This window comes from Domibacillus sp. PGB-M46 (genome assembly GCF_022668875.1).
Classification (GTDB): Bacteria; Bacillota; Bacilli; order Bacillales; family Domibacillaceae; genus Domibacillus.
Genome location: NZ_JAKGCR010000001.1, coordinates 171,089 through 228,759, shown reverse-complemented (window position 1 = coordinate 228,759; position 57,671 = coordinate 171,089). Strand labels below are relative to the sequence as shown.

Annotated in this window: 58 protein-coding genes, 1 tRNA gene and 1 other RNA gene (1 of these 60 cut by a window edge); 50 read left to right on the top strand and 10 right to left on the bottom strand. The window is 46.0% G+C overall.

From position 1 onward, the window contains the following. Positions 1 to 119: 119 nt before the first annotated feature. The 4 genes from uvrB to L2D08_RS01090 all read left to right on the top strand — a co-directional run bounded on the left by uvrB (position 120) and on the right by L2D08_RS01090 (position 6,603). Positions 120 to 2,096 carry an excinuclease ABC subunit UvrB gene (gene uvrB / locus L2D08_RS01105; protein WP_242231863.1) on the top strand — a complete coding sequence of 659 codons (1,977 nt, stop codon included), beginning with the start codon at positions 120 to 122 and terminating at the stop codon, positions 2,094 to 2,096. Between the two features lie 10 nt (positions 2,097 to 2,106). Next, complete coding sequence (gene uvrA, locus L2D08_RS01100; RefSeq protein WP_242231862.1) at positions 2,107 to 4,959, top strand: excinuclease ABC subunit UvrA; 2,853 nt, start codon at positions 2,107 to 2,109, stop codon at positions 4,957 to 4,959. 65 nt (positions 4,960 to 5,024) lie between these two features. Continuing rightward, positions 5,025 to 6,227: a DUF4097 family beta strand repeat-containing protein gene (locus L2D08_RS01095; protein WP_242231861.1), complete on the top strand. Its 1,203-nt coding sequence runs from the start codon at positions 5,025 to 5,027 to the stop codon at positions 6,225 to 6,227. A 28-nt stretch (positions 6,228 to 6,255) separates the two neighbouring features. After that, complete coding sequence (locus L2D08_RS01090; protein WP_242231860.1) at positions 6,256 to 6,603, top strand: phage holin family protein; 348 nt, start codon at positions 6,256 to 6,258, stop codon at positions 6,601 to 6,603. 34 nt (positions 6,604 to 6,637) lie between these two features. Here the strand turns inward: L2D08_RS01090 and L2D08_RS01085 are convergent, their stop codons facing one another. Continuing rightward, positions 6,638 to 7,168: an N-acetylmuramoyl-L-alanine amidase gene (locus L2D08_RS01085; protein WP_242231859.1), complete on the bottom strand. Its 531-nt coding sequence runs from the start codon at positions 7,166 to 7,168 to the stop codon at positions 6,638 to 6,640. Positions 7,169 to 7,291: 123 nt separating this feature from the next. On the opposite strand from L2D08_RS01085, the gene hprK reads away from it, so the two are divergent. From hprK to L2D08_RS01060, 5 genes are read left to right on the top strand one after another with little or no spacing between them, the layout of a single operon-like run. After that, positions 7,292 to 8,230 (top strand): HPr(Ser) kinase/phosphatase, encoded by a 939-nt coding sequence (gene hprK, locus L2D08_RS01080; protein ID WP_242231858.1) that lies wholly within the window; start codon positions 7,292 to 7,294, stop codon positions 8,228 to 8,230. 14 nt (positions 8,231 to 8,244) lie between these two features. Continuing rightward, positions 8,245 to 9,072, top strand: a complete 828-nt coding sequence (lgt, locus tag L2D08_RS01075) for a prolipoprotein diacylglyceryl transferase (protein WP_255821767.1) — start codon at positions 8,245 to 8,247, stop codon at positions 9,070 to 9,072. 35 nt (positions 9,073 to 9,107) lie between these two features. Further along, positions 9,108 to 10,010 carry a nucleoside recognition domain-containing protein gene (locus L2D08_RS01070; protein ID WP_242232042.1) on the top strand — a complete coding sequence of 301 codons (903 nt, stop codon included), beginning with the start codon at positions 9,108 to 9,110 and terminating at the stop codon, positions 10,008 to 10,010. Then, positions 10,007 to 10,663: a pyrophosphatase PpaX gene (ppaX, locus tag L2D08_RS01065; RefSeq protein WP_242231857.1), complete on the top strand. Its 657-nt coding sequence runs from the start codon at positions 10,007 to 10,009 to the stop codon at positions 10,661 to 10,663. Before L2D08_RS01070 ends, ppaX begins: the two co-directional genes overlap by 4 nt. Then, positions 10,660 to 11,154: an acyltransferase gene (locus tag L2D08_RS01060; protein WP_242231856.1), complete on the top strand. Its 495-nt coding sequence runs from the start codon at positions 10,660 to 10,662 to the stop codon at positions 11,152 to 11,154. Before ppaX ends, L2D08_RS01060 begins: the two co-directional genes overlap by 4 nt. A gap of 24 nt (positions 11,155 to 11,178) precedes the next feature. On the opposite strand, the gene L2D08_RS01055 is transcribed toward L2D08_RS01060, so the two are convergent. Together L2D08_RS01055 and L2D08_RS01050 are read right to left on the bottom strand one after the other, a co-directional pair. After that, complete coding sequence (locus L2D08_RS01055; RefSeq protein ID WP_242231855.1) at positions 11,179 to 11,562, bottom strand: right-handed parallel beta-helix repeat-containing protein; 384 nt, start codon at positions 11,560 to 11,562, stop codon at positions 11,179 to 11,181. Next, positions 11,508 to 11,810 (bottom strand): hypothetical protein, encoded by a 303-nt coding sequence (locus L2D08_RS01050; protein ID WP_242231854.1) that lies wholly within the window; start codon positions 11,808 to 11,810, stop codon positions 11,508 to 11,510. Before L2D08_RS01050 ends, L2D08_RS01055 begins: the two co-directional genes overlap by 55 nt. Before the next feature lie 506 nt (positions 11,811 to 12,316). On the opposite strand from L2D08_RS01050, the gene L2D08_RS01045 reads away from it, so the two are divergent. The 16 genes from L2D08_RS01045 to L2D08_RS00970 all read left to right on the top strand — a co-directional run bounded on the left by L2D08_RS01045 (position 12,317) and on the right by L2D08_RS00970 (position 26,636). Then, positions 12,317 to 13,231: a DUF4003 family protein gene (locus L2D08_RS01045; protein WP_242231853.1), complete on the top strand. Its 915-nt coding sequence runs from the start codon at positions 12,317 to 12,319 to the stop codon at positions 13,229 to 13,231. 295 nt (positions 13,232 to 13,526) lie between these two features. Then, on the top strand, positions 13,527 to 14,708 hold the full coding sequence (locus L2D08_RS01040; RefSeq protein WP_242231852.1) for an ATP phosphoribosyltransferase regulatory subunit: 1,182 nt from the start codon (positions 13,527 to 13,529) through the stop codon (positions 14,706 to 14,708). Next, positions 14,708 to 15,346, top strand: coding sequence for an ATP phosphoribosyltransferase (hisG, locus tag L2D08_RS01035; RefSeq protein ID WP_242231851.1), 639 nt, complete (start codon positions 14,708 to 14,710; stop codon positions 15,344 to 15,346). The genes L2D08_RS01040 and hisG overlap by 1 nt, the downstream gene beginning before the upstream one ends. A gap of 4 nt (positions 15,347 to 15,350) precedes the next feature. Continuing rightward, positions 15,351 to 16,616, top strand: a complete 1,266-nt coding sequence (gene hisD, locus L2D08_RS01030) for a histidinol dehydrogenase (protein WP_242232041.1) — start codon at positions 15,351 to 15,353, stop codon at positions 16,614 to 16,616. A gap of 14 nt (positions 16,617 to 16,630) precedes the next feature. Beyond that, a complete protein-coding gene (gene hisB, locus L2D08_RS01025) occupies positions 16,631 to 17,224 on the top strand; it encodes an imidazoleglycerol-phosphate dehydratase HisB (RefSeq protein ID WP_242231850.1) in 594 nt (197 codons plus the stop codon). Continuing rightward, positions 17,225 to 17,863, top strand: a complete 639-nt coding sequence (hisH, locus tag L2D08_RS01020; protein ID WP_242231849.1) for an imidazole glycerol phosphate synthase subunit HisH — start codon at positions 17,225 to 17,227, stop codon at positions 17,861 to 17,863. Further along, a complete protein-coding gene (gene hisA / locus L2D08_RS01015) occupies positions 17,860 to 18,591 on the top strand; it encodes a 1-(5-phosphoribosyl)-5-[(5-phosphoribosylamino)methylideneamino]imidazole-4-carboxamide isomerase (RefSeq protein WP_242231848.1) in 732 nt (243 codons plus the stop codon). Before hisH ends, hisA begins: the two co-directional genes overlap by 4 nt. Then, on the top strand, positions 18,588 to 19,346 hold the full coding sequence (gene hisF, locus L2D08_RS01010) for an imidazole glycerol phosphate synthase subunit HisF (RefSeq protein ID WP_242231847.1): 759 nt from the start codon (positions 18,588 to 18,590) through the stop codon (positions 19,344 to 19,346). Before hisA ends, hisF begins: the two co-directional genes overlap by 4 nt. Beyond that, the gene (gene hisIE / locus L2D08_RS01005; protein WP_242231846.1) at positions 19,343 to 19,972 is read left to right on the top strand and encodes a bifunctional phosphoribosyl-AMP cyclohydrolase/phosphoribosyl-ATP diphosphatase HisIE; all 630 of its coding nucleotides are present in this window, start codon (positions 19,343 to 19,345) and stop codon (positions 19,970 to 19,972) included. The genes hisF and hisIE overlap by 4 nt, the downstream gene beginning before the upstream one ends. Positions 19,973 to 20,072: 100 nt before the next feature. After that, entirely contained in the window at positions 20,073 to 21,584 is a 1,512-nt protein-coding gene (locus L2D08_RS01000; RefSeq protein WP_242231845.1) for a tetratricopeptide repeat protein, read from the top strand. 100 nt (positions 21,585 to 21,684) lie between these two features. Beyond that, entirely contained in the window at positions 21,685 to 22,638 is a 954-nt protein-coding gene (trxB, locus tag L2D08_RS00995) for a thioredoxin-disulfide reductase (RefSeq protein WP_242231844.1), read from the top strand. 421 nt (positions 22,639 to 23,059) lie between these two features. Further along, on the top strand, positions 23,060 to 23,518 hold the full coding sequence (locus L2D08_RS00990; protein ID WP_242231843.1) for an NUDIX hydrolase: 459 nt from the start codon (positions 23,060 to 23,062) through the stop codon (positions 23,516 to 23,518). A gap of 20 nt (positions 23,519 to 23,538) precedes the next feature. Further along, positions 23,539 to 24,420, top strand: a complete 882-nt coding sequence (gene rapZ / locus L2D08_RS00985; RefSeq protein WP_242231842.1) for an RNase adapter RapZ — start codon at positions 23,539 to 23,541, stop codon at positions 24,418 to 24,420. Continuing rightward, positions 24,417 to 25,376 carry a gluconeogenesis factor YvcK family protein gene (locus L2D08_RS00980; RefSeq protein ID WP_242231841.1) on the top strand — a complete coding sequence of 320 codons (960 nt, stop codon included), beginning with the start codon at positions 24,417 to 24,419 and terminating at the stop codon, positions 25,374 to 25,376. Before rapZ ends, L2D08_RS00980 begins: the two co-directional genes overlap by 4 nt. Positions 25,377 to 25,403: 27 nt before the next feature. Then, on the top strand, positions 25,404 to 26,357 hold the full coding sequence (gene whiA, locus L2D08_RS00975) for a DNA-binding protein WhiA (RefSeq protein WP_242231840.1): 954 nt from the start codon (positions 25,404 to 25,406) through the stop codon (positions 26,355 to 26,357). A gap of 15 nt (positions 26,358 to 26,372) precedes the next feature. After that, positions 26,373 to 26,636, top strand: a complete 264-nt coding sequence (locus tag L2D08_RS00970) for an HPr family phosphocarrier protein (protein ID WP_242231839.1) — start codon at positions 26,373 to 26,375, stop codon at positions 26,634 to 26,636. A gap of 188 nt (positions 26,637 to 26,824) precedes the next feature. Here L2D08_RS00970 and L2D08_RS00965 read toward each other — a convergent pair. After that, positions 26,825 to 26,896, bottom strand: a tRNA-Arg gene (locus L2D08_RS00965). A gap of 202 nt (positions 26,897 to 27,098) precedes the next feature. Here L2D08_RS00965 and clpP point away from each other — a divergent pair. The 15 genes from clpP to L2D08_RS00890 all read left to right on the top strand — a co-directional run bounded on the left by clpP (position 27,099) and on the right by L2D08_RS00890 (position 42,005). Further along, positions 27,099 to 27,725 (top strand): ATP-dependent Clp endopeptidase proteolytic subunit ClpP, encoded by a 627-nt coding sequence (clpP, locus tag L2D08_RS00960; protein ID WP_309091215.1) that lies wholly within the window; start codon positions 27,099 to 27,101, stop codon positions 27,723 to 27,725. 80 nt (positions 27,726 to 27,805) lie between these two features. Further along, the gene (gene rpoN / locus L2D08_RS00955; protein ID WP_309241318.1) at positions 27,806 to 29,137 is read left to right on the top strand and encodes an RNA polymerase factor sigma-54; all 1,332 of its coding nucleotides are present in this window, start codon (positions 27,806 to 27,808) and stop codon (positions 29,135 to 29,137) included. Positions 29,138 to 29,147: 10 nt separating this feature from the next. Beyond that, positions 29,148 to 29,393, top strand: a complete 246-nt coding sequence (locus tag L2D08_RS00950) for a glutaredoxin family protein (protein ID WP_242231837.1) — start codon at positions 29,148 to 29,150, stop codon at positions 29,391 to 29,393. A gap of 154 nt (positions 29,394 to 29,547) precedes the next feature. Continuing rightward, entirely contained in the window at positions 29,548 to 30,579 is a 1,032-nt protein-coding gene (locus tag L2D08_RS00945) for a sugar-binding transcriptional regulator (protein ID WP_242231836.1), read from the top strand. 67 nt (positions 30,580 to 30,646) lie between these two features. Beyond that, on the top strand, positions 30,647 to 31,654 hold the full coding sequence (gene gap, locus L2D08_RS00940; RefSeq protein ID WP_242231835.1) for a type I glyceraldehyde-3-phosphate dehydrogenase: 1,008 nt from the start codon (positions 30,647 to 30,649) through the stop codon (positions 31,652 to 31,654). Positions 31,655 to 31,865: 211 nt separating this feature from the next. After that, positions 31,866 to 33,047, top strand: coding sequence for a phosphoglycerate kinase (locus L2D08_RS00935; RefSeq protein ID WP_242231834.1), 1,182 nt, complete (start codon positions 31,866 to 31,868; stop codon positions 33,045 to 33,047). A gap of 29 nt (positions 33,048 to 33,076) precedes the next feature. Beyond that, on the top strand, positions 33,077 to 33,838 hold the full coding sequence (tpiA, locus tag L2D08_RS00930) for a triose-phosphate isomerase (protein ID WP_242231833.1): 762 nt from the start codon (positions 33,077 to 33,079) through the stop codon (positions 33,836 to 33,838). Further along, positions 33,831 to 35,366 carry a 2,3-bisphosphoglycerate-independent phosphoglycerate mutase gene (gene gpmI, locus L2D08_RS00925; RefSeq protein WP_242231832.1) on the top strand — a complete coding sequence of 512 codons (1,536 nt, stop codon included), beginning with the start codon at positions 33,831 to 33,833 and terminating at the stop codon, positions 35,364 to 35,366. The genes tpiA and gpmI overlap by 8 nt, the downstream gene beginning before the upstream one ends. Positions 35,367 to 35,381: 15 nt before the next feature. After that, on the top strand, positions 35,382 to 36,677 hold the full coding sequence (gene eno / locus L2D08_RS00920; protein WP_242231831.1) for a phosphopyruvate hydratase: 1,296 nt from the start codon (positions 35,382 to 35,384) through the stop codon (positions 36,675 to 36,677). Between the two features lie 102 nt (positions 36,678 to 36,779). After that, entirely contained in the window at positions 36,780 to 37,016 is a 237-nt protein-coding gene (secG, locus tag L2D08_RS00915) for a preprotein translocase subunit SecG (RefSeq protein WP_375337554.1), read from the top strand. Positions 37,017 to 37,097: 81 nt separating this feature from the next. Next, positions 37,098 to 37,844 (top strand): alpha/beta hydrolase, encoded by a 747-nt coding sequence (locus tag L2D08_RS00910; RefSeq protein ID WP_242231830.1) that lies wholly within the window; start codon positions 37,098 to 37,100, stop codon positions 37,842 to 37,844. A 25-nt stretch (positions 37,845 to 37,869) separates the two neighbouring features. Continuing rightward, a complete protein-coding gene (rnr, locus tag L2D08_RS00905) occupies positions 37,870 to 40,230 on the top strand; it encodes a ribonuclease R (protein ID WP_242231829.1) in 2,361 nt (786 codons plus the stop codon). Positions 40,231 to 40,248: 18 nt separating this feature from the next. Continuing rightward, positions 40,249 to 40,716, top strand: a complete 468-nt coding sequence (gene smpB / locus L2D08_RS00900; protein WP_046174343.1) for an SsrA-binding protein SmpB — start codon at positions 40,249 to 40,251, stop codon at positions 40,714 to 40,716. 118 nt (positions 40,717 to 40,834) lie between these two features. Further along, positions 40,835 to 41,196, top strand: a transfer-messenger RNA (tmRNA) gene (gene ssrA / locus L2D08_RS00895). A gap of 149 nt (positions 41,197 to 41,345) precedes the next feature. Further along, positions 41,346 to 42,005 (top strand): acetyltransferase, encoded by a 660-nt coding sequence (locus tag L2D08_RS00890; RefSeq protein WP_242231828.1) that lies wholly within the window; start codon positions 41,346 to 41,348, stop codon positions 42,003 to 42,005. Positions 42,006 to 42,024: 19 nt separating this feature from the next. Here the strand turns inward: L2D08_RS00890 and L2D08_RS00885 are convergent, their stop codons facing one another. From L2D08_RS00885 to L2D08_RS00870, 4 genes are all read right to left on the bottom strand, one after another. After that, on the bottom strand, positions 42,025 to 43,875 hold the full coding sequence (locus L2D08_RS00885; RefSeq protein WP_242231827.1) for a nucleoside-diphosphate sugar epimerase/dehydratase: 1,851 nt from the start codon (positions 43,873 to 43,875) through the stop codon (positions 42,025 to 42,027). A gap of 148 nt (positions 43,876 to 44,023) precedes the next feature. After that, entirely contained in the window at positions 44,024 to 44,665 is a 642-nt protein-coding gene (locus L2D08_RS00880; protein WP_242231826.1) for a GGDEF domain-containing protein, read from the bottom strand. Between the two features lie 185 nt (positions 44,666 to 44,850). Continuing rightward, complete coding sequence (locus L2D08_RS00875) at positions 44,851 to 45,513, bottom strand: hypothetical protein (protein WP_242231825.1); 663 nt, start codon at positions 45,511 to 45,513, stop codon at positions 44,851 to 44,853. Between the two features lie 122 nt (positions 45,514 to 45,635). Beyond that, positions 45,636 to 45,962, bottom strand: a complete 327-nt coding sequence (locus L2D08_RS00870; RefSeq protein WP_242231824.1) for a MerR family transcriptional regulator — start codon at positions 45,960 to 45,962, stop codon at positions 45,636 to 45,638. 182 nt (positions 45,963 to 46,144) lie between these two features. On the opposite strand from L2D08_RS00870, the gene nirB reads away from it, so the two are divergent. The 7 genes from nirB to hflX all read left to right on the top strand — a co-directional run bounded on the left by nirB (position 46,145) and on the right by hflX (position 53,450). Then, positions 46,145 to 48,556 carry a nitrite reductase large subunit NirB gene (gene nirB / locus L2D08_RS00865; protein WP_242231823.1) on the top strand — a complete coding sequence of 804 codons (2,412 nt, stop codon included), beginning with the start codon at positions 46,145 to 46,147 and terminating at the stop codon, positions 48,554 to 48,556. A gap of 15 nt (positions 48,557 to 48,571) precedes the next feature. Next, positions 48,572 to 48,889, top strand: a complete 318-nt coding sequence (gene nirD, locus L2D08_RS00860; RefSeq protein ID WP_242231822.1) for a nitrite reductase small subunit NirD — start codon at positions 48,572 to 48,574, stop codon at positions 48,887 to 48,889. A gap of 18 nt (positions 48,890 to 48,907) precedes the next feature. Then, positions 48,908 to 49,657: a uroporphyrinogen-III C-methyltransferase gene (gene cobA, locus L2D08_RS00855; RefSeq protein WP_242231821.1), complete on the top strand. Its 750-nt coding sequence runs from the start codon at positions 48,908 to 48,910 to the stop codon at positions 49,655 to 49,657. 84 nt (positions 49,658 to 49,741) lie between these two features. Then, positions 49,742 to 50,344, top strand: coding sequence for an alpha/beta hydrolase (locus L2D08_RS00850; protein ID WP_242231820.1), 603 nt, complete (start codon positions 49,742 to 49,744; stop codon positions 50,342 to 50,344). 515 nt (positions 50,345 to 50,859) lie between these two features. Further along, positions 50,860 to 51,144 carry an AbrB/MazE/SpoVT family DNA-binding domain-containing protein gene (locus L2D08_RS00845; RefSeq protein WP_242231819.1) on the top strand — a complete coding sequence of 95 codons (285 nt, stop codon included), beginning with the start codon at positions 50,860 to 50,862 and terminating at the stop codon, positions 51,142 to 51,144. A gap of 65 nt (positions 51,145 to 51,209) precedes the next feature. After that, complete coding sequence (locus L2D08_RS00840; RefSeq protein WP_242231818.1) at positions 51,210 to 52,043, top strand: undecaprenyl-diphosphate phosphatase; 834 nt, start codon at positions 51,210 to 51,212, stop codon at positions 52,041 to 52,043. A gap of 138 nt (positions 52,044 to 52,181) precedes the next feature. Beyond that, the gene (gene hflX, locus L2D08_RS00835; RefSeq protein ID WP_242231817.1) at positions 52,182 to 53,450 is read left to right on the top strand and encodes a GTPase HflX; all 1,269 of its coding nucleotides are present in this window, start codon (positions 52,182 to 52,184) and stop codon (positions 53,448 to 53,450) included. Positions 53,451 to 53,502: 52 nt separating this feature from the next. Here hflX and L2D08_RS00830 read toward each other — a convergent pair whose 3' ends face one another. Beyond that, entirely contained in the window at positions 53,503 to 53,757 is a 255-nt protein-coding gene (locus L2D08_RS00830; RefSeq protein WP_242231816.1) for a S1 domain-containing protein, read from the bottom strand. A gap of 163 nt (positions 53,758 to 53,920) precedes the next feature. Here L2D08_RS00830 and L2D08_RS00825 point away from each other — a divergent pair, with 163 nt between their 5' ends. Then, entirely contained in the window at positions 53,921 to 54,760 is an 840-nt protein-coding gene (locus tag L2D08_RS00825; RefSeq protein ID WP_242231815.1) for a DUF2268 domain-containing putative Zn-dependent protease, read from the top strand. Between the two features lie 29 nt (positions 54,761 to 54,789). Here L2D08_RS00825 and L2D08_RS00820 read toward each other — a convergent pair whose 3' ends face one another. Beyond that, positions 54,790 to 56,937 carry an MMPL family transporter gene (locus L2D08_RS00820; RefSeq protein ID WP_242231814.1) on the bottom strand — a complete coding sequence of 716 codons (2,148 nt, stop codon included), beginning with the start codon at positions 56,935 to 56,937 and terminating at the stop codon, positions 54,790 to 54,792. Between the two features lie 159 nt (positions 56,938 to 57,096). On the opposite strand from L2D08_RS00820, the gene L2D08_RS00815 reads away from it, so the two are divergent. Then, on the top strand, positions 57,097 to 57,408 hold the full coding sequence (locus L2D08_RS00815) for an antibiotic biosynthesis monooxygenase family protein (RefSeq protein ID WP_242231813.1): 312 nt from the start codon (positions 57,097 to 57,099) through the stop codon (positions 57,406 to 57,408). 72 nt (positions 57,409 to 57,480) lie between these two features. Beyond that, positions 57,481 to 57,671 carry the start of a MarR family winged helix-turn-helix transcriptional regulator gene (locus L2D08_RS00810; RefSeq protein WP_242231812.1) on the top strand. The gene runs 238 nt beyond the window's last position, so the window shows 191 of its 429 coding nt (coding positions 1–191); its start codon is at positions 57,481 to 57,483; the stop codon falls past the right edge of the window.

Here is a 57,671-nt window from a genome sequence, read left to right as displayed (position 1 = left end):
GACGCAAAAACACGCATTCCGAACAGGTGTGTGCTTTTTGTTGGCTTTTTTTGTTTCGATCATGATAAAATGGGAAGTATAAAAGAAAGAAGAACGGATATAGACAGGGGGACAATGCGTTGGCGCATGAATTTAACTTAGTTTCTAAATATAAACCGGAGGGCGACCAGCCGGCAGCCATTGCAGAACTTGTCGAAGGCATTCGGAGCGGCAAAAAACATCAAACGCTGCTTGGCGCGACAGGTACAGGGAAAACATTTACCGTCTCAAATGTGATTCAGGAAGTGAAAAAGCCCACGCTTGTCATCGCCCATAACAAAACGCTTGCTGGCCAGCTTTACAGTGAGTTTAAAGAATTTTTCCCAAATAACGCAGTGGAATACTTCGTCAGTTACTATGACTATTATCAGCCGGAGGCGTACGTCCCGCAAACGGATACATTTATTGAAAAAGATGCCAGTATTAACGATGAAATCGATAAGCTGCGCCACTCGGCAACGTCTGCCCTATTTGAACGCGATGATGTCATTATTATCGCGTCTGTGTCGTGCATTTACGGCCTCGGTTCACCGGAAGAATATAAAGAAATGGTGATCTCGCTCCGCACTGGCATGGAGGTGCCGCGAAATGATTTGCTTCGGCGCCTTGTTGACATTCAGTATGAACGAAATGACATTGATTTTAAGCGCGGAACGTTCCGGGTTCGTGGAGATGTAGTGGAAATTTTCCCGGCTTCAAGAGACGAGCGGTGTATTCGTGTTGAATTTTTTGGAGATGAAATTGACCGCATTCGCGAAGTGGATGCCCTGACCGGAGAAATCATGGGTGACCGCGAGCACGCCGCTATTTTCCCGGCCAGCCACTTCGTTACGAGGGAAGAAAAAATGAACATTGCCATCGGCAACATTGAGCAGGAGCTGGAAGAGCGCCTGGCAGAGCTTCGGGCAGAGGAAAAGCTTTTAGAAGCGCAGCGTTTAGAACAGCGGACCCGCTATGATCTGGAAATGATGCGGGAAATGGGCTTTTGCTCAGGAATTGAAAACTATTCGCGCCATTTAACACTTCGTCCGCCGGGCTCAACTCCCTATACATTATTGGATTATTTTCCGGATGACTTTTTAATGGTCATTGATGAGTCCCATGTTACGCTGCCGCAGGTGCGCGGCATGTACAATGGCGACCAGGCGCGCAAGCAGGTGCTTGTTGACCATGGGTTCCGCCTTCCATCCGCGAAGGATAACCGGCCTCTTACTTTTTCGGAATTTGAAGAGCACATCAACCAGATTGTGTACGTATCGGCAACACCAGGTCCATATGAGCTTGAGCAAACGCCAGAAATGACACAGCAGATTATTCGCCCGACTGGCCTGCTTGACCCAACCATTGACGTCCGGCCGATTGAAGGGCAGATTGACGATCTGCTCGGCGAAATCAATGAACGGATCGAAAAAGACGAGCGCGTACTGATCACAACATTAACAAAGAAAATGTCGGAAGACTTAACGGATTACTTGAAAGAAATCGGCATTAAAGTGCAGTATTTGCATTCGGAAATTAAAACACTTGAGCGGATTGAAATTATCCGCGATTTGCGCCTCGGCAAGTATGATGTTCTCGTCGGAATCAATTTGCTCCGGGAAGGACTCGATATCCCGGAGGTATCGCTGGTGGCTATTCTCGATGCAGACAAAGAAGGGTTCCTTCGCTCCGAACGGTCGCTTATTCAAACCATTGGCCGGGCTGCACGTAATGCCGAAGGAAAAGTCATTATGTATGCTGATAAAATGACAGATTCCATGACAAAAGCGATCGAAGAAACAAAACGCCGCCGTGAAATTCAAGAAGCGTACAATGAGAAGCACGGCATTACGCCGATGACCATTCAAAAAGATATCCGTGATGTAATACGTGCCACACAAGCAGCGGAGGAAACCGAAACATACGCTTCAAAGAATACCGGCCGAAAAATTTCAAAGCAGGAAAGACAAAAACTTATTACGAAATTAGAGGCGGAAATGAAAGAAGCAGCGAAAGCTCTCGATTTCGAGCGCGCTGCCGAGCTTCGTGATGCATTGTTTGAATTAAAATCAGAATAGAGGTGCCCTCATGGCCATTGATCATATATCTGTAAAAGGGGCACGTGCCCATAATTTAAAAAATATTGATATAACCATTCCGCGTGACCAGCTGGTCGTATTGACCGGCTTGTCCGGATCGGGAAAATCATCGCTTGCCTTTGATACCATTTATGCGGAAGGACAGCGGCGTTATGTAGAATCGCTGTCTGCCTACGCCCGCCAGTTTTTAGGGCAGATGGATAAACCGGATGTCGACTCTATCGAGGGGTTATCACCGGCGATTTCCATCGATCAGAAAACTACGAGCCGCAATCCGCGTTCGACCGTAGGAACCGTAACAGAAATTTATGATTACCTGCGTCTTTTATATGCACGGGTTGGGCGGCCTATCTGTCCGATCCACGGCATTGAAATTACTTCCCAGACGATCGGCCAGATGGTCGACCGGGTCATGGAGCTTGAGGAACGAACTAAAATTCAAGTGCTCGCCCCGGTTGTCTCCGGCCGTAAAGGCACACATGCGAAAGTGTTTGAGGACATAAAACGACAAGGGTATGTCCGGGTGCGTGTAAATGGAGATATGCGTGATTTAGAAGAAGAGATTGAACTGGAAAAAAACAAAAAGCATTCGATTGAAGTGATTATTGACCGGATCGTCGTAAAAGAAGGGGTGGAAGCGCGTCTGGCGGATTCGATCGAAACGGCTCTTCGTCTTGGTGAAGGAAATGTCATCGTCGATGTAATCGGTGAAGAAGAAATGCTGTTTAGTGAGCACCATGCCTGCCCGCATTGCGGATTTTCGGTTGGGGAACTGGAACCGCGTATGTTTTCATTTAACAGCCCATTCGGCGCCTGCCCATCCTGCGATGGGCTGGGCATGAAGAAAAAAGTAGATGCAGATTTAGTGGTTCCTGATAAAGACCTGTCTTTAAACGAGAATGCGATTGCTCCATGGGAACCGATCAGCTCTCAATATTATCCGCAGCTTTTAAAAGCGGTTTGCACGCATTATAAGATTGATATGGATACAGCGTGGAAAGAACTTCCAGAAGAGCATAAGGATAAACTTTTGAATGGTTCTGGAAAGGACCGCATCCGTTTTCGGTATGAAAATGACTTCGGGCAGATCCGGGACAACCATATCGTCTTTGAAGGTGTACTCAGCAATGTAGAGCGCCGCTACAAAGAAACAAGCTCGGAGTATATACGGGAACAAATGGAAAAGTATATGGGTGAATCGAAGTGCCCGACTTGTAAAGGACAGCGGCTGAAAAAAGAAAGCCTGGCCGTTAAAATTAACGATTTAACCATTTCTGATACGACTGCTTTTTCCATTCAAGAAGCAGCTGACTTTTTCAAAGATATTGAGCTGACTGAAAAGGAAATGCAAATTGCCCGCCTTGTACTGCGGGAAATTTGCGAACGGCTTGGATTTTTAATTGATGTCGGCCTTGATTATCTGACATTAAGCCGTGCAGCCGGCACACTTTCCGGTGGAGAAGCGCAGCGGATCCGGCTCGCCACGCAAATTGGCTCACGCCTGACCGGTGTACTGTACATTTTAGACGAACCTTCTATCGGCCTTCATCAGCGTGATAATGACCGCTTGATTCGCACGATGCAGAATATGCGCGATATTGGCAACACCCTTATTGTTGTTGAGCATGATGAAGACACCATGATTGCAGCCGACTATTTGATCGATATCGGCCCGGGCGCAGGTGTTCACGGCGGCTCGGTTATTGCGGCGGGCACACCGGAAGAAGTAATGAAAAATGAAAAATCACTCACCGGCCAGTACTTGTCGGGCGATAAGTACATTCCTCTTCCGGAGGAGCGGCGCAAGCCGGATGGCCGCTGGGTTGAAGTCATTGGCGCGAAAGAAAACAATTTAAAAAATGTAAAAGCAAAATTCCCGCTCGGTGTATTTACAGCTGTAACAGGTGTATCAGGTTCAGGAAAAAGTACGCTCATTAACGAGATCCTTTATAAAGCACTGGCGCAAAAGCTGAACCGGGCAAAAGCGCGTCCAGGCGCCCATAAAGAAGTGAAAGGAATCGATCAGCTCGATAAAGTCATTGATATTGACCAGTCGCCGATCGGCCGCACGCCGCGTTCCAACCCGGCCACTTATACGGGTGTTTTTGATGACATTCGGGATGTGTTCGCGCAGACAAACGAAGCGAAGGTACGCGGGTACAAAAAAGGCCGTTTCAGCTTTAACGTAAAAGGCGGCCGCTGTGAAGCATGCCGCGGAGACGGCATCATTAAAATTGAAATGCATTTTCTGCCGGATGTATACGTACCGTGTGAAGTATGTCATGGCAAACGGTATAACCGGGAAACGCTTGAAGTAAAATACAAAGGCCAAAGCATCTCAGATGTACTTGAAATGACCGTTGAAGATGCGCTTGAGTTCTTTGAAAACATTCCGAAAATCAGCCGGAAGCTTCAAACCATTGCAGATGTCGGCCTCGGCTATATTACGCTTGGACAGCCGGCCACTACCTTGTCCGGCGGGGAAGCGCAGCGTGTTAAACTGGCATCCGAGCTGCACCGCCGCTCGACCGGCCGCTCGTTTTATATTTTGGATGAGCCGACCACAGGCCTGCATACCGATGATATTGCCCGGCTTCTTCAAGTACTGCAGCGCCTCGTTGATAATGGCGATACGGTGCTGGTTATTGAGCACAATCTTGATGTGATTAAGGCGGCCGATTATCTTGTCGACCTTGGTCCTGAAGGAGGCGATAAAGGCGGAACGATCGTAGCATCCGGCACGCCTGAAGACATCGCCGCGACGAAGGAATCGCATACAGGTCACTATTTGAAGAAAATTTTAGAGCGTGATCGTGAGCGTATGGCTGTCAAAGCAGAATAAAATGAAACCTTTTGATAGAGCGTTCGTATATACGAATAGAAACGAAAAACGGGAGGTTTACATTGATGAGCGAAGAAAAACTGCGCATATTAAAAATGGTTGAATCCGGAGTGATTTCAGCGGATGAAGCAGTTAAATTGATTGAAGCCTTAGAGAAGGGCAGCACCATCTCAAGCGAGAAAGAAACGCGTTCTTCTGCAGCAAAAGAGGAAGAGAGCTCGAAAGGCTTCAATCTGGGCGGCCTTTTTGAAGAACTGGAGAAGTTCGGTCAAAAAATGGCCGGCCAGCGCCCGACAACCGAAACCGTTACTCAGTCAAAAGACAAGTTATTCGAGTTTATGCAGTCAGCTGTTAAACGATTGAAAGATGTAGAAATGCCGTTTGTCGGAAAAGGAACTGAATTTACACATGTTTTTCATGAGCAAAATGTAACGCCGCGCCGTTTAAAGCTTGAGACAGCGAATGGATCCGTTACCGTCCGTCCATGGGATGGCGAAGGTGTAAAAGCGGAATGCCATGTGAAAGTATTTGGCGTTTCTACGGAAGAAGAAGCAAAACAGTCCTTTTTGAAAAACAGCATTTTTTATGCCCGCGAAGATAAACTGTCTCTTTCAGTCGGCTTAAAGCTGATGAAAACAGATATTACGCTTTTTATCCCTTCAAAGGAACTGGATGATGCATCGGTGAAGCTGTTTAATGGTGCCTTTGATATGAGGGATGTAGAAGCAGGGAAGCTTGAGGTCCGTTCCGGAAACGGGAAAATAGAATTGAAAAACAGCCGCATTGCGGTGATCGAAGCAGAAACAGGAAACGGCCCGATCCGCCTGATTGACTGTGAAGGAGAACGGGCAGAGCTTAATACGTTTAACGGTGCGATTCATATGGTCGGCACCTATCGGTTTGCCGATTTGCAGACGTTTAATGGCAACCTGCTATACGATGCGAAAAGAGATCAGGCCGAGGCAGTCCGCGCTGAATCCATGACGGGAAATATTGAACTTTACGTACCGCAGGATCTTGCTGTAAAAGGAGAGATTCGCACAACCGCAGGCCGGCTGACGCTGCCGGAAACAGGAATGGGCCATGTTTCAGAAAAAGATGAGCGCATCCAAAAATCATTGAAGTTTGAAAGTGAAAACGTGATGGGTGACCGTCAGCTCATGATTGATGCTGAAACGAAAACGGGCTCGATTACACTGCGGATGTCTTCATTGCGCCAGACACCGCCGCCAGGCTCGGACGAGGATTCGTTTGGGGAGGGCATTTAATTACTAAAGAAGCAAGGGAGTTTTCAGAATGGGCTGGATAGCAGGCGTGCTTATTAATGCCATTTTGCTTGTTGCATTGGCAGGCTATTTTCCAGGGCTGCATGTTGATAGTTTCTTCTATGCAGTTATTGCCAGCCTGGTATTATCCGTTTTAAACCTTATTGTCCGGCCGGTGCTTGTGATCTTAACACTGCCGATCACGATGCTTTCACTTGGGCTGTTTTTATTTGTCATTAACGCTATTACGCTTCTGATGACAGATAGCATTATGGGCTACGCATTTGAAATTGAAAGTTTCGGGCTCGCGCTTGTGATCGCCATCATTATGGCTTTGGTCAATATGATTTTGCAATCGACCATTTTAAGAAGAAAATAAAAAAGCAGGAAGCAGTCGCTTCCTGCTTTTTTAACTACATACAGGTCAGCCGAATCGCTGACGCAATCGCTCTTGCGCACGTTTTTCGGTAATCCGTCCTTTGCAGCAGGAACGCTTCCGTTTTATTGGTCATAAATCCGGCTTCAATTAAAATAGCAGGCATTATGGTTTTTCGCAGTACATAAAAACCAGCTGTCTTTACTCCACGGTCACGCCGCCCTGTTGCCAAAACAAGCTCCCGCTGTACGGCTTGTGCTACAGCCGTGGACTGGGGCGGCCGGGACGTATGAACGTAGGTTTCAATGCCATTTGGTTCTGTCCAGCCTGTGCCAAAAGCGTTTGCGTGAATCGATACGTATAAGTCAGCACCAGCCCGGTTTGCCCGCTGCACCCGTTCTCTGAGGGAAAGATCGATTTGATCATCATGAACGAACATTGTGTCCGCTGGCAGCTCATCACGGAGAAACAGGGCGGTTGCCCTATTAAACTCGAATTCTTTCATTCCGCCAGGCGATCGTTTGCCCCGGGTTGTCGGGCCATGCCCTGCATCAATGGCGATTTTCATATGAATCACTCCTTTCGTTCTTTATGTACAGGAGAACAGGGAAAATCGATACCGAAACGTCTGTTTTAATCAGAAACATGGTACAATGAAGGCAATTCGTTTTGGTGAAGAGGAGGGAATACGATGCCAAAAGTGCGTGCAGTTGATCTTTTGGAGAAATTCGATTTAGAGCTTGTTAGTGGTGAAGAGGGACTTCATCGCCCTATTAAATTAAGTGACTTATCACGTCCGGGTCTTGAGATAGCAGGATTTTTTGATTATTATCCGGCAGAACGCGTACAGCTGATTGGTATGACCGAGCTGTCTTTTTTTCAGCGGCTTAACCCCGAAGAAAAAAAAGAACGGATGGATAAGCTGTGTGACTATGAGACACCTGCTATTATCGTTTCGCGCAATTTAAGTGTACCCGTCGAACTCATTGAAGCATCAGAAGCTTATTCAGTGCCAGTTATGCGCTCGAAAATGACCACGACTAAATTTTCGAGCCAGCTGACCAATTACCTGGAATCCATGCTTGCACCGACAACGGCTATTCATGGCGTTCTCGTTGATATTTATGGAATCGGCGTATTGATTACCGGTCAAAGCGGCGTCGGTAAAAGTGAGACAGCGCTTGAGCTTGTAAAGCGCGGCCATCGGCTTGTGGCAGATGACTGTGTAGAGATCCGCCAGGAAGACATTGGGCGTCTGGTGGGTAATTCTCCAGAATTGATTGAGCATTTGCTGGAAATTCGCGGGCTGGGCATTATTAACGTCATGACACTTTTCGGGGCAGGAGCCGTTCGTTCACATAAAATTATTACATTGAATGTAAACCTTGAGCTGTGGGATCCGGACAAACAATATGATCGTCTCGGCATCGAAGAAGATAAACTTCCTATTTTGGATTCGGAGATTACAAAGATTACCCTGCCGGTTCGCCCTGGGCGAAACCTGGCTGTTATCATTGAAGTGGCAGCCATGAACTTCCGCTTAAAACGGATGGGTGTGAACGCAGCCCAGGAATTCACAGATAAACTGGCCGGTGCCATTAATGATGCTGGAATCGATGATAAGCAGTAAGGAGTGAAAACATTTTGGAATATCCGTTAAATCCAATTGCCTTGGAAATGGGCAATTTTCAAGTACATTGGTATGGCATTATTATCGGAATCGGTATCGCCCTCGGTTTTTATTTAGCTTCAAAAGAAGCAAACAGGCTTGGCCTGCCCGAGGATACGTTTTCTGATTTACTAATTTGGGCCATTCCAATCGCGCTTATTTCAGCACGCGCTTACTATGTTTTGTTTGAATGGTCTTACTATTCACAGCATCCCGAAGCCATTATTCAAATTTGGAACGGCGGTATCGCCATTCACGGGGCGTTGATCGGATCGGTTATTACCGCGATTGTATTTACAAGAAAGCGCCGCCTTTCTTTTTGGAAACTGGCGGATATTGCGGCTCCTTCTATTATTTTAGGGCAGGCGATCGGCCGCTGGGGAAACTTTATGAATCAGGAGGCACACGGCGGAGAAGTCACACGCTCATTTTTAGCGAATCTTCATTTGCCAGAATTTATTATCAACCAGATGTATATTGACGGTGCTTATTACCATCCTACCTTCTTATACGAATCTGTTTGGAATATCCTCGGATTTGTGCTTTTGCTTGTCTTGCGCAAAGTAAACCCGAAACGCGGCGAGCTGTTCCTGTTTTATGTAATTTGGTACTCGGTCGGCCGCTTCTTTATTGAAGGAATGCGTACAGACAGTTTAATGCTTCCGGGTGATTTTTTACGGATTGCCCAGGTGCTGTCTCTGTCCTTGATCGTGATCGCAGCGGCTCTTCTTGTGTATCGCCGCGTTAGATATACGCTGCCGCGTTATGCAGACCAAACAAATGAAGGGAAGATGGCATCGTGAGACAAACAGTTGTCAAAGGGCTGCAGACAGGCTGTATGACAACGTGGAAGCTGGGAAAAGTGATTTTTCCGATTACACTTATTGTCACCATTTTGCAATTTACGCCTGTGCTGCCATGGATCATCCATTTAATCAGCCCTCTAATGGGGATTTTTGGTTTATCCGGAGATGCAGCGATTCCGCTCGTGATTGGGAATGCGCTCAATTTGTATGCGGGGATCGGCGCGATTTTATCGCTGGAATTGACTGTGAAAGAAGTGTTTATTCTTGCGATGATGCTGTCATTCTCCCATAATTTATTTATCGAATCGACCGTTGCCGTTAAAGTTGGCGTGAAGATGTGGATCATTCTAGCGGTTCGTATCGGGCTTGCGATAACAGCCGGTATCGTCATCAACCTCGTCTGGCAGGGCGGCGGAGAGATTGCTCAATACGGTATGGTTCCTGAGGCGGCTGTTCAGCCGGACACATGGGGAGCTATTGTGCTGCTGGGCCTGCAAAAAGCCGTTTTTGGCATTTTGCAGCTGGCTGCGATTGTCATTCCGCTTATGGTCATCATTCAAATTGCCAAGGATTTAAAATGGCTTGATGCGTTTTCCAAAGCGGTCGCTCCTGTTACACGGTTTCTTGGCATGCGGGAAAACACGTCAATGACGCTGGCATCCGGCCTGCTTATCGGTTTGGCAATGGGGTCAGCAGTCATGATACAGGCGGTCGAAGAAGATGGGGTCAGTAAGCGTGATGTAACGCTGGCTTTTATTTTTCTCGTCGCCTGCCACGCGGTGATTGAAGATACACTTATATTTATTCCACTCGGTATTCCAGTTTGGCCGCTTTTCCTTATTCGTGTAACCACAGCCGTTGTGTTAACGATTGCTGTCGCACGTCTTTGGAAGCAGCCGGGTAGGGCAACAAGAAAGGAAGCTGTTCATACATGAAAAGTATTACAACACTGCTGTTTGATTTAGATGGAACGTTAATCAACACAAATGAACTGATTGTGCAATCATTTCTTCATACGTTAAATCATTATTTTCCAAACCAATACGAGCGCGAAGATGTATATCCGTTCATGGGACCGCCGCTTATTGATACGTTTGAAGCGCTGGATAAGGAACGGACGATGGAAATGGTCGATCACTACCGCGCGTTTAACCATGAAAAACATGATGCACTCGTAACAGAGTTTGAGGGTGTGTACGAAACGATCCGCACACTGCATGAAAACGGGTTTAAAATGGCGATTGTTTCAACGAAGATTCACGAAACAGTCCTTAAAGGCTTGAAGCTGACAAATCTTGATCCGTTTTTTGATGTGGTCATCGGGCTTGATGATGTTGAACATGCGAAGCCGCATCCAGAGCCTGTCCAAAAAGCATTGGCTGCTCTTGGTTCGAAGCCGGAGGAAGCCATTATGGTCGGCGATAACTATCACGATATTGAAGGCGGGAAGAACGCGGGCGTTCAAACGGCAGGTGTAGCCTGGTCACTGAAAGGACGCGATTTCCTTAATACGTATGACCCGGATTACATGCTGGAATCGATGGCAGATTTGCTTGATATTCTGCAGGTCGGAGCCAGCCAGAAATGAGACGGACGAAACGGTATACGTTAAAAGGCGGTGCAAACCCGCTTTTTCACATTTATCAAACCGTTTCGTTCTGGAAAACATTCAAAAACACAGCCGTAATTGAAGTGAGCCGTTTTGTTCCGTTCGTTCGCGTGAAAAATGCACTATACCGGCGCCTGCTCGGTATGAAAATTGGAGCAGGAACCGCTTTTGCTTATAAGGTGGTGCCGGATATTATGTTTCCGGAACAGATTATGGTAGGACGCAACACGATTATCGGCTATAACACCACTATTTTGGCACATGAATATTTAACCGATGAATACCGTATTGGCCCCGTTGTGATCGGTGATAACGTCATGATTGGGGCCAACTGCACCATTTTGCCCGGTATTGAAATTGGGGATGGCGCGATTGTATCCGCCATGACATTGGTGAATAAGGATGTACCGCCGGGCGCATTCGCGGGCGGGAACCCAATGATTATTAAACCTGCTTCAGCAAAGGGCTGAAGCAGGTTTTTTGCTATGATGGATTTATTTTTTTGATTTTTTTCTTTTCCGGAGAAGGCGAATCTGCAGCCGGGGTATGAATGAAACAGAGATTCCATTGCTGGAAACAACAAAAGAAGATGAATGATGGATGATCACTGCGTCATGAGTGCCGGACACATGGTTGCTTTTGATACCAAGGCTGTTACCGTCATTTGTTTCAATAGCGGTATGTTCGTTATCGGTTATAGTATTATGGATTATTTCGTTACCGCTTACGTGACCCAGCGTATAAACACCCCGCCCGGCGTTTTGGGAGATATCGTTAGCGCTGATCACATTACTTTCACCATCGGGAATTAATATCCCGCTGCTCAAATGCGGTTTTGAGAGATGTCCGCCGTTAGGGCTGATTTTGTTTCCATACAATGTATGACCGTGGGCACTGTTAAAAAATCGGCATTCATTCGCAGCAGAACATTGCTTTTCATGATCATGCCATTGCGAGAGGAGTGAACGGCAATATCAAACGTCCCGGCTGGAATATCGGCAGTTCCGCCAGTTTCAGAAACACTATCGATGGCTTTTTGTATAGCCGCGGTATCAAGCCGGTTATCATCGGCCTGTGCATCATATTGAATGATATTGACGGTGGTTGCTTCCGTCTGATCAGCCATGAAAGGTAAAGCGAGGATGGACAGGACTAAAAAACTGACCATTCCCGCTTTTTTTTATGTACTTCATTTTCTATATACCTCTGAAATAACAAAAGCTGCTTTCTTTTTAGAAAAGTTCCTTCTCTTTATGCATGATTAAAAGCAGTTTCACATAGTTTCACACAGAATAAAAAAAAAGCCGGCTGGGAGAACATGGCTGCAGCCGTATTTCCTCGGTCGGTCTGAATGACGCTTTTATCCAATTATTTTACTGCTGCAAAAACAAGTTGGCTGTTCATTCCGTAACAGTTAAAAGGAAATTGGTCCAGCAGGTTTGCTTCATCAACATGATAGTGCGAATTTGGGCACCAAAAAGCAGAGGTTAGTCTTATAAATAGCCAGCAGCTTCTAATTGACCAACGCGGGCAGGACAGAGCCGCTTTTGGCAGTAACGCGGGGGCAGAAAAACGGTTTCTTGAAACGATTTTAGCAGCAAATCGTATAAAAAGAAAAGGAGAGTGGCAGGAATGGACATAAAGCTGTTGGAAGAAAACACAGCGATTTTGCGAAAAAAAGAAGGTAAATGGATCGACAAACGGCTTGTTCTCCTAACCGCTGCCCAATTTGCCGCCAGACAGCAGCCAATTAACATAGAAGCGTTCAGGTCACTTTCAGCCCATATAAAAAAATCAGGATCAATGTTTTCTCCCCTTCGAACCATCCATTTTCCAATGGCTGGACTCTTGATGCTTCAAGGCGGCAGTGAAGAAGAGCGGATCGCCGAGCTGCACAGAAAGTATCACATTCTTCGTTCAGCTGGTTTCCGTTCTTCTCCGTACACGTATATTGCCGCTTTTTTAATAGGATCGTCTGTTCAGCCTGAACGGATAAAAGAAATGTACCATACAATGAAAAAGCATCACGTTTTACTTACATCAAATGAAGATTATCCAGCAGCTGCGATGATGGCCAGCCGGCCGGAAAGCATTCAAGAACTCGCAGGTGCCTCGGAACAGTATTATCATTTTTTTCATAAACATGGCTTTTGGAGAGGGAATGATCTTCAATTCCTGGCCAATATGCTTGTAGCGAATGGATTGTTTCGAGAAAGTGCCGCTAATGCTGTTTTACAGATGAAACGAAAGCTTGAGCAAAACGGTATCAAAGTAAAAAGCATGCATTATCCAGCACTTGGCATACTGGCGCTGTCCGGAAGAGCAGAAACATGTGTGCCGGCTGTGCATGAATTAAAAAATTCTTCCGCATTAAAATGGAATAAAGATATGGCTGTCATACTGGCCGCCGTGTTTGTTTCCCAGGAGATGATTCAATCGTCTGCCGGATTAACGGCGGCTGTTCAAGCGATGATTCAATCCCAGCAGGCGGTCATCGCTGCTTCCACAGCTGGTGCAGTAGCAGCTTCTTCTATATCAGGTGAATAAACCGGGCAGCCCCCCGGTTTATTTGTGTTCAAAAAGGGCAGGTTTAAAAGGATGTGGTTCCCTCTCTTCCTGGCTTTCGGTGTAATCTGTCACAGCGGTATAATCATTGATAAACCAGCTCAGCTATGTGGCAAAAAGCGACATAGACCCGGGCTGTCTTATTCTTTCCGTTATCCAATGTCTGCTCTTCACTTTTTGGGCTTGACGTAAATTGTCAGAACCGTTAAACTACTACTAACATATCTTTAGTACATTAGCGAACTAAAGTAAAAATATCTATGATCGGGTGATAAAGATGTCGAAGCTGTTAATGTTTGAAAAGCCAGTTGGAATGCGGGATACGCTGCCGCACATTTATGAAACGAAACGAAAAGTAAAAGAGGCGGCTGAGGGTGCCATGAGAAGCTGGGGCTACCGTTTTATTGAGACGCCGGCACTTGAATATTATGAGACAGTCGGAGACGCATCAGCCATTTTGGACCGCCAGCTGTTTAAGCTGCTTGACCAGCAGGGCAATACACTTGTGCTTCGTCCCGACATGACGGCGCCGATTGCGCGTGTGGCAGCATCGAAATTATTAAAAGAGCGTGTGCCGCTGCGCCTTGCTTATTCCGCGAGCGTATACCGCGCCCAGCAGCGTGAAGGTGGACGAGCTGCAGAATTTGAGCAAATTGGAGTAGAAATGATCGGTGATGAAACGATGAGTGCCGATGCGGAAGTGATTGCGCTGCTTGTATCTGTTATGAAGGAGACAGGTCTTGAGAAGTTTCAATTGTCTCTTGGGCACATTCGATTCACGGACGAGCTATTCCGCCAAATTCTTGGTACGGAAGAGCGGGCTGAACAACTGCGACGCTTCCTATATGAGAAAAACTATGTTGGCTACCGCGAGCATGTCAAAAACCTCCCGCTTTCATCTATCGATAAGCAGCGTTTGCTGCAATTCTTGAACTTGTCAGGCGGTATGGACTGTCTTGACGAAGCGGCAAAGCTGATCGAGGGAAGTGCAGGTGCCGAAGCGCTTGATGAACTCAGAATGGTGTTTGGCCGCCTGCAGGAATATGGCGTGGATGAGTATGTAACGTTTGATTTGCCGCTTGTCAGCCACATGAGCTATTACACAGGTCTTGTATTTGAAGTGTATGCGGACGGAGTGGGAGCACCCATCGGGAATGGCGGACGATATGACGATTTGCTTGGCAAATTTGGTCATCCAGCCGGTGCGACAGGTTTTGGCCTGCGGGTTGACTTTTTGCTTGAAGCCATTGGCCAGCTTGAAGACGAAGCAGGGATTCACTGTGTGCTGTTCAGTAACGACCGGCGTGTAGAAGCGATTGAGGAAGCGCAAAAACGCCGTGCGGCAGGAGAATGCGTGCTGCTTCAGGACGTGGCTGGGGTAAAAGATGTAGATTCATTCACAGAGTCATGCAAAAGTGTAACGTTTTTTGTCGGAAAATCATCAGGGGGGAACGTGTAATGTCCATGCTAACAATTGCGATGCCAAAAGGGCGGATCTTCGAAGAAGCGGCGGCGCTGATGCAGGAAGCAGGCTATAAGCTTCCGCCGGACTTGGATGAATCACGCAAGCTCATCATTGAAGTGCCGGAAGAAAATATGCGCTTTTTCCTGGCAAAGCCGATGGATGTAGCGACCTACGTTGAACACGGGGTAGCAGACGTCGGTATTGCCGGAAAAGACGTGCTGCTTGAAGAAGAGCGGGATGTATACGAATTGCTTGATTTGAAAATCAGTCCATGCTACCTGGCGGTGGCAGGACTTCCAGATACAACACTCAATGAAGTAGCGCCAAAAATTGCGACAAAATATCCAACCGTGGCGTCTGCCTACTTCCGTGAAAAAGGTGAGCAGGTAGAAATTATTAAGCTGAACGGTTCGATCGAACTGGCCCCTTTAATCGGGTTATCTGACCGAATTGTTGATATTGTATCAACTGGACGGACGCTGCGGGAAAACGGGCTTGTTGAATACGAAACGATTGTTGGCATCACATCCCGTTTAATTGTAAATCCAGTCAGCTACCGAATAAAAAACAAAGAGATCTCGAACCTTGTTAACCGCTTGACGGATACAATTGAAGAAAAGGCGGTACGGTAACATGATCCAGATCAAACAGGTAACACCGGGGCTTTCAATCAAACGGTCAGTAGATGCGGGAACAGAAGAACAGCAGCGCATCGTGCGTGATATTATTCAAGACGTTCGTGAAAACGGCGACCGCGCGCTGTTTGCTTATACAGAAAAGTTTGACGGAGCGAAGCTGTACAGCTTAAAGGTCACGCAGGATGAAATTAATGACGCCTATGCTGAGCTGGATGATGAGATCATTAAAATTATTCGTGAAGCAGCAGAGAATATCGCGGCTTTTCATGCAAAGCAAAAAAGAGAAACGTGGCTGTATACAAATGAAGACGGTTCGATCTTAGGTCAGAAAATGACGCCGCTTGACTCAGCGGGCGTATATGTACCAGGCGGCACAGCTGCTTATCCGTCGTCTGTTCTGATGAATGTGATGCCGGCTAAAACAGCCGGCGTGGAGCGGATTGTAATGGTATCGCCGCCGTCGGCAGACGGCCGTCTGCCGGCAGGTGTTCTAGTAGCAGCAGATATTGCTGGTGTAAAGGATATCTTTAAAGTCGGCGGCGCCCAGGCAGTAGCCGCTCTGGCATATGGAACGGAATCGATCCAGGCCGTTGATAAAATTACCGGACCGGGCAATATTTTTGTCGCGCTTGCGAAGCGGGAAGTGTTCGGTGATGTTGATATCGATATGATTGCCGGACCAAGTGAAATTGCCGTACTCGCAGATGACACAGCTTCCGCTAAAGAAGTGGCGGCGGATATGCTGTCACAAGCCGAACATGATACGCGTGCCTCGGCTGTTTTAGTCACGACGTCAGAGGCGCTTGCCAAAGAAGTGGCAGACCAAATCGAGCAGCAGCTTGCGGCATTGCCGCGGCAGGACATTGCACGGCCTTCTATTGAAGAGCATGGAGCGATTTACCTTACTTCAACATTGGAAGAAGCGGTTGAAACGATTAATGCGATTGCGCCGGAGCACTTGGAAATCATGACAGAAAATGCGCTGGAGCTGACGAAAGACATTAAGCATGCTGGGGCCATCTTTGTAGGCCGGTACTCATCTGAGCCGGTTGGCGACTACTTTGCCGGTCCGAACCATGTCCTTCCGACAAATGGCACAGCTCGCTTTTCAAGCCCGCTTAACGTAGACGACTTTATGAAAAAATCAAGCATCATTATGTATAGCAAGAAAGCATTCGACAAACACGGAGCCAAAATTGCCGCGTTTGCGCGACTGGAAGGATTAGAAGCACACGCCCGCGCCATTGAAGCGCGCAGCCAATAAAGGAGAGAGAGCAAATGGGGAATCGAAGTGCAGAGCTTCAGCGTTATACAGGTGAAACGAAAATTGACCTGGCATTCCAAATAGATGGAGAAGGAAAATCAAATATTCAAACAGGCGTGCCATTTATGGATCACATGCTGGATCTGTTTACACGCCATGGCCATTTTGATTTAACGGTTAAAGCAGATGGCGATGTGGAAGTAGATGACCACCATACAACGGAAGATATCGGTATCGTGCTCGGCATGGCGCTGAAGGAAGCGCTGGGCGATAAAAAAGGCATTAAGCGGTATGGAAATTTTTTCGTACCGATGGATGATACCCTCGCACAAGTCGTGGTGGATTTAAGTAACCGTCCTCATTTTGAAATCCGGGGCGCTGACTTTCCATCGCAAAAAGTCGGCACCTTTGATACAGAGCTTGTACACGAATTTTTATGGAAATTCGCGCTTGAGGCTCGTATGAACCTGCATGTGATTATTCATTACGGAACAAACACACATCATATGATTGAAGCGGTATTTAAAGCGATGGCCCGTGCGATCGATGAAGCAGTCACGATTGACCCGCGCGTAAAAGGTGTGCCGTCAACGAAGGGAATGTTATAAATGATCGGAATTATCGATTATGGCATGGGCAATTTGTTCAGCGTATCGAAAGCACTTGAGCGAATTGGCATTCCATATGTGATTAGTGAATCACCAGAAGAGCTAAACAACACAAAAGGCGTTATTTTGCCGGGTGTCGGTGCGTTTAAAGATGCGATGGCCCGACTTCGTGAAACGAATCTTGATCAGTTTATTCATCAGTATGTGGACAGCGGCCGTCCGCTTCTTGGCATCTGTCTCGGTATGCAGCTTTTGTTTGAAGAAAGTGAAGAAAATGGAGAGTTTGAAGGACTTGGCCTGCTCAAGGGACGGATTGTTCACATTCCAGACCGCGATGCGAACGGTGAGCGGCTGAAAGTGCCGCATATGGGCTGGAACAAGCTTCATTTTCACCAGGATGCACCGGTACTTGAAGGCATCGAAGATGGTTATGTATACTTCGTTCATTCGTATTATGCGGACGGAGTAGATGAAAAAGCACTTTTGGCAAGCGCGGATTATGGCGTGCAGGTACCGGCTGTTGTCGGGCAGAAGAACGTGTCAGGCATGCAGTTTCACCCGGAAAAAAGCAGCAAAACCGGTATGCAGCTGCTGACAAACTTTGCAAAAGCGATGGAACGATCGGAGGACATGCTATGAGTTTTACTATTTACCCGGCTATTGATATGCGCGGCGGCAAATGCGTCCGCCTTGTGCAGGGGGACTATAACCAGGAAACGGTTTACGGGGACTCGCCATTTGATATGGCGAAGTCCTTTGTAGAGCAGGGAGCCGAATGGATTCATATGGTTGATCTTGATGGAGCAAAAGACGGCCAGCGTGTAAATGATACATTTGTGATTGAAGCAGCCCAAAAGCTGAATGCGAAGGTGCAAATCGGCGGCGGCATCCGGACGGAAGAAGATGTAAAGCATTATCTGGACAATGGTGTAGATCGGGTGATCATTGGCAGCCTGGCTGTAAAGGAGCCGGAGCTTGTCAAACAGTGGCTTCGTACATATGGAGAAAAAATCGCGATCGGCCTTGATGCAAAAAATGGCTTTGTGGCTACACATGGCTGGCTTGAGACGTCATCTGTAAAAGCGGTAGACCTTGCTAAAGAATTCGCGGAAGCAGGTGCCGAAACGTTTATCTTTACGGATATCGCCAACGACGGCATGCTGTCTGGACCAAACGTAGAAGCAACAGCGGAGCTTGCACGGGAAACAGGAAAAAGCGTCATTGCTTCCGGCGGTGTTTCATCACTGGACGATTTGCGTGCACTCGCAAAATGGAAGGAAGACGGACTCTCTGGTGCAATCTGCGGAAAATCGATTTATACAGGCCGCTTCACCGTGAAAGAAGCGCTGGAGGTGGCGGCCGAATGATGACAAAACGCATCATCCCCTGCCTGGATGTAAAAGAAGGGCGTGTCGTAAAGGGAATTCAATTTGTAGAGCTGCGTGACGCGGGAGACCCGGTGGAATTGGCGCGTGTTTATGATGAGCAGGGAGCGGACGAGCTTGTGTTTTTAGATATATCTGCATCGGTAGAAGGGCGCAAAACGATGGTAGATGTGGTGCAGGCTGTTGCGTCAGAGCTTGCGATTCCCTTTACGGTCGGCGGCGGCATTAACGCTCTTGAAGATATGAAACGCATTTTACGTGCAGGCGCAGATAAAGTATCATTGAATACAGCGGCTGTAAACAATCCGGACTTGATCAATGAAGGAGCCGCATTTTTCGGCTCCCAATGTATCGTGATTGCCATTGATGCAAAATATGATGAATCAATTGGAACGTGGCGCGTCTATACACACGGCGGACGTACGCCAACTGAGCGGACCGTCATTGACTGGGCAAAAGAAGCGGTCGAGCGCGGTGCCGGGGAAATTTTGCTGACAAGCATGGACGAAGACGGGAGCAAGCAAGGCTTTGATATTGCCCTGACAAAAGCAGTTGGTGATGCAGTCTCGGTTCCGGTGATTGCGTCAGGCGGTGCTGGGGGCGCAGAGCACTTTTTGGATGTGTTTACAGAAGCGAAGGCTGATGCAGCGCTTGCCGCTTCTATTTTTCATTATAAAGAAACCGGCGTTGGAGAGGTCAAACAATTTTTGCGAAATGCAGAGGTGAACGTCAGATGATTGACGAAGTGAAGTTTGATGAAAAAGGACTCGTGCCTGCCATTGTACAGGATGCGACGACGTATGAAGTATTAACACTTGCTTATATGAATGAGGAATCTCTAAAAAAAACGATGGAAACAGGCGAAACGTGGTTTTACAGCCGTTCCCGCCAGGAGCTTTGGCATAAAGGAGCGACAAGCGGCCATACACAAAAAGTCGTTTCCATGCAGTTTGACTGCGATAAAGATGCGATCGTTGTAAAAGTGGAGCCGACTGGTCCTGCCTGCCACCGCGGCACAACAAGCTGCTTCGATGAACCCTTTTACGGAGAGGACAATGTGTCACTTCCATATTCCATTCTGCAGCAGCTGGAGCAGGTTATTGCAGACCGTGAGCAAAACCGTCCGGAAGGTGCTTATACAACGTATTTGTTTGAAAAAGGCGTCGATAAGATTTTGAAAAAAGTCGGCGAAGAAGCGGCAGAAGTCATTATTGCCGCGAAAAATCGCGACAAGGAAGAGCTTCAGTGGGAAGCAGCCGATCTGTTGTACCATCTGCTTGTTCTGCTGCGTGAACAGGATTTAGCTTTGGACGATGTGTTATCCGTTCTAGCACGCCGCCACGAAGGGAAAGACAAAGAATAAAAAAAGCCGGCCTTTTTTAGGCCGGCTTTTCATCTGTTTTTCTGCTGGTACGTATGCTATACTACATAAGTTAATCATACAGAACGTACGGAGGATTTTCATGGGAAATGACTCAATGCGCCGGAAACAGAAAGAGAATGTTGTCTCATTTTTTCCGACAGGAGAGTTTTATTATATAAAAGGCATGAAGGCGCTTGAAAAAAGAGAGCTGCCGAAAGCAAAAAAATACCTTTCGCGTGCCATGGATCTTGAGCCGCTGGAACCTGTTATTGCTTGTCAGCTCGCCATTGTGGAAACGGAGCTTGGGCATTATGAGCAATCAAACGGCCTGCTTCACTTTGTACTGGATGACTTGGATCCTCATATGACGGAGTGTCATTATTTTCTTGCGAACAATTATGCACACCTCGGTTCGTTTAAAGAAGCTTTTCGCCATGCACAAATGTATTTGGATTTAGCTGAGCACGGGGAGTACCGGGAAGACGCGGAAGACCTGCTCGATTTGATTACGCTCGATCATGAAGAAGAGTTCGAGGACTTGTCCGAACAGGATGAGATGATTGAAATGCAGGAAAAATCACGATTCCTGCTTGAAAGCGGCCATTTTGCCAAAGCGGCGGAACACTTGGAAGAAACAGTTAAGAAGTACCCGGATTTCTGGGCAGCATACAATAATCTTGCACTGGCCTATTTTTATCTTGGACAATCAGAAAAAGCATACGGGGTGCTTGAGGATGTACTTGAGCGCAACCCGGGCAACCTGCACGCCATCTGTAATAAAATCGTGTTTTACTTTTACGAAAAAAAACAGGAACAACTGAACGATTTAGCAAACCAGCTGGCGAAAATTCAGCCGCTTATCCCAGATCAGCAATTTAAAATCGGTGCTACCTTTGCCCTGATTGGACGATATAAAGAGGCTTACCGCTGGCTGAAAAAACTCCAGAAAAGCGGGTTTGAGGGAGATGCCGGGTTTTACTACTGGCTTTCCTATGCAGCCCACCACACAGACCATCCGCAAACCGCACGCTCGGCCTGGAAAAAAGTATTGCAGGATAATCCGGAAAAAGAGGGACTTGAGCCGTGGGGAGCTGGAAGAGCAGAAAGTGAAATAGAACGTGATCCGGAGGCGATTATCGGCTATTTAAATGGGAAACGGGATGAAGAGCGACTGTTCGGCATTTTCCTGCTTTCGTTAGCGGCCGATCATAAAGAAATCATGACGCATCCGAAGTTTTGTGACATTGAAACACTGCAGCCATACGAAAAAATTTACCTGGCGGACATCCTCGGCATGCCGATCGATCATACGCTTTTAAGTGAAATGAATACGCGTCTTGCCCATGAAACGGCTCTTGTTTTATACCGTCATTTCCGGCCGCTTGGCTCACAGGAAGCAGGATTGTTTTTAATGTGGTTCTCTATTTTCCTGGAACTGCAATATCAAAAAGCAAATATGACGAAGCCAGCGGGTCTTGCCGCTGCAGTAGAATACGTATGGCGCAAACTGCGCAATGAACCGTTTAGTCAGTCGGAAGCGGGGGGGAAATATAGCGTATCCGTTTCAACAGTACAAAAGTACGCTAAATTTATTCGTGAACACCTGCTTTGAGCAGAATAATAGACGGAATAAAGGAATTTCAGTACGATGAAAGTAACATCTTACTTATACGCTTGAGGGTATTTATTTTGATCATAAAGGAGAATCAACTATGACAGCTGAAGAAAAAATTTATGATGTCATTATTATCGGTGCCGGCCCTGCAGGGATGACGGCGGCTGTGTATACATCCCGGGCTAACCTTTCTACGCTCATGATCGAGCGCGGTGTACCGGGCGGGCAAATGGCCAATACGGAAGAAGTAGAAAACTACCCAGGCTATGACCATATTCTAGGGCCTGAGCTTTCAACAAAAATGTTTGATCACGCGAAAAAATTCGGTGCTGAATATGCATACGGCGATATCAAATCCATTACAGACGGCAAGGAATATAAAACCGTTAATGCAGGTTCAAAGCAGTATAAAGCACGTGCAATCATTATTACAACAGGTGCACAATACAAAAAAATCGGCGTGCCGGGTGAAAATGAACTGGGCGGCCGCGGTGTGTCATATTGTGCAGTATGTGACGGCGCGTTCTTTAAAGAAAAAGAACTGGTTGTTGTGGGCGGCGGAGACTCTGCCGTTGAAGAAGGCGTTTATTTAACACGCTTTGCGAAAAAAGTAACGATTGTTCACCGCCGCGATGAACTGCGCGCACAAAAGATTTTGCAGGATCGCGCTTTTGCGAATGAAAAGGTAGACTTTATCTGGAGCCACACGGTAAAAGAAATTAACGAAAAAGATGGGAAAGTCGGCAGCGTAACGCTTGTTTCAACCAAAACGGGTGAAGAGCGCCCATTTCCGGCAGATGGTGTATTTATTTACATCGGTATGGTGCCGCTGACAAAGCCATTTGAAAGCCTGGGCATCACAAATGATGAAGGCTACATTGTAACGAATGAGAAAATGGAAACGAAAATTCCTGGCATTTACGCAGCCGGTGACGTACGCGAGAAAATGCTTCGTCAAATCGTTACAGCTACAGGAGACGGAAGTATTGCTGCCCAAGCAGCCCAGCATTTCGTAGAAGAATTAAAAGAAGAACTCGGTGTAAAAGCGTAACCTTTTCTTTACGTTCTCGTCATCGTTTTGAAATATAAGGGTGGTATAGTAAAGATGTAATCAAACTGCCCCCTGCAGCTTTTTTACACGCGTCTGGTACTCAGTACCAGGCGCTTTTTTTTGAGGTCCACAGGAAGTGGGTCACAAAAGCGTTGCCGCGGGACGCGGCGTTTTTAGCTTTTGATCCATTGTGTGAAAAATTTCTAACCATGTCCAGCTCCGGGCGCCAACGGGCTCGAGGTCATAAGTCAGAGCGGCTGTGTGGCAAAAGGCGCCACTGGCCAACTCCGCCTTATGCTTGTCGCTGCTGGTCAGGCGCCCTGTGCTTTTCTTATAAAAAACACCCGGCAGCGTTGCACTTATTCGGCTGTCACCGTATAATGAAGGAAATATCTGTTGGCAGTTTGACGGGGGTGTTATTGTGCAGCGTGTCACAAATTGTGTACTGATGAGAGATGGGCAGGTTTTATTAATGCAAAAGCCCCGCCGCAATTGGTGGGTGGCGCCAGGAGGCAAAATGGAGCCTGGTGAATCCGTACGGGATGCAGTGATTCGAGAGTATCGGGAGGAAACAGGTTTATATTTGCGCAACCCGAATGTAAAAGGAATTTTCACATTTATTATTGAAGATGGCGAAAAAGTGATGGATGAATGGATGATGTTCACTTTTTTTGCAGACCAGGCCGATGGCAGTCCGCTGACTCACACGCGGGAAGGCGATCTGCATTGGAAGCCGGTTGAAGAATTAAAAGAACTGCCGATGGCAGAAGGAGACCGCCATCTGCTTGAATATATGGTGCATGGGACCGGCCTGCTTTATGGAGCCTTTACATATACACCTGATTTTGAGTTGATCTCGTATCGACTGGACCCAAGCTGATGGAAGAGAGGGGACTAACAATGGCGAATGATGTACAGCTTGTAATTATTACAGGAATGTCTGGAGCTGGTAAAACGGTGGCCGTTCAAAGCTTTGAGGATCTTGGCTTCTATTGTATGGACAATTTGCCGCCAACACTCCTGCAGCCGTTTTTAACGTTGATGAAAGATTCGGGGCAAAAGCTAAAAAAAGTAGCCATCGTTATGGACATGCGCGGGCGCGAGTTTTTTGACCATCTGCAGACCGCTCTTGACGAAGCGGCCGAAACATTAAACACGGCACCGAGGGTGTTATTCTTAGATGCAGAAGATGAAGTATTGGTGCGCCGGTATAAAGAAACACGCCGCACGCATCCTCTGTCGCGTGATGATCGCCCGCTTGACGGCATTCATCAGGAACGTGAGCTGTTAAACGACCTGCGCGGCCGTGCAAATATGATTTTAAATACATCCCAAATGAAGCCGAAGGATTTGCGTGAAAATATTATGAGAGAGTTTTCACCAAATAAACAGGCTTCTTTTACGGTAAATGTCATGTCATTCGGTTTTAAACATGGCCTTCCGATTGACGCGGATCTTGTTTTTGATGTTCGTTTTTTGCCGAATCCGCACTATATTGAGCACATGCGTCCACGCACAGGACTTGAAACGGACGTAGCCGAATATGTGATGAAATGGAATGACACACAGAAGTTTTTAGAAAAAGTGACCGATTTGCTGACCTTTATGCTGCCGCATTATAAAATGGAAGGCAAATCACAGCTGGTAATTGCCATTGGCTGTACCGGCGGACAGCACCGGTCTGTTGCTTTAGCAGAGTATTTGGCTAATTACTTTGCAGACGGGTATCAAACGCGCGTGACACACCGTGACATTGACAAGAGAAAGGCCGCAAAAGCATGACGTCCCGGCAGCCGAAAGTTGTCATAATCGGCGGGGGAACCGGTCTTTCAGTCCTGCTTCGGGGGCTTAAGCGCCATCCGATTGACCTTACCGCTATTGTCACTGTAGCAGATGACGGGGGCAGTTCTGGGAGGCTTCGGTCCGAACTAAATATTCCGCCGCCTGGTGATATTCGCAATGTGCTTGCGGCGCTTTCTGATGTAGAGCCGCTCGTAGAGTCTTTGTTTCAGCATCGGTTTACAACGAACAATGAATTGTCAGGGCACGCCCTTGGCAATTTAATGATTGCCGCGCTTTCTTCGATTACAGGCGATTTCGGACATGCAATTCAGGAAATGAGCCGGGTACTCAATGTTCGGGGAAAAGTGCTTCCGGCTGCTAATCAAAGTGTCGTGCTTCATGCGGAGATGGAAGACGGGACGTTTGTGTCCGGTGAATCTAAAATCCCCTATTCCGGCAAAAAAATCCGCCGGGTGTTTTTAACACCGGAGCACATTGAGCCGCTTCCAGAGACGATCCGTTCTATTCGGGAAGCAGATATGATTATTCTCGGCCCAGGCAGTTTATATACAAGTATTCTGCCGAATTTGCTTGTGCCTGGTATAGGAGAAGAAGTGTGTGCTTCAAAGGCAAAAAAAGTGTATATTTGCAATTTAATGACACAGGCAGGGGAAACCCTTGATTTTACAGCATCAGATCATGTCCAGGCGATCTATGATCACTTGAACTGCTCGGTGATGGACACGATTTTAGTCAATAAGGAACCCGTTCCGGCAGACATACAGGAACTGTACAAAGAAGAAATGGCGAAACCGGTCGTATATGACGTGGAAAGGCTGCGGGTGCTCGGGCTGGATGCCATCTTTGATGACATTCTGACATTCGAGAACTCTATAATCCGCCATGATACAGCCAAAGTCGCTGAAATACTTGTGCGCCTCATCCCAAAACGGTAAGCGGGTTCAAGAGAGGAGTGGATGATGGTGTCTTTTGCATCAGAAACAAAAAAAGAGTTAACGACGATTGAAACGAGCGGATGCTGCGCGAAAGCAGAGCTATCTGCCCTGATCCGGATGAATGGCTCCCTGTCGTTTTCAAACCGGCAGCTTGTTGTAAACATTCAAACGGAAAATGCGGCCATTGCCCGGCGCATTTATGTATTAATTAAACGAAATTACGACGCGGCGGTTGAACTGCTGGTCCGCAAAAAAATGCGGTTAAAGAAAAACAATGTCTATATTGTGCGGTTAAAGGAAAATGCACAGGTTATATTGGACGACTTGGGCATTATTGAAGACGGCTTTTCGTTTATTCATCATATTGCTTCACGGATAACGGAAAAAAACTGCTGCCAGCGTACGTATCTGCGCGGCGCTTTTTTAGCGGGGGGCTCGGTCAACAATCCCGAAACCTCGTCTTACCATTTGGAGATTTTTTCTTTATACCAGGAGCATAATGAAGCGTTATGCACTTTAATGAATGAATTTAGCTTGAATGCGAAAACGCTCGAACGAAAAAAAGGATTTATTACGTATTTAAAAGAAGCAGAAAAAATTTCTGATTTCTTTAGTATTGTAGGAGCGCACAGCGCGCTCATGCGGTTTGAGGACGTGCGGATTGTCCGGGACATGAGAAACTCCGTCAACCGCCTTGTAAACTGTGAAACAGCGAATTTGAACAAAACGATCGGGGCGGCTTTGCGCCAGGTCGAAAATATAAAGTTTATTGATCAAACGGTCGGTCTCGGTATTTTGCCAGACCGGCTGCGTGAAATTGCAGAGCTGCGGGTTCTTCATCAAGATGTAACATTAAAAGAGCTTGGAGAAATGGTATCAGGCGCAGCAATCAGCAAATCAGGCATTAACCACCGTCTGCGCAAAATTGATGAAATAGCAGATAAGATCCGGGCCGGTGAAATGGCGGCAGCCGAGAAATAAAAAGGATGTGGCAACATGGCAGAAAAAACAGTACATGTACAATTGAAATCTGGTTTACAGGCAAGACCGGCTGCTCTTTTTGTACAGGAAGCAGCTCGCTTTCATTCAGAAATTTTTCTTGAGAAAGACGGAAGAAAATATAATGCGAAAAGCATTATGGGGATCATGAGCATTGCTTTGAATACCGGAGAAGAAGTGACAATCAGCGCAGAAGGCCGCGACAGTGAGGAAGCAGTCGAAAAAATGGCCTCACTCATCGAACGGGAAGAATGGATATAAAAAAGCGCCCTGCCAATTCGGCAGGGCGCTTTCTTTGCACAATAGACAGAAACTGCATTACAGAAGAATGATTGACATGCCAAAAGAGCGGATGACCGGTCAGGCTGCTCAAATCTTAACCCTGTCATAGATAAAAAAGCAAAATAAAAAAACCAGCAGCTTAAAGAATAAGCCGCTGGTTTTTGGGACGTCCTCGGCAGGAATCGAACCTGCATTTCAAGCTTCGGAGGCTTGCGTGCTATCCGTTGCACCACGAGGACATGTGATTTACGGTACAATTTAAGATTATAGAGTAAGGTTTGAATAAATGCAATAGAAATTTGAAAAAATATTTACAGAAAGAAAAACAGTTTCGTTTAGCAGGATTTTGAAAGGGAAAAGAAGAAAACGTACATAAACAAAAGCATAATGTTTGACCTTCACTGACCTTGGATTGTATGATGGTTAAACAATAAAGCTATTATCCAAAGGAGGAACCACAGTATGAATTTAATTCCTACAGTTATTGAACAAACAAACCGCGGTGAACGCGCGTATGACATTTATTCCCGTTTGTTGAAAGACCGCATTATTATGCTTGGAAGCGGCATTGATGATAATGTGGCAAACTCAATCGTAGCTCAGCTTTTGTTCCTTGAAGCGGAAAACCCAGAAAAAGATATTTCTATCTACATCAACAGCCCGGGCGGCAGTATCACAGCTGGTATGGCGATCTACGATACGATGCAGTTTATTAAACCGAATGTACAGACGATCTGTATCGGTATGGCTGCTTCCATGGGGGCTTTCCTTCTTGCTGCAGGTACACCAGGCAAGCGTTACGCTCTTCCGAACAGTGAAGTCATGATTCACCAGCCGCTTGGCGGAGCGCAGGGCCAGGCAACAGAAATCGAAATCGCAGCGAAGCGTATTCTATTCCTTCGTGAGAAATTAAACGGTATCCTGTCAGAGCGCACTGGCCAGCCGCTTGAAGTCATTGCACGCGACACAGACCGCGATAACTTTATGACAGCGGATCGTGCGAAAGAATATGGCCTTGTAGACCATATCGTTACACGTAATGAAGTGACAAACAAAGAAGAAAAATAAGGAATTCCAAAAGACCTGCTGCAGCGGGTCTTTTTTTTCATGCTGCTAATCTGTATAATAGCGGTAAGGGGGAGATGGGGATGAATATGCAAATGAAGCCGGGACTCTGGCAGCAGCAGACGATGAAGCTGGCCATGACGCAGGAATTAACGCAGGCCATTACATTGCTTCAATATTCAGCACAGGAGCTGGCAGCGTTTTTGGAAACAAAGGCCGTCGAGAACCCGTTTATTCAATTAGAAACGCCTTCATTGAAAGCGCTTCATAAAAAAGAACGTGCCCAGTCAGGAGCAAAAGCGGCAGACGATAAAAACTGGATCGAGCACATTGCGGATTCTTCTTATACGATTACGGATTATGTGCAGGCTCAATTTCAGCTGAAAGAATTATCCGATAAACAAAAACGGATTCTTCGTTTTTTATTAGATAACATGGACGAAAACGGCTATATGACGATTAATAGCGAGGAAGCAGCCGCCTTAACGGGAGAGAACAAAAGCGAAGTCCAATCGGTACTTGATATGATCAAGTGGATGGAGCCGGCAGGAATCGGATCCGGCAGTTTGCAGGAATGTCTTCTTCTGCAGGTGGAACGGCGCCTCGATGCACCTTTTTTAGCGGAAACGATTCTCCGCAGTCATTTTATCGAGTTTGCTAATAAAACATGGAAGCCGCTCGCCAAAAAGCTTGGTGTTGAACTAAAGGACATTCAGCAGGCGGCTGATTTTATTCGAACATTAAATCCAAAGCCGGGGGCTTCTTTCGGAAACGGATCTTCCTGCTATGTGCAGCCTGATGTAGCGGTAACCGTCAGCGGAGAAACGATAGAAGTTCATCTTTATGATGATGATTTACCGAAAGTTATTTTTGAAAAAGAATATTTTAATGAATTGGCTTCGCATGCGGACAAAGAAGTGAAGCGGTTTATAAAAGAAAAAGAAAAAGACTATCAGTGGCTTATGAGAAGCCTTGAGCAAAGACAGCAGACCATACAGCGGGTAGGACTTAAAATTGTAGAAAAGCAGCGCCGTTTTTTCTTTGACGGACCGGGCTCCCTGCAGCCGCTTACGATGAAAGACATTGCTGAAGAGCTGAACATTCACGAATCAACCGTAAGCCGGACCGTACGGGGGAAGTACATGCAGACTCCGTTTGGCACATACGAATTAAAAACCTTTTTCCCATCCGGTATGGCTGCTTCCTCCGAAGAAGGCGAAACGGCCTCTTCCAACCAGGTGAAAATACGTATTCAGGTGCTCGTCTCGGCGGAAGACAAGAAAAAGCCGCTGTCTGACCAGGCTATTTGTTCTGCACTTTTAACAGAAGGGATGGCTGTTTCAAGAAGAACAGTCGCCAAATACAGAGAACAATTAAATATACCTTCTTCAGCAAAGCGTAAAAGATATGAATAAGAGCGATCATATGACGATTTATTTTTATACGAGACCAGGCTGCCATTTGTGTGATGACGCTAAAAAAGTCGTCGCCCCCATCGCACAGGAATTGAATATAGAGATGCTCGAACGAAACATTGATACAAAAGATGAATGGACAGAAAAATACGGTTTAATGATTCCGGTTGTTGAAATGGGGGGAGAGCTTATGGCTTATGGCCACGTGGAACGCCTTTCTCTCTTCACACAACTGAAAGGAAGAGTTAACGAATAATTTAAAAAAATAACGAGCTCTTTTCGTTGATTTTTAAATAATGCCCTGCTACAATGAATTTGTAAGCAGGGAAAAATTTTTTTCGCCGGGGTGGGACATTAAAAGTTTCAACTGGGACGAAAGAGAACCCGAAGACCGAAGAGGAGCGCGGGATATGAAACCGATCTTAAATATTCAACAGCAGCTCGTACCGGACCTGCTTGATATTATGCAAAAACGCTATCGTCTTTTGCAGGCGGTTCGAATTGCCGGGACGGCTGGCAGACGCACGCTTGCCCAGTCACTGAGCATGACGGAACGTGTTGTAAGAAGCGAAGCGGAGTTTTTAAAAGAGCGCGGACTGCTCGATTTCAGTGCATCAGGCATGAAATTAACAGAAACGGGTATGGATGTGGTGAGGGAGCTGGAAGAGCTGATGCTCGAGCTTAAAGGCATTGATTCAATGGCCGAAGAGCTGAAGGCCCGCTACAATTTATCAGAAGCTGTTATTGTGCCTGGCAATTGTGATGAATCGGCATTCGTGAAAAAAGCAATCGGTGAGGCGTGCGTAAGCCGCATAAAGAGCAGGCTCAGCGGTAAAACTATCATCGCTGTAACAGGCGGCTCGACAATGGCGGAAGCAGCAAGAACGATGAAACCAGATTTTGCAGAAGGGAAACAAGTATTATTTGTGCCGGCACGGGGCGGTATTGGGGATGATGTCCGCAATGAAGCCAACACGATCGCTGCATTAATGGCACAGAATACAAACGGGTCACACCGTGTGTTGTACGCGCCGGAGCGAATCAGCCCTGACGTGCGCGAATCTCTTCTTCAAGAGCCGGCGATCAAAGAAGCAGTCAGCATGATCCAGTCTGCAGACGTTGTTCTCCATGGCGTCGGGAATGCAATTTCGATGGCAAAGCGCCGTAAAACACCAGAAGCGGAACTTGCGATGCTGGAACAAAATGAAGCAGTGGCAGAAGCATTTGGCTACTATTTCAACAAAGAAGGCGAAGTGATTCAGAAGCTATCAACAATCGGCTTGAAACTGGATGATCTGCAGCATGCCAAAGTCGTAATTGCGGCGGCAGGCGGCGCATCAAAAGGGAAAGCGATTCGTTCGTATTTAAACGGATCACCAAAGCTCGATATTTTAGTGACAGATGAAGCAGCCGCAAGAGAATTGCTTGAAGATCTATCTTAACGCGAACATCCGGCAGTTCTCATTTGAACTGGCGGTTTGATAAACAATTTCGAGGAGGAAATCACTCATGGCAGTAAAAATTGGTATTAATGGTTTTGGACGTATTGGACGTAACGTATTCCGCGCAGCACTTAAAAATCCGGAAGTTGATGTTGTAGCAATCAACGACCTTACAGATGCAAATATGCTTGCACACCTTTTAAAATACGATACAGTTCACGGCACACTTGACGCGGACGTAACAGTTGACGGCGATACAATCGTTGTAAACGGCGAGCGCGTAAAAGTAACAGCTGAACGCGATCCAGCGCAAATTCCTTGGGCAGCTAACGGTGCAGAAGTAGTTGTTGAATCAACTGGCCGTTTCACAAAACGTGCAGACGCAGCGAAACACCTTGAAGGCGGCGCGAAAAAAGTCATCATCTCTGCTCCGGCATCTGATGAAGATATCACAATTGTTATGGGTGTTAACGAAGATAAATACGATGCAGCGAACCACCAAGTTATTTCAAATGCATCTTGTACAACAAACTGCTTGGCTCCATTTGCAAAAGTGTTGAACGAAAAATTCGGTATCGTTCGCGGTATGATGACAACTGTTCACTCTTACACAAATGACCAGCAAATTCTTGACCTGCCGCACTCTGACTACCGTCGTGCGCGTGCAGCAGCAGAAAACATGATCCCAACTTCTACAGGTGCAGCGAAAGCCGTTTCTCTTGTGCTTCCTGAATTGAAAGGCAAACTAAACGGTATGGCAATGCGCGTTCCAACACCAAACGTTTCTGTAGTTGACCTTGTAGCAGAATTGAAGCAGGATGTAACAGCTGAAGAAGTAAACGAAGCGCTAAAAGCAGCTGCTGAAGGCGACCTTAAAGGTATCCTTGCTTACAACGAGCTTCCGCTCGTATCTTCTGACTACAACGGCTCGACAGCATCTTCAACAATCGATGCTCTTTCTACAATGGTAATGGAAGGCAACATGGTAAAAGTTCTTTCTTGGTACGATAACGAAAACGGCTACTCAAACCGTGTAGTTGACCTTGTTCAATACATCGCATCAAAAGGTCTTTAATTAAAACACACTGATTTTTAAGCTATAACTTGGAAATCAACAGTTCACCATCTATAATGAAAAGGTGAAACGGGGAGCGGGATACAATCCCCGCTCCCTTTTTTTGTGTGTAAGCCGTTATCTGTTCCGCTGCTAAAGCAGCGTCGAACGATGTCGGCAGAATGCTGCACGCTTAGCTTTCGCTTTTCAATTACACTGGGAGGTCTTCTTGATGAACAAAAAGACAATTAAAGATTTGGACTTGAAAGGTAAACGCGTTTTTTGCCGCGTTGACTTCAACGTTCCAATGAAAGATGGCAAAATTACGGATGATACACGTATCCGTGCCGCGATTCCGACAATTGAGTATTTGTCTGAACAGGGAGCCATCGTCCTTCTGGCAAGCCACCTTGGCCGTCCAAAAGGAGAAGTAAACGAAGAGATGCGCCTGACAGAAGCTGGACGCCGATTGGCTGAGCTTACGGGCAAACAAATCGCCAAAGTAGATGAAGCTTACGGCGACAGTGTGAAAGAAGCGATTTCTGGCATGAAAGAAGGCGACATTCTTCTTCTTGAAAACGTTCGTTTCTATCCGGGCGAAGAAAAGAATGATCCAGAGCTGGCAAAAGAATTTGCTTCGCTTGCAGACATCTATGTAAATGACGCATTTGGTGCAGCCCACCGTGCTCATGCTTCTACAGAGGGAATTGCTCATCTTCTTCCATCTGCTTCCGGCTTCTTGATGCAAAAAGAATTGGATGTGCTTGGAAAAGCATTGTCTGAGCCAGATCGTCCGTTTACAGCGATCGTCGGCGGAGCGAAAGTAAGAGACAAAATCGGTGTGATTGATCACCTGCTTGATAAAGTAGATAACTTGATCATTGGCGGCGGTCTTGCGTACACATTCGTAAAAGCTCTTGGTCATGAAATCGGAAAATCTCTTTTAGAAGAAGACAAAATGGACCTGGCAAAAGAATTTATGAAAAAAGCCGAAGAAAAAGGCGTGAAATTCTTGATGCCGGTTGATGTTACTGTAGCAGATGATTTTGGTGAGCATGCAAACACAAAAATTGTACCAATCGATCAAATTCCAGCTGACTGGGAAGCACTTGATATCGGTCCGAAAACGATTGAATTGTATGCAGAAACCATTAAAAACTCAAAACTTGTCATTTGGAACGGCCCAATGGGTGTATTTGAACTTGATAAGTTTGCAAAAGGAACAAGAGGTGTGGCACAAGCACTCGCTGATTCTGATGCGTATTCTGTTATTGGCGGCGGCGATTCAGCAGCAGCGGTTGAAAAATTCGACCTTGCGGACAAAATGAGCCACATTTCAACAGGCGGAGGCGCGAGCCTCGAGTTTATGGAAGGTAAAGAACTTCCAGGCGTTACAGCGCTTGACGATAAGTAATTTTGAAGCAGCAGAAGGGAGATTTATTCATGCGTAGACCGATCATTGCAGGAAACTGGAAAATGAATAAAACGCTTAGCGAAGCAATTGAGTTCGCAAACGATGTAAAAGGAAAAGTACCATCATCAGAACAAGTGGACAGCGTAATTGGTGCGCCTGCTTTGTTCCTTGGACAGCTTGTTGAAGCGGTAAAAGGAACAGATGTGAAAATCAGTGCACAAAACGCTCACTTTGAAGACAACGGAGCCTTCACAGGTGAAATCAGCCCGAAAGCACTTGCGGACCTTGGAGTTGAATATGTGATCATCGGCCATTCAGAGCGCCGTGAAATGTTCAACGAAACAGACGAGTCTGTAAATAAAAAAGCAAAAGCGATCTTTAACCATGGCATGACACCAATCATTTGCTGCGGTGAAACGCTTGAACAGCGTGAAGCAGGGGAAACAAATGCATTTGTTTCAGGTCAAATTAAAGCAGCACTTGAAGGTTTATCAGAAGAGCAAGTAAGTAATTCTGTTATTGCTTATGAGCCAATCTGGGCAATCGGCACAGGCAAATCGTCTTCATCAAGCGATGCAAACGAAGTGTGTGCAGAAATCCGTGAAACAGTTCGCAGCCTTTATTCAGACAAAGCAGCTGATTCTGTCCGTATCCAATACGGCGGCAGTGTAAAACCTGAAAACATTGCAGAATATATGGCACAGCCGGATATCGACGGCGCACTTGTCGGCGGCGCAAGCTTGGATGCGGCATCATACCTTGCTCTTTTGGAGGCTGTAAACAATGGCTAAAGGACCGGTTGCGCTCATTATTCTCGACGGGTTCGCCTGCCGGGCTGAAACGAGCGGTAATGCGGTCGCGCAGGCCAATAAGCCAAATTTTGACCGCTACTGGAACCAATTCCCTCATGCCCAGCTGACAGCAAGCGGGGAAGCAGTAGGTCTTCCGGAGGGCCAAATGGGCAACTCGGAAGTAGGTCATATGAATATTGGTGCTGGGCGGATTGTATACCAAAGCTTAACAAGAATTAACATTGCGATTCGTGAAGGTGAATTCTTTGAAAATGAGCAGTTCGTAAAAGCGGCTGAGCATGCGAAGAAAAACGGAACAGCTCTTCATTTGTTTGGGCTTCTGTCTGATGGTGGCGTACATAGCCATATTGATCATTTAAAAGCGCTGCTTGAGTTTGCAAAACGGCAGGGTCTTGAAAAAGTGTTCGTTCACGCTTTTCTGGACGGCCGCGATGTTGGCCCTAAAACAGCAAAAGGCTACATTGAAGATGTACAAGCGAAAATGGATGAGCTTGGTGTTGGACAGTTTGCGACAATGTCTGGACGCTATTATGCAATGGACCGCGATAACCGCTGGGATCGTGTTCAAAAAGCATATGATGCAATTGCGCAAAACGATGCACCAAAGTTTGATGATCCGCTTGAAGCACTCGAAGCCTCTTACGCGGCGGACGTTGTCGATGAATTTTTTGTACCGGCTGTCATCACCGGTAAAAACGGTAAGCCGATTGCGAAAGTTCAAGATAACGACGCAGTCATTTTCTTTAACTTCCGTCCTGACCGGGCGATTCAGTTAGCGAATGTGTTTACAAACGAAGACTTTATGGGATTCGATCGTGGCGAATTCCGTCCTAAAGACTTGTTCTTCGTCTGCATGACACCATATTCGGAAACAGTTAAAGGCGTTATTGCGTATAACAAAACAGATTTATCAAATACTGTCGGGGAAGTATTAGCCAACAACAATCTTCGCCAGCTCCGCATTGCGGAAACGGAAAAATACCCGCACGTTACGTTCTTTATGAGCGGCGGCCGTGAAGGGGAATTCCCTGGTGAAAAACGAATCTTGGTAAACTCACCGAAAGTGGCAACATACGATTTGCAGCCAGAGATGAGCGCATATGAAGTAACGGACGCGTTACTTGCCGAAATCGAAGGCGACAAACAGGATGCCATCATCCTGAACTTTGCAAACCCAGACATGGTTGGCCACTCAGGACTTTTAGAACCGACAATTAAAGCAGTTGAAGTAGTAGATGAGTGCCTGGGACGGGTTGTAGACTTGATTCTGTCAAAAGGCGGCACGGCGATTATTACTGCTGATCATGGTAACGCTGATGAAGTTGTAACCGTAGAAGGCAATCCGATGACGGCTCACACAACGAACCCGGTTCCGGTTATTGTCACAAAAGAAGGTATCACGCTGCGCGATGGAGGAATCCTAGGCGATTTGGCGCCAACGATGCTTGATCTATTAAACCTTGAACAGCCAGTTGAAATGACTGGAAAAACACTAATTAACCATTAAGGGAGAGAATAAACAATGCCAGTAATTACAGACGTATATGCACGCGAAGTACTTGATTCACGTGGAAACCCAACAATCGAAGTAGAAGTATACACAGAGTCCGGCGCATTTGGACGCGCACTTGTTCCATCTGGTGCATCAACAGGTGAATACGAAGCAGTAGAACTTCGTGATGGCGACAAAGGCCGCTACCTTGGCAAAGGTGTTGAGCAGGCTGTTAAAAACGTAAACGAAGTAATCGCTCCAGAAATCGTAGGCAGCTACGTTGTTACAGATCAAATCGGTATCGACAAAGCAATGATCGAGCTTGATGGCACAGAAAACAAAGGCAAACTAGGTGCAAATGCAATCCTTGGTGTATCTATGGCCGTTGCACATGCAGCAGCTGACTACCATGGTGTATACCTTTATGAATACCTTGGCGGCGTAAATGGCAAGCAGCTTCCTGTTCCAATGATGAACATTGTAAACGGCGGTGAGCATGCGGATAACAACGTTGATATCCAGGAATTCATGATCATGCCTGTTGGCGCGCCTACATTCAAAGAAGCGCTTCGCACGGGAGCAGAAATTTTCCATAACTTAAAAGCGGTTCTTCATGAAAAAGGCTTGAACACAGCAGTTGGTGATGAAGGTGGTTTCGCGCCAAACCTTGGTTCAAACGAAGAAGCTCTTCAAACAATTATCGAAGCAATCGAACGTGCTGGCTACAAACCAGGCGAAGAAGTTAAATTGGCGATGGACGCTGCTTCTTCTGAGTTCTACAACAAAGAAGACGGCAAATACCACCTTTCTGGCGAAGGCGTTGTGAAAACATCTGCAGAAATGGTTGACTGGTACGAAGAAATGGCAAACAAATACCCAATCGTTTCAATCGAAGATGGTTTGGATGAAAACGACTGGGAAGGCCACAAATTGCTTACTGAGCGCCTTGGCGATCGTGTACAGCTTGTTGGTGATGACTTGTTCGTTACGAACACGAAAAAGCTTTCAGAAGGTATTAAAAACGGCGTAGGTAACTCTATTCTAATCAAAGTAAACCAAATCGGTACATTAACTGAAACATTTGATGCGATCGAAATGGCAAAACGCGCTGGTTATACAGCGGTTATCTCTCACCGTTCTGGTGAAACAGAAGATGCAACAATTGCTGATATCGCAGTTGCAACGAACGCTGGCCAAATTAAAACAGGTGCACCGTCACGTACGGATCGCGTAGCAAAATACAACCAGCTTCTTCGCATTGAGGACAACCTGGGTGAACTTGCTCAATACCTTGGCAACGACACATTCTACAACTTGAAAAAATAAGAACAAACGAAAGCCCGGCGGCCGCCGGGCTTTTTTGCGCGTGTGCAGAAAGTATGATATAATTCACTCATCTATAGGTTCGTCTTTGATGGAGGTAAAAATATGTTGCATACAGTGCTTATTGTACTGCTCGTGATTGTAGCAATTGCGCTTATTGCGGTTGTTTTGCTGCAGTCTGGGAAAAGCTCAGGGCTTTCTGGCGCGATTTCCGGCGGTGCGGAGCAATTGTTTGGAAAACAGAAAGCGCGCGGGGTTGACCTGGTGCTGCATCGTTTGACAGTGATTTTGTCTGTTCTGTTTTTTGTTTTAACAATTGCGCTTTCTTACTTTGGTTTATAATAAAAAAGGCGATTCGGCTGAATCGCTTTTTTTTATGCCCCAAAGCCTCCATCATCCGAAAAAAGAAAGGAATTGACTTACATGAAACTAACACTGCCAACTCCATTTACATTCGAAGCGGGAAAACGGGCTGTTTTACTTTTACACGGCTTTACTGGAAATTCATCTGACGTGCGCATGATCGGCCGTTTTCTTGAGAAAAATGGGTATACATCACATGCACCACACTATAAAGGACATGCGGTTCCGCCTGAAGAACTGGTGAAAACGGGTCCTGAAGACTGGTGGAAGGATGTGGAGGAAGGCTATCAGCATCTGCTGAACCTTGGCTATGAAGAAATTGCAGTATGCGGACTGTCGCTCGGCGGTGTTTTTGCACTGAAACTCGGTTATACTAAACCTGTAAAGGGTATTATTCCAATGTGTGCCCCAATGGCGATGAAAGACGAGCAGACGATGTACAATGGGGTTGTGGAATACGCACGCGGGTTCAAGAAATTTGAAGGGAAATCCGCTGATGTTATTGAAAAAGAAATAGAAGCCTTTAAACAAACACCGATGAATACGCTGGCGGCGCTTCGTGAGCTTGTACAAGATGTACGCAGCCATATTGACCACATTTATGCACCGGTTTTTGTTGTTCAGGCACGCAACGACAAGATGATTGATACCAACAGCGCCAATGTGATTTTTGAAGGCGTGGAAACAGACGAAAAACAATTGAAGTGGTACGAAGAGTCCGGTCATGTGATTACACTGGATAAGGAAAAAGAGCAGCTGCATGCAGATATTCTTGCCTTTCTCCAAACGCTTGACTGGACCGTGTAACTTCGCAAAAGGAGGCGGGTTCCAGATGGACCAGCACATAGAGAAAATCGTCGATCGATTATTGACGTATATGAAAGAAGAATCGTACAAGCCGCTCACAGTGCAGGAGCTTGAAGAAGTGCTTGGCATTGAAGGCTCGGAAGGGTTCCGTGACTTTGTTAAGTCGCTCGTGTACATGGAAGAGCGCGGTTTAGTCGTGCGGACGCGCGCAAACCGATACGGCCTGCCGGAGAAAATGAACCTTGTGCGCGGAAAGATTTCCGGACATGCAAAAGGGTTTGCTTTCCTGCTGCCGGATGAGCAGGGAATGGATGATGTATTCATTCCGCCGCATGAAACAAATGGAGCCTTAAACGGCGATACGGCGCTTGTCCGTGTAACGAAAGAAGACCAGAGCGGGACACGACGGGAAGGTACTGTTGTCCGTATTTTAGAACGCGGCCAGACGGACATTGTCGGTACGTTCATCGACAAAAAAAGCTTTGGCTTTGTGGAAACAGACGATAAAAAATTCACTGCTGATATTTTTATTCCAAAAGAAAAAACAGCCGGTGCGATTGACGGCCACAAAGTCGTTGTCCATATCACACGCTGGCCTGAAGGACGCCAGGCGGCAGAAGGCGAAGTAAAAGAAATCATCGGGCATAAGAACGATCCTGGCGTCGATATTATGTCGATTATTTATAAACACGGCCTACCACAGGAGTTTCCGGAAGAAGTGCTGGAGCAGGCGAATGCGGTGCCGGATGAAATTGATCCGAAAGATATTGCGAACCGCCGGGATCTTCGCGATGAAGTCATCGTGACAATTGATGGAGCGGATGCAAAAGATCTCGATGATGCGGTCACGGTAACCAAGCTTGAGAATGGCAACTATAAGCTCGGTGTTCACATTGCCGACGTCAGCCACTACGTAACGGAAAACTCCCCGATTGACCGGGAAGCCTATGAGCGTGGTACAAGTGTTTATTTAGTTGACCGGGTAATCCCGATGATTCCGCACCGCTTGTCCAATGGCATCTGCTCATTGAACCCTAAAGTAGACCGTTTAACAATGTCGTGTGAAATGGAAATTAACGCATCTGGTGAAGTAGTCAGCCATGAAATCTTTGACAGCGTCATCCGAACGACAGAACGAATGACTTATTCAGATGTAAACCGGATTTTGGTTGATAAAGATGAAGCACTGCGCGCTAAGTACGAAGCACTTGTGCCGATGTTTGAGCGAATGGAAGACCTGGCGGCCATTTTACGCCAAAAGCGCACGGACCGGGGTGCCATTGACTTTGATTTCAGGGAAGCAAAAGTGCTTGTAGATGAAGACGGGCATCCGACTGATGTGGTCATTCGGGAACGTTCTGTCGGCGAAAAACTGATTGAAGAATTTATGCTGGCGGCAAATGAAACAGTAGCAGAGCATTTCCACTGGATGGATGTTCCGTTTATATACCGGATTCACGAAGATCCGAAGGAAGATAAATTGCAGCGCTTTTTTGAGTTTTTGACGAATTTTGGCTTGAATGTGAAAGGGACAGCAAATTCTGTTCATCCGCGTGCCCTGCAGGAAATTATTGAAAACGTAAAAGACACACCGGAAGAAACAGTTATTTCTACTGTTATGCTTCGGTCCATGCAGCAGGCAAAATATAATGCGAACAGCTTAGGGCATTTTGGGCTTGCAGCAGAATTTTACACGCATTTCACTTCTCCAATCCGCCGGTATCCGGATTTGATTGTCCATCGTTTAATTCGTACGTATTTAGTCAACGGTGATCTTACGCCGCAAACACGGGAAAAGTGGGATGCGCGCCTTCCGGAAATCGCTGATCACACATCCAGCATGGAACGCCGGGCTGTTGAGGCAGAACGCGATACAGATGAGCTGAAAAAAGCAGAATTTATGCTTGATAAAATTGGTGAAGAGTATGATGGGGTTATCAGCTCTGTTACCAACTTCGGTATGTTTGTGGCGCTTGAAAATACGATTGAGGGCCTGATTCACGTTTCGTATATGACAGATGATTATTATCGTTATGATGAACGCCACTATGCTATGATCGGTGAGCGGACCGGCAATGTCTTCCGCATTGGGGACGAAATTACCGTCCGTGTGCGTGATGTAAATAAAGAAGAACAGTCTGTCGACTTTGAAATCGTGGGCATGAAAAAACAGCGCCAGCGCCCAGCCGGAATAGAGGGCACGGCGGATAAAAAGCCGCGCGGCCGCGGCAGGAAAGCACAAGCCATTAAACGGGAAGACAAACCGTCGAGAAAACCGGCGCGTCCAGATATGAAAGAGGGCGGCGAATGGTCGAACCAGCCGCCGAAAAAAAAGAAAAAACGTAAATTTTACGAAGGAATTGCGAAGAAAAAGAAACGCAAGTAAGAAAGTGGGGATGAGCCAATGCCAAAGGGAGAAGGAAAAGTGGTCGCGCAAAATAAAAAAGCGCGCCACGATTACTTTATTGAAGAAACATATGAAGCGGGCCTTGTACTTTTAGGAACCGAAATTAAAGCAATCCGGGCGGGGCGAGTGAATTTAAAAGATTCATTCGCCCGCATTCGAAATGGCGAACTGTTCGTCCACAATATGCATATCAGCCCGTACGAGCAGGGAAATATTCATAACCATGAGCCGCTCCGTACGCGAAAGCTTCTTCTGCACCGGAAGCAAATTAATACATTGATCGGTGAAACGAAAGAAGCGGGCTACTCGATCGTTCCTTTAAAACTTTATTTAAAAGACGGATATGCAAAGTTGTTAATTGGCCTCGCAAAAGGGAAAAAGAAATATGACAAACGCGAAGATTTAAAGCAGAAAGAAGCAAAACGCGACATTGAGCGCGCCTTCCGTGATCGTCAAAAGGGTTGAATAACTAGTTTGTTTGTGGTATGATAGATTCTGTCACGATGAAGCAGCTATGCTTCGATACTACTTTGTCAGGAAATGTTCTTAGCACAATCCAGAACATCCTGTTCAAATTTAATCCGGGGACGTTACGGATTCGACAGGGGTAGTTCGAGCCTGGGCTGCGGGCCAGAGGGTCGGCTCTGTCAAAACGCACTTGCCTATAATAACTGGCAAACAACAAACTCAACTACAAGCTGCCTAATTTAGGTTAGCCTGTGCTCCTCCCGCTGTTGTCCGTGCAGTCGGGTAAGGGGCTCACTTTAAGCGGACTACGCTCAATTCCTCCGCCTGGGGATGAGAGAAGAGACTAATCAGGCTGGCCGATCCAAACGCCTGCTGTGCGGCAGTTGGGCCGGCGAGACCGAAATAGTGCAGCTACGCCCGTAGACGCTCAGGTGCCGTTATCTTTGGACGCGGGTTCGACTCCCGCCGTCTCCATACTTGTATGGAGCACCTATGTAGAAAAGCCTTGCGAACTTTCGCAAGGCTTTTTTGTTTTGAAAAAAGCAACCCTGTCCAGTATTGGCAAGACAAAGTGCATATAGTCGAGAGACCGGCATACATTGGTAAAACAATGCGAGGTGATTGGTGTGAAAAAAATCATCATCATCGGTTCAGGCGGACATGCGAGCGTCATTATTGATGCTATTGAAAAAGAAAGAAAATACGCTATATGTGGCATTATTGATACGGTTCGTCCCGTTAACACGAGTATATACGGATATCGGGTAGTAGGAACAGAGTCCGCCTTGCTTAAATTGGGCAAACAGGTATGTGGAGGCATTGTGGCGATTGAAGACAATTGGACGCGGAAAAAAACGGTTGAAACCATTCGTAAACTCGTCCCTGACTTTTCTTTTGTTTCCGTCATACACCCATCGGCCTGCATCAGCAGCAATGTCAAAATAGGAGACGGTACGGTTGTGATGGCAGGTGCGGTTATTAACCGAAATACAATTATAGGAGAGCATTCTATTATTAATACAAACTCCTCAGTGGATCATGACTGCATACTTAGTGACTTTGTCAGCGTTGCTCCGGGTGCGGTGCTGGGCAGGAATGTTAAAGCGGGAAATAGTGCAGTTGTATCGCTTGGAGCCAAGGTCATTCACTCAGTGAGTATCGGAGAGCATACCGTTATTGGAGCTGGATCAACGGTACTGCAAAGCATTGGTCCGTACGGGGTTGCATATGGTACTCCTGCTAAAGTAATTCGAACAAGAAAGAAAGAAGACAGTTACTTATCATAAAGATGGGCAGTTTATTTTGTTATGAAAAAAAGAAATCAATCTGATAAGAAGGGACGATTTCTTTTAAAACGGATTTGACTGCCGTATCGGTTTCTTCGTTTCCCGGTTCGTAAACAAGCTGTTCCAGCCGGTTCAGCCAGAATGGCAGGTCGATCTTTGATACGTTCGTTGTTCTGGCTATGTAGATCAATTGGTGCTTGGAAGCCGTGTGGCCTTCTTCTGTTGTAAAAAGTTCTTCGTACAGTTTTTCCCCCGGGCGCATACCCGTATAGCGGATTTCGATATCTTTGCCTGGTGTCAGTCCTGATAAGGTAATTAAGTTATGGGCCAGTTCGCTGATCTTAACCGGTTTGCCCATATCCAAAATGAAAATCTCGCCGCCTTTTGCAAGCGCCCCTGCTTGGATGACAAGCTGTACGGCTTCGGGAATCGTCATGAAATAACGGGTCATATCCCGGTGCGTGACTGTAACCGGACCGCCGTTTTGTATTTGTTTTTTAAATAAAGGAACCACACTGCCTCTGCTTCCCAGTACGTTTCCGAACCGGACCGCGACAAAGTTCGTTTTACTCTGCTGATTCAATGTTTGGATAATAAGTTCGGCTACCCGTTTTGTGGCACCCATTACGCTCGTTGGGTTCACTGCTTTGTCAGTGGAAATTTGAACGTATGTTTCAACTTCATACTGGCCGGCACATTCCGCCAGATTTTTTGTGCCGAAGATGTTATTTTTAACGGCTTCTGTCGGATTGTGTTCCATTAAAGGGACATGCTTGTGTGCAGCGGCATGAAAGACAACCTGCGGGCGGTAAGTGGAAAAAATATGTTTAAGCCGGTTTTTGTCCTGAATGTCGCCAATTAGTACCTGGATGGGAAGGTGAGGATGAAGCTGCTCAAGTTCTTTTTCGATTGCATATACGCTGTTTTCACCGTGGCCAAGCAGAAGAACTTTTTTCGGCTGAAATGAAGAAATCTGCCGGCATATTTCAGAGCCGATCGAACCGCCCGCTCCGGTAATCAGCACTGTTTTATCCTGTACATAATGAGAAATGCCGAGAACATCCAGCTGGATCGGCGGGCGTCCAAGCAAATCTTCCACGTTGACCTCACGAATCATACTCAATGTAACACGGCCATTAATAATATCTGTAATAGGCGGTAGAATCCGGACAGTGACGCCGCATTTTTGACAGCTTTTTACGATTCGGGTAATATCGCCTCCGGAAGCAGATGGAATGGCGATAATGGCTGTTTCGATATGAAACTGCTCAATGACCCGTTCAATTTCAGCGATTGTGCCGGCAACCGGCATATTCCGGACGTGCAGGCCGATTTTTTCAGGGTCATCGTCAATAAAAGCAACGGGATATAAAAAAGGGACCGTCGATTTTTTCAACTCTTTCACTACTAAAATACCCGCATTGCCCGCGCCGATAATAAGTGTCCGCTTTCCGTTTTTATTGGGAATGCCCTTGTTTTCATTTATAGACCATAAAATCAGCCGTGAAAATAAAAAGGCTGCCAGAGAAACAGTCCAAGTTACAAAAAGAAAAGAAAACGGCAGGGTGGTTACTCTCCACTCCGAAAAAAGAAGATGCAGCATGCCGCCTGTTACGAAGGCAAATGTGAAGCTTTTTCCGATGACCTTTGATTCCCCCATGCTAGCAAAACGCCATAAGTGGCGATAATGGTGAAAAAGATGAAATCCAATCGTCAGTACCACCCAAAACAAGGCGAAGATGTATGCTAGTTGGGAAAATGTAAACCCTCTGCCGTTTTCATAGAAAACAAAGAAGGAAAGCGCAACAGAAAGAAAAAGAATCCCGAAATCCATGAAAAGCGCCAGGGCATATCGTTTCGTTCGGCTCACACCAAAGCCTCCATCCCATACTTTTTAGCTCTTTACTTTATATGAGTTTATGGAATAAGATGTGAGAAAATCGGTGAAACAAAGAGAGGAAAACAGGCTGTTAAATAAAAATCAAACGAAAACATTACTGTTCTTCGTTTGATTTTTGTTATTTTTGGAAAGAAGGAGTACAGGGGTTGTGACGCCGGCTTCTTTTTTCTTTATACATTTCCTGATCAGCCATTTCAAGCAGCTCTTCAAGAGAAATATTCATGCCGGGGTGGTAATAGCAGATGCCGTGACTGGCCGACAATTTGTACGGCTGCCGGGAGATCTGGTGGTTGCGGTCAAACTCTAATTGAATGGCAGCCCAGGCTTGATTGGCCGCTTCCGGCGGCTGATTGGGAAAAAGAATAATAAACTCGTCTCCGCCCATTCGAAATAAAAGATCTTCTTCACACAGAGATTTTTGAATTGCCCGGCAGATCGCTTTTATAAAATGGTCACCTTTATTATGGCCGTAACGGTCATTAACAGTTTTTAATCCGTTAATATCAATGTAGCAGAGTGTAAAGGGCTGGGCCTGGCGGCTGTTTATCAGGCTGGAAAGGACATTCAGCCCTTTTCGGCTGTTCATAATACCTGTCAGTTCATCCAAAAAGGCATGCGCCGATAGTTTTTCTTCTTCCGCTTTAAAGCCTGTTACATCCGTTGTTCCGATTAGGAGGCACGGTTCCTGCAAATAATCAACTAATTCCACACTCAGCATAATCCAAATATCTTTTTTTGCGGGATCGAAATACGGTGTCAAATATCCTTTGATACTTCCTTTCTCCTGTAAAACATCAACGATATTCTGCTCCTCATACGAATTTTTAAAAAGAAGGCCAGCGCCTTTATCGTACAGCTGAGTTCTTTCGTAATAGGCAGATGCCCGCTGATTAAAAAGGATAATCTAATAATCAGAAAGCCGTGCCAGTATGAGCGGGTGCGGATTCAAATCAAATAAAAGGCGAAATGTTTTTTCATTTGTTTGAAGCTGCTGCTGGCTTTCCATCTCTTTTTTTCGATAGAAATAAAAGGTGGACGATAGAAAAAAGCAATGCCGGCTGCGGCGGTCGAATTAATCATATTCATAATCGATGTAAGCGAAAAACCGCCAATTTTCATTAATCCGGCTAGAAACAAAACATGGATGCCGGCCAGCATGACTGCGGATTTTCTAGGAGGAATCGGAAAAATCACAGAAGCTGCCAGTAAAATAATTAAATACGCGTAAATATTGCCGGTTAAAAATTGGCTGTTTAACGATCCGGACGCGCCGATGAAGATATAAAAACAAAAATAGCTATATACGTAGTGCAGCACATCCCTCCTGCCAGACTGCTGGCGCCGGATCAGCCGCTTACGGGCCAGCAAAAAGGTGAGCGACATAAAGAACGAAAGAAAATATAAAAAAGCGAGAATGCCCAAGTTTAATCTCTTTTCTCCCGTTGACAAAAAGTAAAGATCCAAAGCCAAATAAAGCGGGTAAGACAGGACAACCATTAAACAAACAAACCGAAGCCTGGCGAACAGCATTTCACCATGCTCGCGGCAGAACGGCTCATCTTCAGGCCGATCAGGCTGAAAGAGAGCGTTCCATGTATCTTTCTTCATATTATAAATCCTTTTTTACTTGCATTTTACCATAGCTTTACAGGGCATCCTAATGAATTCAGTGCTCTGTTAAATGTGCTTTTCAAATGAAAAATCCCGGAGGATGAAGATTCCGGGATTTTTCATTTGAACTTGTTTTGAATACCGAACCGTGCATTCAGCTGGCCTTTGATCATGCTTCGTTTTAATTTGTCTTGATCTGGTCTTTTCTTCATTTCCTGCCTGATTTCAAATGTCCGGACACCATCTTCCATTTGGTTGGCAATATCCATCAGTGTTTCCACGTCGCCAAAGGAGTATTTTCGCGTGCCTCTTTCTGAGCGGTCAGGGAAAATAAGCTGGCGTTCTTCATAATAGCGAATCTGGCGTTCAGACAAGCCGGTTAACTCGCTCACAATTCCAATTGTAATAACCTTTTTCGTCTTATAGCTTTTCTCTTCATCTGTCATGGAATCACCTCGAAATGGATTACCTGTACTATTATATATCAATCCGTTAATTTATGTAACGATTATATGTTATATTTTCTAACAATTAATTTTTATGTGAGATTATATAACATTTATTGTGACTACTTCTTTTAAGTCTCCTATAATCAACACTATCAACAGCCACCAAGGAGGATGTTCAGATGACAAAAGAGAAAATCGTACTAATCGGAAATGGGATGGCCGGTGTCCGGTCTATTGAAGAAATAATAAAAATTAACCCGGATCGGTTTCATATTACTATTTTTGGAGAAGAGCCTTATCCAAACTATAACCGCATTCAATTGTCAAAGGTCCTTCAAGGAGATACAACGATCGCTGACATTACGCTAAACGACTGGAACTGGTACGAAGAACAAAACATTCAGCTCTATCCAGGTGAAGGGGTAACGCGGATTGATACAGAAACAAAATGTGTTCATACCACAAAAGATCGGACAGTCCAATATGACAAACTTATTATTGCGACAGGCTCGGTTCCATTTATTATCCCGGTGCCGGGGCATGAGAACGAAGGCGTAACCGCATTCCGAGATATTAAAGACTGCGAAAAAATGATCGATGCCTCTAAGCAATACAAAAAAGCATCCGTGATCGGCGGCGGCCTTCTTGGCCTTGAAGCAGCACGCGGGCTCTTGAATCTAGGCATGGAAGTAAACGTCATTCATCTGGCCGACTTTTTAATGGAGCGACAGCTCGATGAAACAGCCGGCAAAATGCTGCAAAAAGAGCTTGAAAAGCAGGGCATGAATTTCTTAATGAAAAAGCAGACAGCCGAGATTTTAGGGGAAAACCGGGTAGAAGGTATCCGCTTTAATGACGGCGAAGAAATTGAAACGGACCTGGTCGTGATGGCGGTCGGTATCCGGCCGAATACATCGCTGGCGAAAGAGAGCGGCATTGCCGTAAACCGGGGCATTCTCGTCAACGATTTTATGGAAACCAATATTCCTGATGTGTACGCGGTTGGGGAGTGTGCAGAACACCGTGAAATTGTATACGGTCTTGTTGCACCGCTTTATGAGCAGGGAAAAGCAATGGCAGCGCACATTTGTGATACACCGGCTCCCGGCTATGCAGGCTCAGTCCTGTCCACACAGTTAAAAGTTTCGGGTGTGGATGTATTCTCGGTCGGTGAGATTGTAGAAGATGAAGAAACGAAAACGATCAAAATGTTTGACGACTGGAAAGGCGTGTACAAAAAAGTCTTAATCCGTGACGGAAAAATGGCTGGTGCTGTTTTGTTCGGGGACACAAGTGAAGGAAACAAGCTGCTTCGCCTGATTAATAAGAAAGCGGATGTAGAGGAATACATTGGTGCGGCGGAAGAAGCCGCCGATGGAGCCAGCCTGGTGGCATCTATGGATGACAGTGAATTGATCTGCGGCTGTAACGGCGTATCAAAAGGCACCATCATGGAAGCGATCAAACGTGATGGGCTGACCACTGTGGACCAGGTAAAAGCCTGCACGAGTGCATCCCGTTCATGCGGCGGCTGTAAACCGCTAGTTGTAGACCTGCTTGCCCATACATTAGGAGATGGATTTGACACATCGAACCAAAAAGAAGCGATCTGCGGCTGTACCACACTTTCCCGTGATGAAGTCGTTGAGGCAATTCGCGAAAAAGGGCTGACTCATACAAAAGAAGTGATGAATGTGCTTAGCTGGGAAACAGACGGCGGCTGTTCAAAGTGCCGTCCAGCACTGAACTATTATTTGGGCATGATTAATCCGAAAGAATACGAGGATGAAAAAGCCTCTAAATTTGTGAATGAGCGGATGCACGGCAACATTCAAAAAGATGGTACCTATTCAGTTGTACCGCGGATGTATGGCGGTGTAACGTCAGCAGATGACCTGAGGAAAATTGCTGATGTAGCAGATAAATATAATGTGCCGCTCATCAAAGTAACCGGCGGCCAGCGGATTGATTTGTTCGGTGTAAAAAAAGAGGATCTGCCAGGTATGTGGGCGGATTTGGATATGCCGTCCGGCTATGCGTACGGAAAAACATTACGAACAGTTAAAACCTGTGTCGGTGAAAGTTTCTGCCGCTTCGGCACCCAGGATTCCATGAGTATGGGCATCCAGATGGAAAAGAAATTCGAGCGAATCGGCACACCGCATAAAGTGAAAATGGCCGTATCTGCCTGTCCGCGCAACTGTGCAGAATCTGGCATCAAGGATATTGGCGTCGTGGGTGTAGACGGCGGCTGGGAAATATACGTTGGCGGAAATGGCGGAACCCATCTGCGGGCAGCTGATCTTTTCTGCAAAGTAAAAACGAACGAAGAAGTAATGGAAATGACAGGTGCATTTATGCAGTATTACCGGGAGGATGCGGTATATCTTGAACGGACGGCGGCCTGGGTAGAGCGTGTCGGCCTTGACCATATTAAAGAAGTTCTGTCCGATAAAGCAACGCGTGATGCGCTGAACGCCCGGATCGACGAAGCGCTGTCTGTCACAAAAGAGCCGTGGAAAGAAGTAATCGAAAGTGAAAAAATCCGAAAAGAACTATATGAAACAGAGCTTGTGAGCACGACAAAATAAAAGGGGGCTGTGAACATGGAAAAAACATTGGAGAAGGTACGGATCGCATCCGTTGCGGATTTACCGGAGAAAATGGGAAAAACCGTCCGGGTGGGAGAGCTGGAACTGGCTGTGTTTAAACTTGGAAATGGCACGGTCAGGGCGATTGAAAATCGCTGCCCGCATAAAGGCGGGGTGCTCGCAGAAGGAATTGTCAGCGGCGAGCACGTTTTCTGCCCGATGCATGACTGGAAAATTTGTACAACTGATGGGAAAGTGCAGGCACCGGATGTTGGCTGTGTGTCCACTTATAAAGCCGTTATTGAAGATGGCGACGTATACTTATTTATTTAAAGAAGGAGGCGGACGAAGATGGGTGTATCGATTGTAGGAGCAGGGCCGGGCGATCCGGAACTCATTACTGTTAAAGCATTAAAAGCCATTCAAACAGCCGATGTTATTTTATATGACCGGCTTGTAAACAAAGAGCTGTTGAAGGAGTCAAAACCATCAGCTGTCCGCGTCTTCTGCGGAAAGTTTCCAGGCAATCATGTGATGACTCAGGACCGTATTAATCGGCTGATGGTAAAGTTCGCTTCTGACGGAAAAAGTGTAGTGCGTTTAAAAGGCGGTGATCCGTTTGTGTTCGGACGCGGCGGCGAAGAAGCTGCTTATGCGAGAAGCTTTGGCATCCCGGTTGAAATTATTCCGGGTATTACAGCGGGCATTGCTGCACCCGCTTATGCAAATATTCCCGTCACACACCGGGAATATGGTAATTCATTCGCCATTGTCACCGGGCATCAAATGGAAGGCAAAGGGGAGACGGATTGGTCGAAGCTTGCCACGTCTGTAGACACGCTTGTGATTTATATGGGCATGAAACACTTAGATCATATTACGAAGCAGCTCATTCACCATGGCCGCAAAGGGGCAATGATGGCCGCGGTGATTGAGCAGGGCACGACAAATGCACAGCGCGTTGTAACAGCGCCGCTATGCCGTATTGCAGAAGAAGCGCAGAAGCAGGAAATAGGCAATCCGGCTGTAATTGTCATTGGCGACGTCGTCAACTGCCGGGAGCAGCTGGAACGTGAAATGGCTCTGGCGGCTGCGTATTAAGGGAAAAGGAATTGACGCGCTTTCTTTCCTCCTGTACCATTATCTTTAATTCAAGATAATAAAAACAGAAAAGGTGGAAGCGCCATGAAACATGTATTTCAAAAAGGATCAAACGACCGTGTCCTGCTTCTCTTACATGGAACAGGAGGAACCGAGCATGACCTTCTGCCGCTCGCTGACAGTATTGATCCGGATGCATCTGTATTGAGCGTGCGGGGAAATGTGCTTGAAAATGGTATGCCGCGCTTTTTCAGACGGCTGGCAGAAGGAGTATTTGATGAGGAAGATTTAGTGTTCCGCACAAATGAATTAAATGAATTTCTAGCCCGGGCGGCACGTGACTACGGGTTTAACCGGGATAAAGTAGTGGCGGTCGGCTACTCGAATGGCGCAAACATTGCCGCAAGTCTATTATTTCATTTGAAAGATTCTTTGAAAGGTGCGATCCTTCATCATCCGATGGTGCCGAGAAGAGGGATCGAACTTCCGGATTTAACAGGCACCCCTATTTTTATTACAGCTGGAAAAAACGATCCTATTTGTCCAGCAAAAGAAACAGAAGATTTAGTGGCACTGCTGGCTGGTGCCGGTGCAGAAACAGACGTTCATTGGGAAATGAATGGTCATATGCTGACAGCTACAGAAGTGCAGGCAGCAGCACAGTGGTTCAAAACCCATCTCGCTTAATTGTTCTAGTAAGAAAAACGCCTTGTTCGCAAGGCGTTTTTTGTTTTATATTATTGTGATCTGTTTTTTTGATTGGCAGAGGATTGAGACAAATCGTTAAGCTGTTTATGCATTTTCTCTACATTCGTAAATTAGAGTTGAAGAATAAGGATGTAGGAAATGAGAAGAGCTGATAAAGCTGCTGTTAAAATTCTAAAACCCAGTTTTCATAAGGTGTTCCTTTTGTTTTCCTTTTCTTAAAGCAAAGTATAGATAGAAGCTTTTTGTATCATTTAAAAAACCATTTTTAACATTAATTGTAAAAATAATAAATTTACATTTTACATTCGGTTTATTAGGTTTTTAAGCCTATTTATCGTAAAAAATAAGCTATAAGATTCATTTTAAAAACAGTTAATTAGGTAATAGGATCTTATAGAAAGCATTATTTCTGTTTTTTTTCTTATTTATCGCGTTTTGACTAAAAAAAGGAAGGGTGGAATAGTAGTCTTATCTTACTAAAAGAGGTGAAATGCATGATTGCGGTGAAATCAAAGCGAATTATGGATGCGCAGGGGCGGGTGGTTCTGCCGAAAGCGGTGCGGAAGGAGCTGGGTATTTCTCCGGAAGACCGGGTACGGGTGGCGGGACAGCAGGATGAAATTACGATTGAGAAATACACAGAGCAGCAGGTGGAAGAAACGCAAATGTGTTATGTAACGGGCGCTGCATCGCCTGACTGCCGTTCATTTAGCGGCGGTATTCATTTAAGTAAAGAAGCGGCCCTCAAGATTCTGGCAGAATGGAAGTCTAAACAGTAATCAATTGGCGTATAGTGAAAAGTATGCTACTTTAGAGAGTGGAAATCTGACAAAGGAGAATAGGAATGGATTTTATCACTCTATTAAAAGCGGTTATTCTCGGGCTTGTAGAAGGAATGACCGAATTTGCCCCGGTTTCTTCAACAGGGCATATGATTATTGTCGATGATATGTGGCTTCACTCTAAAGAATTTTTGGGGAAATATGCAGCTAATACGTTCAAGGTTGTCATCCAGCTTGGTTCTATTTTAGCGGTGGTTGTTGTATTCAGGCAGCGGTTTATTGATTTGCTTGGCTTAAACAAAGAAACACGCGGTAAAGAAAATCGGCTTCGTCTTGGCCAGGTGCTTGTTGGATTGGTTCCGGCCGGGGTTTTAGGTGTTTTGTTTGAAGATACGATTGATAAGTATTTGTTTACAACCGAGACTGTGTTAATCGGACTTGTGGCTGGTGCTGTCCTGATGATGATTGCAGACTTTTACAGGGGCAGAAAGCAGACGGCTAATATAGCTGAGACTGTGGATCAAATAACGTATAAGCAGGCATTTCTTGTTGGTATTTTCCAATGCCTTTCCGTTCTGCTTCCCGGTTTTTCACGTTCTGGATCTACCATTTCCGGCGGGGTTCTTGTTGGCATGAGCTATCGTGCTGCAGCGGATTTTACGTTTATTATGGCCGTGCCGATTATGGCCGGGGCCAGCTCTATTTCACTGTTGAAAAACCTTGAGTATATTTCGAGCTCCGATCTTCCTTTTTATGCTGTCGGTTTTATCAGTGCTTTTATTTTCGCTTTAATTTCCATTAAGTTCTTCTTGAAATTAATTAACCGTATTAAATTAACTCCGTTTGCCATTTATCGTATCATTCTGGCAGCGGTCATTTATTTCGTCTTTTTGTAAGCGGGGTGCATACCCCGCTTTTTTATATGGAAAGAAGTGTTCGCAACGTTTGATTTAAAAGACGCGGGCGTGGTAAACTAACAGCACGAAACCGAACCGCAGGCTGATGTCTGCGGTTTTTTCAGAACGGAGGTCCTTATGAACGAAACAAAAACCGAACAACTCAAGGGCATTACGGCAGGTGTGAATACGGATAGCGAGGGAGATTTTCTATACTCAATGGAAGAGCTCAAAAATCTGGCCGAAGCATGCGGCATTGAAGTAAAGGGGGAGCTGACGCAAAATCTGCCCCGTACACATCCCGCTCTGTATATGGGAACGGGAAAAGTAGAAGAGCTGCAGCATCTTGTCGAACAGATGGAAGCAGATGTCGTGATTTTTGACAGTGAGCTGTCGCCATCGCAAATTCGAAATCTCGAAAAAGAGCTTGATTGCGAAGTAATCGACCGAACCATGCTTATTTTAGACATCTTCGGCCGGCGCGCCAAAACGAAAGAAGCACAGCTCCAGGTGGAGATGGCCCGTCTTCAGTATATGCTGCCGCGCCTGGTCGGCACGTATGTGGCACTTGGGCGTCAGGGGGGCGGCTCTGGCTTTAAGAACCGTGGTGCCGGGGAAACGAAGCTAGAGCTTGACCGCCGGAAAATTGAATCGAAAATTTCTTATTTGCGCAAAGAACTGGCGAAAATTTCGGAGCAGCGGACTGTACAGCGCAGACAGCGCCAAAAAAATAACCTGCCTGTTGCTGCGCTTGTCGGCTATACAAATGCCGGTAAGTCAACTGTTATGAACGCAATGCTCGGAACGTACGGCGGAGACGGAGGAGAGGTTTTTGAGAAAGACATGCTTTTTGCTACGCTGGATACATCTGTGCGCAGCATTGAGCTTCCGGATAAAAAAGAGTTTTTGCTCGCTGATACCGTCGGATTTGTAAACAAGCTGCCGCACCATCTTGTAAAAGCGTTTCGCTCAACACTGGAGGAAGCGGCATTTGCCGATGTGCTTGTTCATGTCATTGATGTATCAAGTCCGCAGTTTGAAACAATGATAGATATTACGGAAAAAACGCTCGCAGATATTGGGGCAGAAAACATGCCGGTCGTCTATGTATACAATAAAGCAGACCGGGCCGGTATCGAATACCCGCAGACAGCCGGTGATTCGGTGTATATATCCGCCAAAGAAAGAGCCGGTATCAGCGAGCTGACAAGTAAGCTGAAAGAGCACTTGTTTAAAGACTATGTCCGCTGCACCCTGCTTATCCCATTCGACGAAGGGGAAGTCGTATCGTACTTTAATGAGCACGCGGCTGTGCTCGAAACAGAGTATGAAGAGAAGGGAACAAAGCTGACGGTCGAATGCCATCGAAAAGATTATGAAAAATTCAAGTCCTTTGTTACCGGCTAACCCACTTTTAAAAACGGTCATCCTGCATAAGATGACCGTTTTTTTTATTTTTTTACCATAAGAAAAAGGCAGATGCGAGGGCAAAACCGGCAATAGCGGCCAGGGCAACCGGATAGCCGTATCCATAGCCGTACCAGCCATAAAATCCGTAGCCAAACCCTCCTAAAAAGCCGGCAGGACGAATCCAAACATGGTCTCTCGTTACGCGGGTAATTCTTCCTGTATGAACTTTGCCATCACGGCAGGTAATTTTCACTTTTTTTCCTGTGTGCTGTGAGCAAAGGTGATAAAAGTGTGCTCGAGACATGATATTCCTCCTTTCTTTGTTTCATAGTTTATGCAGGAGAAAAAGAGATGGATAAACGAAAAGTCTATGAAATATACTTTTTTTCTATAAAGACGGTACGGCTGCTCCAAAATAAACTTATTCATATATATATAAGAAGGACAGTGAAAAAGGAGGCAGCATCATGCCGGTATTAAACAGCAGAGCATGGCTGGATGAGTTTATAAGAGAGTGTGAAAGAAAAAGAAAAAAGGAAGTGTATTTTATTCAATGTGAGACACTGTGCGCCTCACTGGTCTCTTTTTTTCCAGCGTTCAGCCCAGAGGAACTTCACTATCACCTGCTTGCCGCCGGATTGTTTGATCCATCCGAATGGGAAAAAACACGGGACATCGTGGAGGGGATGGATAAAAGCGGTATGTGGGAGCTGGCGGCACAGGAATACAAAGAGCTGCAGCAAAAGTGGAATGGACCTGAAGCACATATTGTTCTTTTTCCGATACGAAAAGCACGCTGGAGAGGCAGAGCGTCTATCTCTAAGAAAAATGGAGCTGCTGTCGGGAAAGTTATTTTTTTGTTTTTGACACCTGATTTACCAAGAGAAGAAGTAAAAGCCCTGCTGGCACATGAGTATAATCATGTATGCTGGTTAGATCATTTCAAAAGAGAGGATCATTCTTTACGTTTAAAAGAGGCCCTTGTTTTAGAAGGAATAGCTGAGTTTGCGGTAAAAGAACTGTATGGGGAAAAGCAGCTCGCTCCCTGGGTGGGTCTGTATTCACTTGAAACGGCAATGAAACTATGGAAAAAAGCGTTTGTTTCTGCGTTGGAGAGTACAGATAAAGAACTACAGCATGATTTTTTATATGGAAAAAAAGATCGCCGCCTTCCCAAATGGATTGGGTATTGTATCGGCTATCATATTGTCCAGTCTTTTTCAGAGCGATCCGGGCCATTTAAAGTAGAAGAGCTATTGCAAAAAAGCGCTGATGAAATCATCGCGGGCTCGATATTTCATAGCTGAATGCAGGCTCGCAAAAAGCAGTCTTCTGTTTAAGAAGACTGCTTTTTTGGTTTTTTTTGAAACGGCATCCACCAGTTGGCTGCGCCAAGCAGTTTCATTAAGCTGGGCACAAGCAGCAGGCGCACGATGGTCGCATCGATCGCAATGGCCATCGCAATACCGATTCCAATTTGTTTTACTGGCACAACGCCGGTAAAAGCAAAAGCGCCGGTAATAGCGATCATAATGGCAGCAGCGGAAGTGATAATTTTACTTGTGCTTGCAAGCCCTTCTACAGTCGCATATGCATTGTCATATGTGTCCATATAAAATTCACGAATGCGGGAGATGAGAAACACTTCATAGTCCATGCTTAGGCCAAACACGAGACTGAAAACGAGCACCGGCAGAATAAGAGAAACAGAAGCTGGTTCCATTCCAAGATGCCCTCCTTGAAACAGCCAGACAAGAATACCAAACGTAGCAGCAAGGCTGAGAACATTCATGATAATCGCTTTGAGCGGAATCAGAACCGATCGGAACGCAATCATTAAAATAAAAAAGGTAGAAATCAAGATAACCGCCAGCACAGGGACTGCTTTATCAAAAATTTCATCATACAGCTCCTGGTTAAATTTAGGCTGTCCGCCAAATGTAATCTTTACCGGCCAGTCGTCTTCGCTCCAGTTCCGAACCACTGTCTGAGCTTCGTCAGAGGCGGCTTCTGCGTTAAGAGAAATGGGAAGCAAGAGCTTGTCTCCCTGAATAAAGCCTTCAATTGCCGGCTCAAGCTTTGCGGCTGTTTGCGGATTTTCAAGAGAAGCCGCAAGTATAGCCGGATCACGCTGGCCGCTTATGGAAAACAAGGTTTCTACACCGCTCACGGTTTCGCTCTGCTTTAATTTCTGTTCCAGTTCTTTCATAACCGTTAATCCGTCTTCATCAAGCCAGCCGTTTTTTCGTTCAGCGACTGCATACACCGTTGAAGCCGTATCTTTCATAAAGTTCTCTTCAATTTTATCGTAAGCCGTACGGGATTCAAACGTAGTCGGCAATGAATCTGCTGCTGGAATGGCCAGGTGCATGTTTTTCCCTGGAATCACCGCTGTGCCGAGCAGAAAAAGAGCAAGCAGCGCGACTAAAATAGGACGCTTCATCACGAATCGGGCAAATAAGCGCCACCGGCTGGCAGAGTTTCCTGAGATACGCAAAATCCGTCCTTTGTAAATCCGGCTGCCAAGAAGCTTTAGAAGCGCCGGAAGCAGTGTCATGGACGCGACCACCGCGACCGCAATAACAGTCATACCGCCAATGGCCACATTTTTAAAAATATCAATGTCGATCAGCAGCACTGAGCCAAGTCCGATAAATACGCACAAAGCGGAAAAAAGAATGGAGTGGCCGGCTTTTGCCTGTGTAATCCCGATCGCTTCATCGATTGACCGGCCACGGGAGCGTTCTTCTTTATAACGATTAATAAATAAAAGTGAAAAGTCAATCGACAGTGCCAGTCCAAGCATTGGAGCGATATTTAAAATGAAGATAGCCAAATCAACCGAGTCGGCTATAAACGATAAAATCCCGAAGCCGACAATAATCGTCATTCCGCCAATCACAAGTGGAAGAATCGAAGCGACCACGGCTCCAAGAGCAAGCAGGAGCACGATAAGCGCCACGGGCAGTCCAATCAGTTCGGCTCGTTTTAAATCATCCTGGCTCGCTTGATTAATATCTTTTGAGATAACAGGTCCGCCTGTCAGCGAGATGCCGTCTTCTTTTGCTAAAATAGCCCGCACGTCATCAATCACAGGATCCATTGGCTTTGACGGATCATCAAAATGAATGGCGGCATAAGCGATGTCCTCTTTCAGCCATTCTTTGTTTTCAAGAGGTGAATCGATGGCAGATGGCGATACAGTCTGGTCAATTTCATCTAAGACAGAGCTAATGTTTGTTTGAAAGGTCTTAGAGGATTCATGATTCCTCTTTTCAAATAAAACAAGCAGGGTCTGTTCTGGAAAATGAAATGTATCATGCAGCGCCTGCTGAACCACTTCATAGTCACCATCTGTCCGAAAACCGTCTCCTTCAAGCTTGGCAGGAAGCTTAGCAGCAAAGAATCCAAAAACAGCCGCCGCAATCAGCCAAAAAATAAGAATCGGTTTCCAGAAATGAATTGCAAACGATTGTTTTTTCATGGAAGCATCTCCTTTTTTTCTTTCTTGTTTCATGATAAAGGAAAATCTGCCAAACGGGAAAACAATTCATTTAGTGAACTTCTCATTGACACTGAAAATCATTATCAATATAATGATAGAGTAAAAAACAATTTCATTTTGGTGAAAAGGAGGGAAACCGTGTTTGTTGAAATGAAAACCATAACGGTAAAACCGGGCACATCCCACTTGGTCGTTGAGAACTTTCAAGGAAAAAATGCCATGGCGGAAATGGATGGCTTTATCGATAAAAAAATTTGGGTCCGTTCACGCAGTAAAGAAGATGAAAAAGTGATTGTGGCGATCCATTGGGAATCAGAAGAAGCCTATAAAGGGTGGAAGAAAAGTCCGATTCACATTGCCGGTCACCGCACCAAACGGGAAAAACCGGATTACATCCTGGATTTTAAAAACGAAACGTTTGTAGAAGCATCATTGCCCGCATCCGTTTAATACGACATATACTTGCACAGACAAGTTATTTCCATTACAATAATGGAGATAAGCTGTTAGAGGTGAAGAGCTATGTATAAGCTGGATGATTCACTCGGATATAAGCTGTTTCAAAGCTCGCGTCTGATGACGAACAGGTTGAATCAGCATTTTCGATCCAATGGCTATCCAATTACCCATGAACAATGGCAATTGTTAAGCCGCTTGTTTGAAAGGGACGGTCAAACGCAGCAATCTCTTGCTGTGTTAAATGAACGGGATGA

Coding starts and splice junctions, on each gene's coding strand:
- uvrA (WP_242231862.1), top strand. CDS start 2,107: ATGGCCATTGATCATATATCTGTAAAAGGGGCACGTGCCCATAATTTA.
- L2D08_RS01095 (WP_242231861.1), top strand. CDS start 5,025: ATGAGCGAAGAAAAACTGCGCATATTAAAAATGGTTGAATCCGGAGTG.
- L2D08_RS01090 (WP_242231860.1), top strand. CDS start 6,256: ATGGGCTGGATAGCAGGCGTGCTTATTAATGCCATTTTGCTTGTTGCA.
- L2D08_RS01085 (WP_242231859.1), bottom strand. CDS start 7,168: ATGAAAATCGCCATTGATGCAGGGCATGGCCCGACAACCCGGGGCAAA.
- hprK (WP_242231858.1), top strand. CDS start 7,292: ATGCCAAAAGTGCGTGCAGTTGATCTTTTGGAGAAATTCGATTTAGAG.
- L2D08_RS01070 (WP_242232042.1), top strand. CDS start 9,108: ATGACAACGTGGAAGCTGGGAAAAGTGATTTTTCCGATTACACTTATT.
- ppaX (WP_242231857.1), top strand. CDS start 10,007: ATGAAAAGTATTACAACACTGCTGTTTGATTTAGATGGAACGTTAATC.
- L2D08_RS01060 (WP_242231856.1), top strand. CDS start 10,660: ATGAGACGGACGAAACGGTATACGTTAAAAGGCGGTGCAAACCCGCTT.
- L2D08_RS01050 (WP_242231854.1), bottom strand. CDS start 11,810: ATGGCTGATCAGACGGAAGCAACCACCGTCAATATCATTCAATATGAT.
- L2D08_RS01045 (WP_242231853.1), top strand. CDS start 12,317: ATGGACATAAAGCTGTTGGAAGAAAACACAGCGATTTTGCGAAAAAAA.
- L2D08_RS01040 (WP_242231852.1), top strand. CDS start 13,527: ATGTCGAAGCTGTTAATGTTTGAAAAGCCAGTTGGAATGCGGGATACG.
- hisG (WP_242231851.1), top strand. CDS start 14,708: ATGTCCATGCTAACAATTGCGATGCCAAAAGGGCGGATCTTCGAAGAA.
- hisB (WP_242231850.1), top strand. CDS start 16,631: ATGGGGAATCGAAGTGCAGAGCTTCAGCGTTATACAGGTGAAACGAAA.
- hisH (WP_242231849.1), top strand. CDS start 17,225: ATGATCGGAATTATCGATTATGGCATGGGCAATTTGTTCAGCGTATCG.
- hisA (WP_242231848.1), top strand. CDS start 17,860: ATGAGTTTTACTATTTACCCGGCTATTGATATGCGCGGCGGCAAATGC.
- hisF (WP_242231847.1), top strand. CDS start 18,588: ATGATGACAAAACGCATCATCCCCTGCCTGGATGTAAAAGAAGGGCGT.
- hisIE (WP_242231846.1), top strand. CDS start 19,343: ATGATTGACGAAGTGAAGTTTGATGAAAAAGGACTCGTGCCTGCCATT.
- L2D08_RS01000 (WP_242231845.1), top strand. CDS start 20,073: ATGGGAAATGACTCAATGCGCCGGAAACAGAAAGAGAATGTTGTCTCA.
- trxB (WP_242231844.1), top strand. CDS start 21,685: ATGACAGCTGAAGAAAAAATTTATGATGTCATTATTATCGGTGCCGGC.
- rapZ (WP_242231842.1), top strand. CDS start 23,539: ATGGCGAATGATGTACAGCTTGTAATTATTACAGGAATGTCTGGAGCT.
- L2D08_RS00980 (WP_242231841.1), top strand. CDS start 24,417: ATGACGTCCCGGCAGCCGAAAGTTGTCATAATCGGCGGGGGAACCGGT.
- L2D08_RS00970 (WP_242231839.1), top strand. CDS start 26,373: ATGGCAGAAAAAACAGTACATGTACAATTGAAATCTGGTTTACAGGCA.
- rpoN (WP_309241318.1), top strand. CDS start 27,806: ATGAATATGCAAATGAAGCCGGGACTCTGGCAGCAGCAGACGATGAAG.
- L2D08_RS00950 (WP_242231837.1), top strand. CDS start 29,148: ATGACGATTTATTTTTATACGAGACCAGGCTGCCATTTGTGTGATGAC.
- L2D08_RS00945 (WP_242231836.1), top strand. CDS start 29,548: ATGAAACCGATCTTAAATATTCAACAGCAGCTCGTACCGGACCTGCTT.
- gap (WP_242231835.1), top strand. CDS start 30,647: ATGGCAGTAAAAATTGGTATTAATGGTTTTGGACGTATTGGACGTAAC.
- L2D08_RS00935 (WP_242231834.1), top strand. CDS start 31,866: ATGAACAAAAAGACAATTAAAGATTTGGACTTGAAAGGTAAACGCGTT.
- tpiA (WP_242231833.1), top strand. CDS start 33,077: ATGCGTAGACCGATCATTGCAGGAAACTGGAAAATGAATAAAACGCTT.
- gpmI (WP_242231832.1), top strand. CDS start 33,831: ATGGCTAAAGGACCGGTTGCGCTCATTATTCTCGACGGGTTCGCCTGC.
- eno (WP_242231831.1), top strand. CDS start 35,382: ATGCCAGTAATTACAGACGTATATGCACGCGAAGTACTTGATTCACGT.
- secG (WP_375337554.1), top strand. CDS start 36,780: ATGTTGCATACAGTGCTTATTGTACTGCTCGTGATTGTAGCAATTGCG.
- L2D08_RS00910 (WP_242231830.1), top strand. CDS start 37,098: ATGAAACTAACACTGCCAACTCCATTTACATTCGAAGCGGGAAAACGG.
- rnr (WP_242231829.1), top strand. CDS start 37,870: ATGGACCAGCACATAGAGAAAATCGTCGATCGATTATTGACGTATATG.
- smpB (WP_046174343.1), top strand. CDS start 40,249: ATGCCAAAGGGAGAAGGAAAAGTGGTCGCGCAAAATAAAAAAGCGCGC.
- L2D08_RS00875 (WP_242231825.1), bottom strand. CDS start 45,513: ATGAAGAAAGATACATGGAACGCTCTCTTTCAGCCTGATCGGCCTGAA.
- L2D08_RS00870 (WP_242231824.1), bottom strand. CDS start 45,962: ATGACAGATGAAGAGAAAAGCTATAAGACGAAAAAGGTTATTACAATT.
- nirB (WP_242231823.1), top strand. CDS start 46,145: ATGACAAAAGAGAAAATCGTACTAATCGGAAATGGGATGGCCGGTGTC.
- nirD (WP_242231822.1), top strand. CDS start 48,572: ATGGAAAAAACATTGGAGAAGGTACGGATCGCATCCGTTGCGGATTTA.
- cobA (WP_242231821.1), top strand. CDS start 48,908: ATGGGTGTATCGATTGTAGGAGCAGGGCCGGGCGATCCGGAACTCATT.
- L2D08_RS00850 (WP_242231820.1), top strand. CDS start 49,742: ATGAAACATGTATTTCAAAAAGGATCAAACGACCGTGTCCTGCTTCTC.
- L2D08_RS00845 (WP_242231819.1), top strand. CDS start 50,860: ATGATTGCGGTGAAATCAAAGCGAATTATGGATGCGCAGGGGCGGGTG.
- L2D08_RS00840 (WP_242231818.1), top strand. CDS start 51,210: ATGGATTTTATCACTCTATTAAAAGCGGTTATTCTCGGGCTTGTAGAA.
- hflX (WP_242231817.1), top strand. CDS start 52,182: ATGAACGAAACAAAAACCGAACAACTCAAGGGCATTACGGCAGGTGTG.
- L2D08_RS00830 (WP_242231816.1), bottom strand. CDS start 53,757: ATGTCTCGAGCACACTTTTATCACCTTTGCTCACAGCACACAGGAAAA.
- L2D08_RS00825 (WP_242231815.1), top strand. CDS start 53,921: ATGCCGGTATTAAACAGCAGAGCATGGCTGGATGAGTTTATAAGAGAG.
- L2D08_RS00820 (WP_242231814.1), bottom strand. CDS start 56,937: ATGAAAAAACAATCGTTTGCAATTCATTTCTGGAAACCGATTCTTATT.